The sequence below is a fragment of the Microbacterium yannicii genome, from assembly GCF_024055635.1.
GTDB classification, from domain to species: Bacteria; Actinomycetota; Actinomycetes; order Actinomycetales; family Microbacteriaceae; genus Microbacterium; species Microbacterium yannicii.
This window is the reverse complement of the sequence record NZ_JAMXMB010000033.1, coordinates 1-56,955: the sequence shown is the minus strand read 5'-3', so window position 1 is coordinate 56,955 and position 56,955 is coordinate 1. Positions and strand designations below refer to the sequence as shown.

At 70.7% G+C, this 56,955-nt stretch carries 52 protein-coding genes (1 of these 52 only partly in view); 29 read left to right on the top strand and 23 right to left on the bottom strand.

Translation table 11 applies throughout. The features are described from left to right. Both NCG93_RS13645 and NCG93_RS13640 read right to left on the bottom strand, forming a co-directional pair. Positions 1-233, bottom strand: the beginning of a protein-coding gene (locus NCG93_RS13645) for an SRPBCC family protein (RefSeq protein ID WP_194412116.1). The gene continues 748 nt to the left of window position 1, outside the view; 233 of the gene's 981 nt are visible here — the first part of the coding sequence; the start codon lies at positions 231-233; the stop codon falls past the left edge of the window. A gap of 2 nt (positions 234-235) precedes the next feature. After that, complete coding sequence (locus NCG93_RS13640; protein WP_194412117.1) at positions 236-661, bottom strand: ArsR/SmtB family transcription factor; 426 nt, start codon at positions 659-661, stop codon at positions 236-238. Positions 662-875: 214 nt separating this feature from the next. On the opposite strand from NCG93_RS13640, the gene purL reads away from it, so the two are divergent. The 5 genes from purL (at position 876) to NCG93_RS20370 (ending at position 5,669) form a co-directional block, all read left to right on the top strand. Beyond that, positions 876-3,209, top strand: a complete 2,334-nt coding sequence (purL, locus tag NCG93_RS13635; RefSeq protein WP_194412118.1) for a phosphoribosylformylglycinamidine synthase subunit PurL — start codon at positions 876-878, stop codon at positions 3,207-3,209. A 169-nt stretch (positions 3,210-3,378) separates the two neighbouring features. Beyond that, entirely contained in the window at positions 3,379-3,516 is a 138-nt protein-coding gene (locus NCG93_RS13630; protein WP_194412119.1) for a hypothetical protein, read from the top strand. A gap of 57 nt (positions 3,517-3,573) precedes the next feature. Continuing rightward, complete coding sequence (locus tag NCG93_RS13625) at positions 3,574-3,750, top strand: hypothetical protein (protein WP_194412120.1); 177 nt, start codon at positions 3,574-3,576, stop codon at positions 3,748-3,750. An 83-nt stretch (positions 3,751-3,833) separates the two neighbouring features. Then, positions 3,834-4,640, top strand: coding sequence for a hypothetical protein (locus NCG93_RS13620; RefSeq protein WP_194412121.1), 807 nt, complete (start codon positions 3,834-3,836; stop codon positions 4,638-4,640). Between the two features lie 39 nt (positions 4,641-4,679). Then, on the top strand, positions 4,680-5,669 hold the full coding sequence (locus tag NCG93_RS20370; RefSeq protein WP_194412122.1) for a hypothetical protein: 990 nt from the start codon (positions 4,680-4,682) through the stop codon (positions 5,667-5,669). Positions 5,670-5,699: 30 nt separating this feature from the next. On the opposite strand, the gene NCG93_RS13610 is transcribed toward NCG93_RS20370, so the two are convergent. The 5 genes from NCG93_RS13610 to NCG93_RS13590 are packed head-to-tail and all read right to left on the bottom strand — an operon-like array spanning position 5,700 to position 11,028. Then, on the bottom strand, positions 5,700-6,767 hold the full coding sequence (locus NCG93_RS13610; protein WP_194412123.1) for a 1-acyl-sn-glycerol-3-phosphate acyltransferase: 1,068 nt from the start codon (positions 6,765-6,767) through the stop codon (positions 5,700-5,702). Beyond that, complete coding sequence (locus tag NCG93_RS13605) at positions 6,767-7,687, bottom strand: patatin-like phospholipase family protein (protein ID WP_194412124.1); 921 nt, start codon at positions 7,685-7,687, stop codon at positions 6,767-6,769. Before NCG93_RS13605 ends, NCG93_RS13610 begins: the two co-directional genes overlap by 1 nt. A gap of 46 nt (positions 7,688-7,733) precedes the next feature. Next, the gene (locus NCG93_RS13600) at positions 7,734-8,621 is read right to left on the bottom strand and encodes a glycine betaine ABC transporter substrate-binding protein (RefSeq protein ID WP_194412125.1); all 888 of its coding nucleotides are present in this window, start codon (positions 8,619-8,621) and stop codon (positions 7,734-7,736) included. A 20-nt stretch (positions 8,622-8,641) separates the two neighbouring features. Then, positions 8,642-9,634 carry an ABC transporter permease gene (locus NCG93_RS13595; RefSeq protein WP_241741548.1) on the bottom strand — a complete coding sequence of 331 codons (993 nt, stop codon included), beginning with the start codon at positions 9,632-9,634 and terminating at the stop codon, positions 8,642-8,644. Then, positions 9,631-11,028 (bottom strand): quaternary amine ABC transporter ATP-binding protein, encoded by a 1,398-nt coding sequence (locus tag NCG93_RS13590; RefSeq protein ID WP_252787553.1) that lies wholly within the window; start codon positions 11,026-11,028, stop codon positions 9,631-9,633. Before NCG93_RS13590 ends, NCG93_RS13595 begins: the two co-directional genes overlap by 4 nt. A 382-nt stretch (positions 11,029-11,410) precedes the next feature. On the opposite strand from NCG93_RS13590, the gene NCG93_RS13585 reads away from it, so the two are divergent. Genes NCG93_RS13585 through NCG93_RS13575 form a run of 3 tightly spaced genes read left to right on the top strand, consistent with a single transcriptional unit; the run spans position 11,411 to position 13,418 of the window. Then, positions 11,411-11,803, top strand: a complete 393-nt coding sequence (locus NCG93_RS13585; protein ID WP_194412127.1) for a GntR family transcriptional regulator — start codon at positions 11,411-11,413, stop codon at positions 11,801-11,803. After that, the gene (locus NCG93_RS13580; protein ID WP_194412128.1) at positions 11,800-12,726 is read left to right on the top strand and encodes an ABC transporter ATP-binding protein; all 927 of its coding nucleotides are present in this window, start codon (positions 11,800-11,802) and stop codon (positions 12,724-12,726) included. Before NCG93_RS13585 ends, NCG93_RS13580 begins: the two co-directional genes overlap by 4 nt. Then, complete coding sequence (locus tag NCG93_RS13575; RefSeq protein ID WP_194412129.1) at positions 12,723-13,418, top strand: hypothetical protein; 696 nt, start codon at positions 12,723-12,725, stop codon at positions 13,416-13,418. The genes NCG93_RS13580 and NCG93_RS13575 overlap by 4 nt, the downstream gene beginning before the upstream one ends. A gap of 74 nt (positions 13,419-13,492) precedes the next feature. On the opposite strand, the gene NCG93_RS13570 is transcribed toward NCG93_RS13575, so the two are convergent. After that, positions 13,493-13,786 (bottom strand): chorismate mutase, encoded by a 294-nt coding sequence (locus tag NCG93_RS13570; protein ID WP_194412130.1) that lies wholly within the window; start codon positions 13,784-13,786, stop codon positions 13,493-13,495. A 131-nt stretch (positions 13,787-13,917) separates the two neighbouring features. On the opposite strand from NCG93_RS13570, the gene NCG93_RS13565 reads away from it, so the two are divergent. The 3 genes from NCG93_RS13565 (at position 13,918) to NCG93_RS13555 (ending at position 18,008) form a co-directional block, all read left to right on the top strand. Beyond that, positions 13,918-15,120 (top strand): AI-2E family transporter, encoded by a 1,203-nt coding sequence (locus NCG93_RS13565; RefSeq protein WP_194412131.1) that lies wholly within the window; start codon positions 13,918-13,920, stop codon positions 15,118-15,120. Positions 15,121-15,194: 74 nt separating this feature from the next. Continuing rightward, positions 15,195-16,799 carry a LuxR C-terminal-related transcriptional regulator gene (locus tag NCG93_RS13560; protein WP_194412132.1) on the top strand — a complete coding sequence of 535 codons (1,605 nt, stop codon included), beginning with the start codon at positions 15,195-15,197 and terminating at the stop codon, positions 16,797-16,799. Between the two features lie 99 nt (positions 16,800-16,898). Continuing rightward, positions 16,899-18,008 (top strand): flavin-containing monooxygenase, encoded by a 1,110-nt coding sequence (locus NCG93_RS13555; protein ID WP_194412133.1) that lies wholly within the window; start codon positions 16,899-16,901, stop codon positions 18,006-18,008. 39 nt (positions 18,009-18,047) lie between these two features. On the opposite strand, the gene NCG93_RS13550 is transcribed toward NCG93_RS13555, so the two are convergent. Beyond that, complete coding sequence (locus NCG93_RS13550) at positions 18,048-19,259, bottom strand: lactonase family protein (protein WP_194412134.1); 1,212 nt, start codon at positions 19,257-19,259, stop codon at positions 18,048-18,050. A gap of 16 nt (positions 19,260-19,275) precedes the next feature. Then, a complete protein-coding gene (locus tag NCG93_RS13545) occupies positions 19,276-20,562 on the bottom strand; it encodes an adenylosuccinate synthase (protein ID WP_194412135.1) in 1,287 nt (428 codons plus the stop codon). Between the two features lie 201 nt (positions 20,563-20,763). On the opposite strand from NCG93_RS13545, the gene NCG93_RS13540 reads away from it, so the two are divergent. After that, positions 20,764-21,714, top strand: a complete 951-nt coding sequence (locus tag NCG93_RS13540; protein WP_194412136.1) for a manganese catalase family protein — start codon at positions 20,764-20,766, stop codon at positions 21,712-21,714. A gap of 96 nt (positions 21,715-21,810) precedes the next feature. Here NCG93_RS13540 and NCG93_RS13535 read toward each other — a convergent pair whose 3' ends face one another. From NCG93_RS13535 to NCG93_RS13525, 3 genes are all read right to left on the bottom strand, one after another. Beyond that, positions 21,811-22,188 (bottom strand): DUF2255 family protein, encoded by a 378-nt coding sequence (locus NCG93_RS13535; protein WP_194412137.1) that lies wholly within the window; start codon positions 22,186-22,188, stop codon positions 21,811-21,813. Next, positions 22,185-22,607: a (R)-mandelonitrile lyase gene (locus NCG93_RS13530; RefSeq protein ID WP_241741549.1), complete on the bottom strand. Its 423-nt coding sequence runs from the start codon at positions 22,605-22,607 to the stop codon at positions 22,185-22,187. The genes NCG93_RS13535 and NCG93_RS13530 overlap by 4 nt, the downstream gene beginning before the upstream one ends. Positions 22,608-22,839: 232 nt before the next feature. After that, complete coding sequence (locus tag NCG93_RS13525; protein ID WP_194412138.1) at positions 22,840-23,067, bottom strand: RNA-binding S4 domain-containing protein; 228 nt, start codon at positions 23,065-23,067, stop codon at positions 22,840-22,842. A gap of 113 nt (positions 23,068-23,180) precedes the next feature. Between NCG93_RS13525 and NCG93_RS13520 the strand changes: the two genes are divergently transcribed. The 8 genes from NCG93_RS13520 (at position 23,181) to NCG93_RS13485 (ending at position 34,688) form a co-directional block, all read left to right on the top strand. Next, positions 23,181-23,945 carry a Pr6Pr family membrane protein gene (locus NCG93_RS13520; protein ID WP_194412139.1) on the top strand — a complete coding sequence of 255 codons (765 nt, stop codon included), beginning with the start codon at positions 23,181-23,183 and terminating at the stop codon, positions 23,943-23,945. A 237-nt stretch (positions 23,946-24,182) separates the two neighbouring features. Beyond that, complete coding sequence (gene argG, locus NCG93_RS13515; protein WP_194412140.1) at positions 24,183-25,625, top strand: argininosuccinate synthase; 1,443 nt, start codon at positions 24,183-24,185, stop codon at positions 25,623-25,625. A gap of 239 nt (positions 25,626-25,864) precedes the next feature. Continuing rightward, positions 25,865-26,521: a TetR/AcrR family transcriptional regulator gene (locus NCG93_RS13510; protein WP_194412141.1), complete on the top strand. Its 657-nt coding sequence runs from the start codon at positions 25,865-25,867 to the stop codon at positions 26,519-26,521. Beyond that, positions 26,518-27,444 carry a dermokine domain-containing protein gene (locus tag NCG93_RS20170; RefSeq protein WP_241741550.1) on the top strand — a complete coding sequence of 309 codons (927 nt, stop codon included), beginning with the start codon at positions 26,518-26,520 and terminating at the stop codon, positions 27,442-27,444. Before NCG93_RS13510 ends, NCG93_RS20170 begins: the two co-directional genes overlap by 4 nt. Further along, positions 27,441-29,294: a YhgE/Pip domain-containing protein gene (locus tag NCG93_RS13500; protein ID WP_194412142.1), complete on the top strand. Its 1,854-nt coding sequence runs from the start codon at positions 27,441-27,443 to the stop codon at positions 29,292-29,294. The genes NCG93_RS20170 and NCG93_RS13500 overlap by 4 nt, the downstream gene beginning before the upstream one ends. A gap of 214 nt (positions 29,295-29,508) precedes the next feature. Beyond that, complete coding sequence (locus NCG93_RS13495) at positions 29,509-32,187, top strand: penicillin acylase family protein (protein WP_194412143.1); 2,679 nt, start codon at positions 29,509-29,511, stop codon at positions 32,185-32,187. A 238-nt stretch (positions 32,188-32,425) separates the two neighbouring features. Next, on the top strand, positions 32,426-33,292 hold the full coding sequence (locus tag NCG93_RS13490; RefSeq protein ID WP_194412144.1) for an AraC family transcriptional regulator: 867 nt from the start codon (positions 32,426-32,428) through the stop codon (positions 33,290-33,292). 40 nt (positions 33,293-33,332) lie between these two features. Beyond that, the gene (locus NCG93_RS13485) at positions 33,333-34,688 is read left to right on the top strand and encodes an FAD-dependent oxidoreductase (RefSeq protein WP_308212172.1); all 1,356 of its coding nucleotides are present in this window, start codon (positions 33,333-33,335) and stop codon (positions 34,686-34,688) included. A 34-nt stretch (positions 34,689-34,722) separates the two neighbouring features. Here the strand turns inward: NCG93_RS13485 and mnhG are convergent, their stop codons facing one another. The 7 genes from mnhG to NCG93_RS13450 all read right to left on the bottom strand — a co-directional run bounded on the left by mnhG (position 34,723) and on the right by NCG93_RS13450 (position 42,569). Beyond that, positions 34,723-35,079, bottom strand: a complete 357-nt coding sequence (gene mnhG / locus NCG93_RS13480) for a monovalent cation/H(+) antiporter subunit G (protein WP_194412145.1) — start codon at positions 35,077-35,079, stop codon at positions 34,723-34,725. Further along, a complete protein-coding gene (locus tag NCG93_RS13475) occupies positions 35,076-35,342 on the bottom strand; it encodes an MrpF/PhaF family protein (protein WP_194412146.1) in 267 nt (88 codons plus the stop codon). Before NCG93_RS13475 ends, mnhG begins: the two co-directional genes overlap by 4 nt. After that, the gene (locus tag NCG93_RS13470; protein ID WP_252787552.1) at positions 35,339-36,067 is read right to left on the bottom strand and encodes a Na+/H+ antiporter subunit E; all 729 of its coding nucleotides are present in this window, start codon (positions 36,065-36,067) and stop codon (positions 35,339-35,341) included. The genes NCG93_RS13475 and NCG93_RS13470 overlap by 4 nt, the downstream gene beginning before the upstream one ends. Next, positions 36,064-37,647 (bottom strand): Na+/H+ antiporter subunit D, encoded by a 1,584-nt coding sequence (locus NCG93_RS13465; RefSeq protein WP_194412147.1) that lies wholly within the window; start codon positions 37,645-37,647, stop codon positions 36,064-36,066. The genes NCG93_RS13470 and NCG93_RS13465 overlap by 4 nt, the downstream gene beginning before the upstream one ends. Continuing rightward, positions 37,644-38,225, bottom strand: a complete 582-nt coding sequence (locus NCG93_RS13460; RefSeq protein ID WP_194412148.1) for a Na(+)/H(+) antiporter subunit C — start codon at positions 38,223-38,225, stop codon at positions 37,644-37,646. The genes NCG93_RS13465 and NCG93_RS13460 overlap by 4 nt, the downstream gene beginning before the upstream one ends. Then, positions 38,222-41,176: a Na+/H+ antiporter subunit A gene (locus NCG93_RS13455; protein WP_194412149.1), complete on the bottom strand. Its 2,955-nt coding sequence runs from the start codon at positions 41,174-41,176 to the stop codon at positions 38,222-38,224. Before NCG93_RS13455 ends, NCG93_RS13460 begins: the two co-directional genes overlap by 4 nt. A gap of 325 nt (positions 41,177-41,501) precedes the next feature. Next, a complete protein-coding gene (locus NCG93_RS13450; RefSeq protein ID WP_194412150.1) occupies positions 41,502-42,569 on the bottom strand; it encodes a LacI family DNA-binding transcriptional regulator in 1,068 nt (355 codons plus the stop codon). A 71-nt stretch (positions 42,570-42,640) separates the two neighbouring features. Between NCG93_RS13450 and NCG93_RS13445 the strand changes: the two genes are divergently transcribed. Then, a complete protein-coding gene (locus tag NCG93_RS13445; RefSeq protein ID WP_194412151.1) occupies positions 42,641-43,867 on the top strand; it encodes an MFS transporter in 1,227 nt (408 codons plus the stop codon). Positions 43,868-43,913: 46 nt separating this feature from the next. Here the strand turns inward: NCG93_RS13445 and NCG93_RS13440 are convergent, their stop codons facing one another. Then, positions 43,914-45,410, bottom strand: a complete 1,497-nt coding sequence (locus tag NCG93_RS13440) for a MinD/ParA family ATP-binding protein (RefSeq protein ID WP_194412152.1) — start codon at positions 45,408-45,410, stop codon at positions 43,914-43,916. 267 nt (positions 45,411-45,677) lie between these two features. Here NCG93_RS13440 and nucS point away from each other — a divergent pair, with 267 nt between their 5' ends. Then, positions 45,678-46,373: an endonuclease NucS gene (gene nucS, locus NCG93_RS13435; protein WP_194412153.1), complete on the top strand. Its 696-nt coding sequence runs from the start codon at positions 45,678-45,680 to the stop codon at positions 46,371-46,373. Positions 46,374-46,415: 42 nt separating this feature from the next. Here the strand turns inward: nucS and NCG93_RS20365 are convergent, their stop codons facing one another. Then, positions 46,416-47,045 (bottom strand): TetR/AcrR family transcriptional regulator, encoded by a 630-nt coding sequence (locus NCG93_RS20365; protein ID WP_194412154.1) that lies wholly within the window; start codon positions 47,043-47,045, stop codon positions 46,416-46,418. Between the two features lie 146 nt (positions 47,046-47,191). On the opposite strand from NCG93_RS20365, the gene NCG93_RS13425 reads away from it, so the two are divergent. From NCG93_RS13425 to NCG93_RS13405, 5 genes are all read left to right on the top strand, one after another. Then, positions 47,192-50,119 carry a glycosyl hydrolase gene (locus NCG93_RS13425; RefSeq protein WP_194412155.1) on the top strand — a complete coding sequence of 976 codons (2,928 nt, stop codon included), beginning with the start codon at positions 47,192-47,194 and terminating at the stop codon, positions 50,117-50,119. Positions 50,120-50,169: 50 nt separating this feature from the next. Beyond that, on the top strand, positions 50,170-50,667 hold the full coding sequence (locus NCG93_RS13420; RefSeq protein WP_194412156.1) for a MarR family winged helix-turn-helix transcriptional regulator: 498 nt from the start codon (positions 50,170-50,172) through the stop codon (positions 50,665-50,667). 48 nt (positions 50,668-50,715) lie between these two features. Further along, positions 50,716-51,504 (top strand): HAD hydrolase-like protein, encoded by a 789-nt coding sequence (locus tag NCG93_RS13415; protein WP_194412157.1) that lies wholly within the window; start codon positions 50,716-50,718, stop codon positions 51,502-51,504. Then, a complete protein-coding gene (locus tag NCG93_RS13410) occupies positions 51,497-52,765 on the top strand; it encodes a hypothetical protein (RefSeq protein WP_194412158.1) in 1,269 nt (422 codons plus the stop codon). Before NCG93_RS13415 ends, NCG93_RS13410 begins: the two co-directional genes overlap by 8 nt. A gap of 164 nt (positions 52,766-52,929) precedes the next feature. After that, on the top strand, positions 52,930-55,005 hold the full coding sequence (locus NCG93_RS13405) for a bifunctional lysylphosphatidylglycerol flippase/synthetase MprF (protein ID WP_194412159.1): 2,076 nt from the start codon (positions 52,930-52,932) through the stop codon (positions 55,003-55,005). Between the two features lie 110 nt (positions 55,006-55,115). On the opposite strand, the gene NCG93_RS13400 is transcribed toward NCG93_RS13405, so the two are convergent. After that, positions 55,116-55,322: a cold-shock protein gene (locus tag NCG93_RS13400; RefSeq protein WP_137845695.1), complete on the bottom strand. Its 207-nt coding sequence runs from the start codon at positions 55,320-55,322 to the stop codon at positions 55,116-55,118. A 358-nt stretch (positions 55,323-55,680) separates the two neighbouring features. Between NCG93_RS13400 and NCG93_RS13395 the strand changes: the two genes are divergently transcribed. Both NCG93_RS13395 and NCG93_RS13390 read left to right on the top strand, forming a co-directional pair. Continuing rightward, positions 55,681-56,313: a GntR family transcriptional regulator gene (locus NCG93_RS13395; RefSeq protein ID WP_194412160.1), complete on the top strand. Its 633-nt coding sequence runs from the start codon at positions 55,681-55,683 to the stop codon at positions 56,311-56,313. A gap of 66 nt (positions 56,314-56,379) precedes the next feature. Further along, complete coding sequence (locus tag NCG93_RS13390) at positions 56,380-56,880, top strand: GNAT family N-acetyltransferase (protein WP_194412161.1); 501 nt, start codon at positions 56,380-56,382, stop codon at positions 56,878-56,880. The last annotated feature ends 75 nt before the right edge of the window (positions 56,881-56,955 follow it).

The following is a 56,955-nucleotide window of genomic DNA, read 5'->3' as shown; positions in this document are numbered from 1 at the left end:
CACGTCGCGTGGTACTTCTCGCCCTTGGGGCCGGTCATGAGATAGCGCGCGTGGCCGCCGACGGTGAGGTCGAACGACGTGAAGGTGGCCGGGTATCCGGGCGGGCCCCAGAAGCGCTCGAGCTGGCGGGGATCGGTGAAGACCTCCCAGAGACGCTCGACCGGGGCCGTGAAATCGGCTGTCAGCGTCATGGTGAGCGCTTCGGCATCTGTGGTGACATCGGTGACGGGCATTGTCATTCTCCTCGTGTCGTGAATTGTTGTGTCGTGGGTTGCTGCGTCGTGGATTGATCGGTTTCGGAGTGGGGTATCGCGGGCCCTGAGCCGCGGGGACCCGCCAACAGCGCGTCGAGTCGGTCGATGCGCCCGCGCCACATGTCTTCGTAGTGCCCCAGCAGCGCCCGCGCCCGGGCGATCATCGTGGGATCCGCTCGGACGAGACGCTCACGGCCCTCGGCGCGCTTGATGATGAGGCCGGCGGCCTCGAGTACGGCCACGTGCTTCTGCACCGCCGCGAACGACATGTCGTAGTCGCGCGCCAGCGTGGAGACCGAGAGCTCGCCCTCGATCGTGCGACGCACGATGTCACGCCGGGTCGCCGCGGCGAGCGCGTGGAACACGCGGTCGGTCTCATCATCGGTGAGTTCGATTCGTACAACCATTTGGTTGTACGTTACGCCGGGATGCGGCATCCGTCAACCGTTTCTCGGGCGAATCTCGCCGAGACAGGGGACTCCGCCCGAGACGCAAGGCGACGCCCCCGGTCTCGCCCGGATTCCCCTGGTTCGGGGCGGTCGTCGCACGAGACGACCGGATGCCGCGGCCGAACTAGACTGGACCGGTCCGGCATCCCCGAAATTTCAGGAGCTGAGCCGCGTGACCACCCCCTCTTCGACCGCCGTCGCCGACACCGTCGACAACGCCATCGCCACGCCGGAGAAGGAGCAGCCCTACGCGGCGCTCGGTCTCAAGCCCGACGAGTACGACAAGATCCGCGAGATCCTCGGCCGCCGCCCCACGTCGGGCGAGCTGGCGATGTACTCCGTCATGTGGTCGGAGCACTGCTCCTACAAGTCCTCGAAGATCTACCTCCGCAAGTTCGGCGAGAAGGTCTCGCACGAGATGAAGGAACGGCTCATGGTCGGCATGGGCCAGAACGCCGGCGTCGTCGACATCGGCGAAGGCTGGGCGGTGACCTTCAAGGTCGAGTCGCACAACCACCCGAGCTACATCGAGCCGTTCCAGGGCGCCGCGACCGGCGTCGGCGGTATCGTGCGCGACATCATCTCGATGGGCGCTCGACCGGTCGCCGTCATGGACCAGCTGCGCTTCGGCGCCATCGACAACCCCGACACCGCGCGCGTCGTGCACGGGGTCGTCTCCGGCATCTCGTTCTACGGCAACTGCCTCGGCCTGCCGAACATCGGCGGCGAGACCGTGTTCGACGCCGTCTACCAGGGCAACCCGCTCGTGAACGCGCTGGCCGTCGGCGTGCTGCGCCACGAGGACCTCAAGCTCGCCAACGCCACCGGCGCCGGCAACAAGGTCGTGCTCTTCGGCGCCCGCACCGGCGGCGACGGCATCGGCGGGGCATCCATCCTCGCCTCCGACACGTTCGCCGACGGCGGTCCGACCAAGCGCCCGGCGGTGCAGGTCGGCGACCCGTTCGCCGAGAAGGTGCTCATCGAGTGCTGCCTCGAGCTGTACCGCGACGAGCTCGTCGAGGCCATCCAGGACCTCGGCGCGGCGGGCATCTCCTGCGCCACGTCGGAGCTCGCCGCGAACGGCGGCTCGGGCATGCGCGTCGACCTCGAGAACGTCCTGCTGCGCGATCCGTCGCTCACGCCCGAGGAGATCCTCATGAGCGAGAGCCAGGAGCGCATGATGGCGATCGTGGCTCCCGAGAAGCTCGATGCCTTCCTCGCCGTGGTCGGCAAGTGGGATGTCGAGACGAGCGTCCTGGGCGAGGTCACCGGCGACGGGCGCCTGCAGATCTTCTGGCACGGCGAGGAGATCGTGAACGTCGACCCCTCGACGGTCGCGGTCGACGGGCCTGTCTACGAGCGCCCCGTGGCCTACCCCACGTGGATCGACGCGCTGCGCGAGGACTCGGCATCCGCTCTCCCGCGTCCGACCGACGCCGAGACGCTCCGCGACCAGTTCACCCGCCTCGTCGCGAGCCCGAACCTCGCCGACACGTCGTGGGTGACCAACCAGTACGACTACTACGTGATGGGCAACACGGCGCTGTCGTTCCCCGACGACGCCGGCATGATCCGCGTCGACGAGAACTCCGGTCTCGGCTTCGCGATCGCCACCGACTGCAACGGCCGCTTCTGCCAGCTCGACCCGTACCAGGGTGCGAAGCTGGCGCTGGCCGAGGCGTACCGCAACGTCGCCGTCAGCGGCGCGGTGCCCACGGCGGTCACCGACTGCCTCAACTTCGGCTCGCCCGAGAACCCCGAGGTCATGTGGCAGTTCTCGCAGGCGGTCGACGGCCTGTCGGACGGATGCCTCGAACTCGGCGTCCCCGTCACCGGCGGCAACGTCTCGTTCTACAACCAGACCGGCGACCAGCCGATCTTCCCCACCCCGGTCGTGGGCGTGCTCGGGATCATCGACGACGTCGGACGCCGCATCCCGTCCGGATGGCAGGACGCGGGCGAGAACATCTACCTCCTCGGCGTCACGTCGACCGAACTCTCGGGCTCGCAGTGGGCCGGCACGATCCACGGCCACCTGGGGGGCCGCCCGCCGGCGGTCGACCTCGGCCAGGAGAAGAAGCTCGCCGAGCTGCTGCACGCGGCCGGCCAGCAGTCGCTCGTGTCGTCGGCGCACGATCTGTCGTCCGGCGGCCTCGCGCAGACCCTCGCCGAAGCCGTCATGCGCTTCGGCGTCGGCGCACGGGTGTGGCTGAACGAGATCCAGGAGCGGGACGGAGTGGATGCCGCGACCGCCCTCTTCTCGGAGTCGACGGGCCGCGTCATCGTGTCGGTGCCGCGCGAGGACGACGTGAAGTTCCGCGGGCTGTGCGAGGGACGGGGCTACCCGGTGCTGCGCATCGGCGTGACCGACAGCGCTGCGGACGGCGACGAGCCGGCCCTCGAGGTGCAGGGACTGTTCACGCTGCCCCTCGCCGAGCTGCGCCGCCTTTCTACGTCGACCCTTCCTGACGCCTTCGGCCCGATCGTCACCGAGCACACCGCCTGACCCCGGGCGTTTCGTCGGGCGCCGGAGCGCCCGTCGCTCGACGACCGGTCTCTGCAGCGCGCCACCATGGCCGCACCCGCGTTCGTCGTGCGCGCGCCAACACGCAGCCGGTCGTTGAGCGACCGAGGAACGAGCGAGACGAAACGCTGCGGACCCTAGGATGGGACCCATGGCGCCGGAAGACGACGAGTACAGCGGTTACAACGACACCCGGCAGCGCCGCGTCAAGATCATCGCGTGGGTGACGATCGTCGCCCTCATCCTCGTCGGCGGCGGCGCCACGGTCTTCGCTCTCCTCTTCGGCTGACGCCCGCAGGACGCTCGGGCACTCGCCTCGAGCGAGCGGATGCCGTACGTTCGGGCCATGAGCCGAAAACCTTCGCTGTGGACCCGGGTGCGCAACTTCGTCTCGCCGCCGCGGGAGTCGTACGACACCCGTCAGGCGCGACCCGGCGAACCGGGCGAAGGACCGGGCAACCCCGTCTTCGAGGCCACCGACCGCCGGCGTCACGGCGGGTCGATGGACATCGGCGCGCATTGACCTGAGCTGCGGCGGATCAGCCGTCGGCAGATCGTCGGCGAACTCCCGGGCTCGAGCCGGCACCGCGCGGCTACCATGGCAGAGTGGAGCCGATCCTCCTTGTCATCGCGGGCTGGTGGTGGATCGCTCCGGCCGCCGCCGGCGCCGGAGCGGCGACCTACGCCGGGCTGACGACGCGCAGCCGCCGGGCCAGAAGGCTCGAGCTGGATGCCGCGCGCCAGGAGGAATCGCTCGCCTACCGCGAGCTCGTCGCGGCGAAAGCGCGGGTGCGCACGGCGAACGCCGACCTCCTGACGGCGAAATCCCGTTCTGGCGCCCCGGCCTTCCAGGCCGGGGACGCGCGGCGCGAACTCCTCGCCGCCAAGCAGGCCGAGAAGACCGCGTCGCTGGCGCTGCGGGCCAGCCGCTCGCGCGTGAGGGCGGGCTATGCCCAGTACCGCGCCGCGACCGCGAACGACCCGCTGCCGATCGACCGCCTCTACGCCGCGCATGATGCGATCAACCTGCGCTGGCTCGCCTACGAGACCGACGTCGACAGGGCGCTGGCGTATCCGCAGATGACCGATGTGCGCCATCCCGCCACCGTCGCGTTCCTCCGCGCGCAGCGCGAGGCGCTCGCCAAGCGGCCGACACTGCGGGAGCGGGCGACACCGCAGCAGTTCCTCGAGTACCGCGCGGCGGTGCACCATCTCGAGTCCACGTTCGACGAGGCGGAGCGGCGAGCCGGAGTCGTCGGAGCAGCTCGCCCCGCTTCGCCGGCGGCGAGCGCCGCCGCCGGGCTGACCGCCGCGGCCGCCGTGATCGCCGAGCTCGCCGACCGACTGCCGACGCTGATCGCCAAGCTCCCGCCGCCGCGGACGAGCGAGCCGCCCGCTGGCAGGGTGCCCTGAGGCCGACACAGCGGTCGGCGAGGCCGTTAGCATGACAGGGTGGAACCGATCTTCGAGTTCCTGGGCAACTACTGGTGGCTGGCGTTCCCCGCGTTCGGCATTCTTGCGGCCACCGGAAATGCATGGGAGCAGAGCGCGAGACGCCGGCACAAGCGGCGCCTCGAGGTGATGCACGCCAAGGCGGAGCTCAAGGCCGCCCAAGCCGCGGCGCGCGGTAACGCCGTGCCCGCGGCATCCCTTCCTCCCGTCGATGCCGACTCCATCACGCAGAGCGTGAACGACGCGGTCACCGCCGGCAGGGCGGCCGCACGACCGGCGCGCGAGACGCAGACCACCCAGCTCGAGCGCCTCTTCGCCACGCACGACGCGGTCACGGCGCGCTGGCTGGAGTACGAGCTCGACGTCGCCAAGATCATCGCGTTCCCGGCGATGAGCGACGGTCGCCAGCCGCTCACCGCCGCGTTCCTGCGCGCCAAGCGCATCGCCGACGGGCTGCGGCCCGCATCCGCCAAGGCGCATCTGTCGAGGGAGCAGCTCACCGAGTACCGCAATGCAGTCGCCGACTTCGAAGTGGCCTTCGACGTCGCCGAACGGGATGCCCGCCGACTGCGCGACTCGAGCTTCACCGAGGTCGAGCGAAAGCGGCTCGACACCGCGAAGAAGCTCCTGACCGTCGCCATCGACGAGGCCGCGACGCCGGCGGAGCGCCAGCTCGCCTACCGGCGCGTGCGGGAGGAGCTCGACGGACTGATCTCGATCTCCGACGAGGCGATCGAGGTGCTCGAGAACAAGGTGATGCTCGAGCTCGGCCCGACCGCCTCCGCAGGGGAGGCCACACCTCCGGCCGCCGCGCCCTCGGTGTCCTCCGCCGCCGCACCGCCCGCAGCATCCCCCGAGCCCGTGGCCGAACCGCTGCCCGCGCCGAAGCGCCCGAGCACCACGCCGCCGGCGGCCGCCCCGTGGCCCATCCCGTCGCGCGGCACCGGCGATGCCCCCGGCCGGGTGACGCACCCCAAGCCCCACCACTGACCCGCTGAGCACCGCTCGGACGGCGCGAAGTCAGGCGTTGACCTCGGGTTGCGCCTCGATCCAGGCATCGATGCGCGCGAACCAGTCGAACAGCCACCCAGCGCGCTCGTCCAGGTTCTCAGGCACGTCCGCGCGCGGTACGCGCCAGGCGCGCATAGTGATTCCCTTGTCCATCGGGAGCTCGCGCCAGATGTCGCGCAGGGTCACGAGACGGTCGAGCCCGGTGTGCGCGATGAACACCACGTCCGCGTCCGGCGCGGCGTCCAGCGCGGCATGCATGCCGCCCGGCTGCGGTGCCATGACGTGCTGCAGCGCCTCGGCCCGCTCGGCCATCGCCTCGCGTCCGGCGTCGCGCAGCCGTTGGATCCGCGAGAGGCGTCGAGCCGCGCTGACGTTGCCGCCTTCGGGAAAGATGACGAACGCGTCGTCGGGTCCGAGCCCCGTGGCGAGGTCCGCGAGCGCCTCCTCCACCCGCAGTCCCCCACCGCTCTGCGCACGGCCGAAGCCCGACGGAACGATGAAGCGCGACGGCACGCGGTGCAGCAGGATGTCGATCGCCGGATCCCACTGCAGCGTGTACTTCAGCACGATGCGCGGCTGGCGGGCGGCCTCGTTCAGCAGCGTGTGGATCAGGATGAACGAGTCGCCCGGCCCGCCGTGGCGACTGGCGACGACGAGCGGCTCGCCCGGGGTGAACAGCCGGTCGAACGCCGCCCGGTCGGCGGCGGAGTCGCCCGCATCGGACCCCGTCGTGGTGATGGTGAGCCGCAGTACGCCGCCGAAGATCCAGAACAGCAGCCGCAGCGCCCAGCCGCCGAGACGGTAGTGGGCGGCCACGAAGCCCGGGCGCCGGAGAGCGTACCCCAAGCCGGACCCGATCCACAGCGCGAACATCGCCACGACGAGCATCGCATCCCAGAGCAGGTAGACCGTCACGAGCCAGAGCACGCGGGGCAGCCGGAACCGCCCGGGCACCAGCGACGTGAGGGCCAGCGCGAGGATGAGCCACACCGGCGTGAGCGCCAGCATGACGACGGCGGCGACGATCACGAGAGGGGCGAGCACGATGCGGCGGATCCACGTGGGCGGCACGCCCATCACTCCTCAACCTCCTCGGCGGTGTCCGGACCGCGGATTGCGTCGCCCTGGTCGGCGTCGTTGCGGCCCGTGTTCCCAGCCGGGAGCCGCTCGCCGAAGCCCCGCTCGGCGAGGAACGACCGGCTCGCATCGTAGGCAGCGTCGATGCGCCGGTGGACGGTGTCCATGCGGCGGTACGACATCAGCGTGTCGTCATCGTCGTCGAGCCCGCCGCCGCTGGGCAGCACGTGGAGTGCCACGCCCTCGGGCAGCGTCGCCACGTCGCGCGCGTACCGGTGCCGGCGGGCGATCTCGAAGGCGACGCGCGCGGTGTCCACGGCCGACTGGGGCGCGACGAGCGGCGTCTCGATGCGCCCGACCTGCAGGACGAACACCGTGTGGGCTCCGGCTTCCAGCGCCTGAGCGATCGGGATGGAGTTCACGATGCCGCCGTCGATGAAGTGCTCGTCGCCGATGCGCGTCGGGGGCAGGAGTCCTGGCACAGACGCCGACGCGAGGATGGCGTCGATCAGCGGACCCGACTCGAACACGTGCTCGGCAGCGCGCTCGATGCTCGCGGCCACCACCCGCAGGCGCACCGAGAGGTCTTCGAACCGGGTGTCGGCGCCGAGCGACCGCTCGAGCAGATGACGCAGCGGGGCGGGAGAGTTCAGATGCGTCTTCGTCCTGACCAGCCGGGTGAACTGCGCGAAGAGGGAGTCGCCGTAGACCGCGTTCGCCTCGGGCGAGGTCCACGCGTCGAGCAGGAGATCGATCACGGCAGGCGTCGGGTCGCTCGCCACGAGAGCGCCGTTGATGGCGCCGATCGAGGTGCCCACGACGAGATCGGGACGGATGCCGGACTCCAGGAGCGCCCGCAGCATGCCGATCTCGACGGCGCCGCGGACACCCCCGCCGCCGAGCACGAACGCCACCGTCATGCCCACACCCTATTTCGCCCGCGGCGCCGCGGGAGGGGTCTCCGGGTCAACGGGTGAGGTCGTCGACCCACTCCCGGTTGTCGGCCATCCACTCCGCCACGACAGGGCCGTAGTCGTCGCCGTCGTAGGCGCCGAACAGGGCGTCCTCGAGGGAGTACAGCAGCTCGTTGTCCATCCGGAAGTCCTCGAGCCAGCGCGACACCTCGGGCTGCTCCTCCGCGAACGCGGTCGAGGTGACCGTGTGGATGCCCTCGGCGTCGCCGAGAAGGCCGTCGGGGTCTTCGAGGTCCTTGATCGGGAACGCGTTGTACGCCCAGTGCGGACGCCAGAGGGTGACGGCGACGTCGCGTCCGGCATCGGTCGCGGCCTGCAGCTCGGTGAGCATCGCAGGGGTCGAGGCGGTCACGAAGTCCATCCCCTCGAGGCCGTAGCCGGGGATGACGGCGTCCTGCGTGACCGTCACCAGGCCGGACCCGGCCTCGATGCCGACCAGCCTGTTGCCGAACAGGTCGGCGTTGGCGGCGAGCTCGGTCAGCGAGTCGATCGGGGCGTCCTCGTTCACCGCGATGGTGAGCTTCGCCTCGTCGTTCCACGCCCCCAGATCGACGAGGTCATCGCCGTAGGTCTCCATGTAGTCGGCGTGCGTGAGCGGCAGCCACGTGTCGAGCGTCAGGTCGTAGTCGCCCTGCGCGATGCCCGTGTAGGCGGCCGCCGGGTCGGCGTAGGTGAGGTCGACGGTGTAGCCCTCCTCCTCGAGCACGGCCTTCCACAGCTCGGACGCGGCGATGCCCTCGTCCCAGCCGTTGAAGACGGCGATGGTCAGATGCCCCTTGCCGGCGTCGCCCGCGCCGGTCTGGGCGAGGGCGCCGGTGACGAGCAGCCCGGCGGTTCCCGCCAGGGCGATGCCGGCGGCGATCATGCGTCGCGTGATCATGTCAGTCCTCTCGTGTCGGGTCAGACGTGGGCGGGCTCGGGTCGCGCGGCCGGCGCGTCGTCGGGGACGGATGCCGCGGCCTCGAGTGTCGGCGCGTCCGCGCCGACTGCTGCCCGGCGTGCGGCATCCGTGTCCTTGTCCTGCGTGCCCCCCGCGACCGCGCCGACCCGGCGAACCACTCGCGGACGAGCCGTGGAGAAGCCCGACGTGACACGGTCGAGGATCATCGCGAGGATCACGACCGACAGGCCTGCCTCGACGCCCAGGCCGATGTCGATGCGGCTGAGGCTCTGCACCACCTGGCCTCCCAGACCGCCCGCACCCACCATGCCGGCGATGACGACCATCGACAGGCTCAGCATGATCACCTGGTTCACGCCCGCCATGATGCTCGGCAGCGCCAGCGGCAGCTGGATCTGGCGCAGGATGCGCGCGGGGGATGCGCCGAACGCGTGGCCGGCCTCGACGATCTCGGGGTCGACGCCGCGGATGCCGAGCTCGGTCAGGCGCACGCCGGGCGCGAGCGCGAACACGATCGTCGCGACCATGCCGGGCACGGGACCCACGCCGAAGATCAGCATCGCCGGGATGAGGTAGACGAACGCGGGCATCGTCTGCAGGAAGTCGAGGACGGGGCGCAGCGCCGCCGACACCCGGTCGTTCCGTGCCGCCCAGATGCCGAGGGGCACGGCGATGGCGATCGCCACGGCCGCGGCGAGGATCACCAGGGCGAGCGAGTCCATCGCATTCGCCCACTGCCCGACCGCGACGATCACGAGCAGCCCGACGGCGCTGCCCACGGCGAGCAGCAGGCCTCTCGACCAATAGGCGAATGCGGCGATCACGAGGATCACCACCCAGAACGGCGGGGTCGACAGGGACGCGTCGAGCCAGCCGTAGAGGCCGTTGAAGACGAGGGCGACGACGTCGAAGAACCCGCCGAGCACGTCGATCATCCAGCGGACGGCGGTCTCGACCACGTCACCCAGCGGAAGGCGGAAGGCGTCGTTCATCGGGCGGCTCCCTCGGTCGTGGCGCGGGTGTCGGTCGTGGCGCGAGCCCCGGTCGCGGGTCGGCCGCCGGGCGGGGCGGCCACCGTCGGCGCCGTCGAGCGGGAGGCCAGCGTCGCAGCCAGGGGCTGCTGCTCGACCGCGGCGAGCGTCTGCGTGATCTCGCTCGCCGGCACCGTGGCCGGCAGGTCGATGATCGGGTTCTCGCGGGTGACCGGCGGCACGTTGCCGAGCGCGGCGAGCAGGGTCACGCGGGGGATCGCGCCCACGAGGCGGCCCGCGTCGTCGACGACGGCGACCGGCACCGGCCGCTCCACCGCCCGCTCGACGACATCGGTCAGCGGGTCGTCCAGGTGCACCGCCGCATGCGCCGTGTGCACGATCGAACGAAGGTCGGTGCGGCCGTCCTTGACGGCCCGGATCACCGCACGGTCGGTCACCGTGCCGAGGAAGCGGCGGTTCTCGATGACCGACACCGACCCGACCTGCAGGTCGCGCATGACACGCAGCGCTCCACGCAGCCCGGCGCTGACCGGCGTGGTGGCCGCCGGCGGGGCCATGACCGAGCCGGCGGTGAGCACGCGTGCCCGGTCGACGTCCTGCACGAACTGGGCGACATAGTCGTTCGCCGGATCGGTGAGGATCTCCTCGGGCGTCCCGTTCTGCACGATGCGGCCGTCGCGCATCACCGCGATGCGGTCGCCGAGGAACATCGCCTCGTTGAGATCGTGCGTGATGAAGACGATGGTGCGGCCGAGCTCGCGCTGCAGCTCGATGAGCTGCTCCTGCATCTCGCGCCGGATGAGCGGGTCGAGCGCTGAGAAGGCCTCGTCCATGAGCAGGATGTCGGTGCCGGAGGTGAGCGCCCTTGCCAGGCCCACGCGCTGACGCATGCCCCCCGAGAGCTCGTCGGGCATCGCATCGGCGCGGTCGCCGAGGCCCACCTTGTCGAGGATCTCGCGGGCGCGCTCGCGCCGCTCGTCGCGCCCGATGCCCTGGATCTCGAGCGCGTAGGCCGCGTTGTCGAGCACCGTGAGGTGGGGCAGCAGCGCGAAGTGCTGGAACACCATCGAGACCGAGCGCTGGCGGATGCCCCGCAGCGCCTTCGCCGATCCCTTCGTGACGCTCTGCCCCTGGACGAGCACCTCACCCGCCGTCGGCGGGAGCAGTCCGTTGAGCATGCGCAGCACCGTGGACTTGCCGGAACCGGACAGCCCCATGATGACGAAGATCTCGCCCGGCTGGACCGTGAAGCTCGCATCGATCACGGCGGCCGAGCCGACGTCCGCGACGTCGGCGCGGGTCGCGCCGGCACGGAGCCGGCGGACGGCCTCCTTGGGGTTTCGTCCGAAGACCTTGAAGAGGCCCTGCGCCTCGATGGCAGGAGGAAGCGTCACTGTGTGCACCTCGGCAGCTTCCGTGCAGAAGCTGCAGCGGTTGCGCCCGGGTGGCGGCCGGACACGCAGCGGATGTCGGATCCGCGCTTCGGCCGCCGACCATACGCTCACCGGTCTGGCGTCCCGTGAGGACGTCACCCGTGACCGCGGACTGGTCGGGAACAGCCCCGCAAGGGGCCTGATCAACCGTTTCACGGCCGCCCACGGGCGGGCAAATTGGACACCCGTCGCTGCTTTGGGTAGGTCGCGCACGCGTGATAACACGGCCCGTCGCGGCACGGGCCGCCGGTCTCTCGACAGTGGGATGCTGCGCACCGCTTGACAATGCCGGCACTTCAGTGGTTAGTTACTCAAGTAATTAACCAACCTACTCAGGAGCGAAGTGATCGAAGAAGGCCGGGCCCTGTTCCTGCAGATCGCGGAGAGCGTCGAGGACTCGATCATCGACGGAGCCCTCGCCGAGGAGGCCCAGGCGCCGTCGACGAACGAACTGGCGGCCTTCTACCGGATCAACCCCGCCACCGCCGCGAAGGGAATCGCCATGCTGACCGACAAGGGCGTGCTGTACAAGCGCCGCGGCATCGGGATGTTCGTGGCGCCCGGTGCGCGCGACCTGCTCCTCGCCGAGCGGCGGAGCGTCTTCGCCGACCGCTTCGTCGATCCACTGCTGGCCGAGGCCCGCAAGCTCGGGCTCGGGCCCGACGACCTCGCACTGCTCATCCGCGACCGCGTTTCGGGGCGCGGCGCGACCATCACAGAAGGGAATCCACGATGACGACCGGGACGCACGTCATCGAGGTGAAGAATCTCACGAAGCGCTACCGCGACACCGTCGCGGTAGACGACGTGAGCTTCACCATCGAGAAGAACACGATCTACGGCCTGCTCGGCCGCAACGGTGCCGGCAAGACGACCGTCATGTCGATCCTCACCGCCCAGAACTTCGCCACCAGCGGCGAAGTGCGCATCTTCGGTGAGCAGCCTTACGAGAACGCCCGTGTGCTCAGCCGGATGTGCTTCGTCCGGGAGAGCCAGAAGTATCCCGACGACGCTCTCGCAAAGCACGCCTTCGCCACCGCACGCCTCTTCTTCCCGAACTGGGACGAAGACCTCGCGCAGCGGCTGATCGAGGACTTCCAGGTGCCGCCGAAGACACGGATCAAGAAGATGTCGCGCGGGCAGCTCTCGGCCGTCGGCGTGATCATCGGCCTCGCCGCTCGCGCCGAGATCACGTTCTTCGACGAACCGTACCTGGGCCTCGACGCCGTCGCCCGGCAGATCTTCTACGACCGGCTGCTGGAGGACTACACCGAGCACCCGCGCACGGTGATCCTCTCGAGCCACCTGATCGACGAGGTGTCGAACCTCATCGAGCGCGTGCTCGTGATCGACCGCGGCCGCATCATCATGGACGAGGCGACCGACTCCGTCCGCGACCGCGCCGCGAACATCGTGGGCGATGCCTCGGCCGTCGACGAGTTCGTCGCCGGCCGTCAGGTCATCCACCGCGAGCGCCTCGGCAACGTGGCATCCGTCACCGTGCTCGGCGCGCTTTCACTCGCCGACCGCGAGCGCCTCGAAGCGGCCGGCCTGGACGTCGCACCCGTGTCGCTCCAGCAGCTCATCGTGCGCACGACCACGGCGCACGCGGACCAACGCGACGCGGCATCCGCCCTCGACGAAGGAGCCCTGCGATGAACCGCACCGTCAATGTCGTGCGCATGCAGTTGATCAACAAGCAGACGTTCGTCTGGGTGCCGCTGATCGTGCTCGGCGCCTCGTTCGCGATCACGATCGCCATCTACGCGATCCTCGCCAGCTCGGGTCTTCCCGGCCCGTTCTACGGCGGCGGCTCGCAGGCGCCGCTGTGGGTGCTGCTCTTCGTGGGGATCTCGTCGCTGACGCTGACGTTCCCGTTCTCGCAGGCGATGAGTGTGACCCGCAGGGAGTTCTTCCTCGGCACGATGCTCGCCGCGGTGATGTGCGCCGTGCTGCTGGCCGCCGTCTTCGCCGTCGGCGGCATGATCGAGGAGGCGACGAACGGCTGGGGACTCAACGGGTACTTCTTCGCCCTGGACTGGGTGGTCGCGGACGGCCCGCTCGTGGCGGCGCTGTTCTACTTCGTCCTGGCGCTGCTGATCTTCATGCTCGGATTCTGGTCGGCGACCGTCTACAAGCGGTCCGGGGCCATGGTGGTGGCGCTCATCTGGTCGGGTGTCGGCTTGCTCCTGGTCGTCGCCGTCTGGGCGATCACCCGCTTCGAGATGTGGACCGACGTGATCACGACGATCGTCGAGCAGGGGCCGGCCGGTTTCGCCGTGTGGGGGCTGCTCGTCACCGTGCTGCTCAGCGGGATCTCGTATCTGACATTGCGGCGCACGATTCCCTGACCGACGCAGACGAAGAAAGACGGATGCCTCGGCCCGGCGTGCGACGCCGGGCCGGGGCATCCGTCATTCACGTCTCAGCGGCTGTCGGCGGCCTCGGTGTGGTGGCGGATCACCTCGGCCACGACGAAGTTGAACCACTTCTCGGCGAAGGCGGGGTCGAGGTCGGCCTCTTCGGCGAGGCGCCGCAGGCGAGTGACCTGCTGTTCCTCGCGGGCCGGGTCGGACGCGGGCATGCCGTGGTCGGCCTTCAGATGACCGACCTGCTTCGTGGCCTTGAAACGCTCGGCCAGCAGATACATCAGCGCGGCGTCGATGTTGTCGATGCTGCTGCGCAGCCGCGTGAGCGTCGTCGTGGGATCCTCGGTCATGGCGGTCCTCCTCGCCCCTCGACGATACCCGAGCGGCGCAGCAAGGCCGGACGTCGACGGGCGTCGTGCGATACGCATGAAATCGCAACTCCTCCGTGTCTGGGCGGCCGCCCGGCTCTAGAGTGTGACCCATGACCGACGCCTCGTCCTCGCTCGGCGCGAGCGCCGCAGAAGCCGCCGACCCGCTCGCCGTCGAACCCGCAGCGGGCACGGATGCCGCCGCGATCGTCGTGAGTGACCCTCCAGCTGCGCTCACCCTCGCCGACAACCAGCAAGGCCGGCCCTTCTGGGCGAGAATCGACAACCCTTTCGCCGCAGGGCTGCTGCTGACACTGGGCGGATTGGTCGCGCTCCTCCTCGGAATCGCCCTCACCAATATCTCGACCATCCTCGTCTACATCGGACTGGCGATGTTCGCCGCCCTCGGTCTGGATCCGGTGGTCAAGTGGCTGGGCAGGCACGGGGTCAAGCGCGGGTGGGCGATCGCCATCATCTTCCTGACCGGCGCCATCCTCGGCGTCGGTCTCATGTTTCTCGTCGTGCCGACCCTGGTCGCCCAGATCGGCCAGTTCGTCACGGGCATCCCCGACACCATCGACAACTTCCAGAAGTCCGACTTCTTCAAGTGGCTCGAGGGGATCTTCGGAACCGGGCTGAACTCACTGGTGACCGACGCCGAGAAGTGGATCATCGACCCGGCGAACATCGCGGCGATCTCCGGCGGTCTGCTGAAGGTCGGCGCCGGCATCGCCACCGCGATCTCGGGTGGACTGATCGTCGTCGTCCTGACCCTGTACTTCGTCGCCTCACTGCCCGGGATCAAGAACTCGCTCATGCAGTTCGCGCCGGCACGCCGGCGCCCGGGCGTGCGGGCCATGACCGACCAGATCACGGACTCCGTCGGCGGATACCTCATGGGAATGGTCATCTTGGCGTTCTTCAACTCCGTCGTCGCGACCCTCCTGCACTTGGTGCTGGGCCTCCCGTATCCGCTGCTGATGGGCGTGCTCGCCTTCTCGATCACGATCATCCCCCTGATCGGACCGGTGCTGTACTGGATCGTCGCGACCGTCATCGCCCTCTTCACGAGCCCGATCGCGGCATTGATCTTCGCCATCTGCTACTTGATCTACATCCAGATCGAGGCCTACGTGCTCACGCCGAAGGTCATGAACAAGGCCATCGAGATCCCCGGCTCGCTCGTGGTCATCGGTGCGCTCATCGGTGGCACCCTGCTCGGCTTCATCGGCGCGCTCGTCGCGATCCCGGTGACGGCGTCGATCCTGCTGATCATCAAACAGGTGTTCTTCAAGAAGCAGGACGCCAAGGTCTGACACTCTGTGGCCCGGCGACCGCCGGGCCACAGAGGCGCCTTGTCGAAGCGGCGGGTCGCGCCCATACTGTGCGCATGGCGCTCCGCGACGCCGGCGTCGTCGATTGGACGGGCCGGTTCGAACAGCTCGCCGCCCACGAGGCCGCTCTCGGCGGCGACGAGCTCGACGAGCTCGGCCAGGCGGCCTGGTTCGTCGGGCGCGACGACGTCTCGGTGCGGGCGTGGGAGCGGGCGCACCTGCGCTACCTCGACGACGGCGATCTGGCCTCGGCCGTGCGCTGCGTCTTCTGGCTGGGCTTCACGCTGAGCGAGCACGGCGATGCGGTGCGGGGCGGCGCGTGGATGGGCCGGCTGATGGAGCTGTGCGAGCGCGCCGACGCCACGCCGGCCACCGACGCGGCCCGTGCCCTCTGCGTCGCGGCCGGAGCGTTCGCGCGGGGCGACGCTGAGGCATCCGTCCCGCTCTTCCGCACCGCGATCGAGCGAGCGGATGCCGCGGCCGACGCCGACGCGCTGGCCCTCGCCACGATGGGCCGGGGTCGCGCTCTCCTCGCCGTCGGTCGCGTCGAGGAGGCGTTCGCGGAGCTCGACCGCGTCATGCTGCTCATCGCCGACGGGCGGGTGAGCGATCGCGCCGCGGGACCGGCGTACTGTGCGGTGATCGCCAGCCTTCTCGGCCGCGGTGACGTCGAGCGGGCCCGGGTGTGGACCCGCGAACTCGGTGACTGGTGCGACGCGCAGCGGGGCCTCGAGCCGTTCCGCGGCGAGTGCACGCTGCACCGGGCGAGCGTGCTGCAGCTGGGGGGCGAGTGGGAGGCCGCGACCGCCGCCGCCGAGCTGGTCTGCGCGACCGAGAAGCGCACCGAGACGCTGGCGAACGCCTGGTACCGCGCCGCGGATCTGCATCGTGTGGCCGGACGCCCCGCCGCCGCCCATGATGCGCTGCGTCGCGCCGCCGCGCTCGGGCGCGAAGTACAGCCCACGCTCGCACTGCTGCACCGCGACGCGGGCGATCTCTCCTCAGCCTGGGCCGGGCTCCAGGCTGCGCGAGCGACGGCTGTGCAACCGGCGGTGCGGGCCGAGGTGCTGGCGGCCGCGACGCGCGTCGCGCTGGACCGCGGCCGCGTCGCCGAGGCGGATGCCGCGGCGCACGAGCTCGCGGCGTGCGCCGCGTCGTTCGACACGTTGTATCTGCGAGCGCTCTCTGCCCGAGCCCACGGCGAGGTGGCACTCGCCGACGGACGCCCCGCGGACGCTCTCACGGCGCTGCGGACGGCCTGGGCGGCGTGGCGGCGCCTGGATGCGCCGTACGACGCGGCGCTCACGAGGATCTCGATCGCGACGGCCATCCGCGACATCGGCGACGCCGACGGGGCTGAACTGGAGTTCGACGCGGCACGCGGGGTGCTGGAGGGGCTCGGTGCGATCCCCGATCTGGCCCGGCTCGAGCGGGCTGTTGCGGCCACGGCTGCCGTCGCCGACCCGGGGCTCAGCCGGCGGGAGCGCGAGGTGCTCGTGCTCGTCTCCCGCGGGTGGTCGAACCGGCGCATCGCCGAGCACCTCTTCCTCAGCGAGCGCACCGTCGCGCGGCACGTGGGCAGCATCCTGGCCAAGCTGGGCGTGCCCAGCCGCTCCGCGGCGACGGCGTACGCGTTCGAGCACGGCGTCGCCGCCGGCTGAGAGATCCGGCGTCGCGGGGCGATCCCCGGCGGTGCAATTGGTCATTTCTGCCGATGCCGGCCGAGGGGCGCGCTCCTACCGTGAAGGCAGGAGGTCACCATGGACACGACAGCACTCGACACGGTCGTCATCGGGGCAGGGGCAGCGGGTCTTCACGCCGCCCGCCTGCTCGCGGCGCGCGGCGTGGAGTTCGAGATCATCGACGCGCATCCCCGCGTCGGCGACACCTGGCGCGAGCGTTACCGCTCGCTGCGACTGTTCACACCTCGGCGGTGGGCCGAGCTGCCGGGCGTGCGGCTCGGCATCGGCTTCTTCGACTACCCCACCGGGCCGGGCTTCGCCGATTACCTCGAGCGCTGCGCGACGGCGATCGGCGCACCCCTGCGCCTGGCGACCCGCGTCGACCGGCTGTCGCTCGAGCCCGATGGGCGCTTCCGGCTGCAACTGTCGACCGGCGACGAGATCGTCGCCGCGCACGTCGTCGTGGCCGCGGGAGCACACCACCGGCCGATCACGCCGACCTTCGCGAGCGAGCTCGATCCCGCGATCCGGCAGCTTCACTCACTGGACTATCGCGGTCCCGAGGACCTCGTGCCCGGGCCGGTGCTCGTCGTCGGGGCCGCGAACTCCGGCACCGACATCGCCCTCGAGTCCGCGGCATCCGGTCACGCGACCACGCTCGCCGGCCGTCACCCGGGTCAGGTGCCGGGCCGCATCGACACCCCCGTCGGCAATCTCGTCAGCAGCATCTTCATCCGCCGCCTGCGCGGCCTGACCCTCGACACCGAGCGGGGGCGTCGGTTCGCGGCCGAGCATCGCGGCCACGGAGTGAACCTGGTGCGCAACCACGTCGCCGACCTCGCAAAGGCCGGCGTGCGTCAGGTCGGGCGGGTCGAGGGCGTCGATGCGGAAGGCCGTCCGGTGCTCGAGGACGGCGAACGACTGGATGCCGCCACCGTGGTCTGGAGCACCGGATCACTTCCCGACCTGCGGTGGATCGACATCCCCGCAGCGTTCGGCGCCGACGGCGCGGTCGACCACCGCCGCGGCATGGCGAGCCAGGTTGCGGGCCTCGCGTTCGTGGGGCTGCCGTTCCAGTATTCGGTCGCCTCGCCGACGCTCATGGGCATGGGCCGGGATGCCGGCTACGTCGTGGCGCAGATGTTCGAGACGGCGCCGCGGGCCGCGGCATCCGTGTCGATGGTGTGAGAACGGATGCCGGGTCAGTGGTCCACCCGCCGGCCGACGTCAGCGGATCGGCAGGAGCAACGTGGGCGAGGGTGCGTCGGCGCGATGCCGAACGCGTCCGGGTACGCCGGTGCGCAGGTCGAGGGTCAGCGAGGCGACCTCGTCCGACAGCTGACCGGCGACGAACAGGATGTCGCGGACCACGACGTGGTGCCGCGGCCAGTCGACGCCGGCGTCGACGAGGGCGACCGGAGCCACCACATCGCCCGCACCGCGGACGCGAAGCGTCGCGAGGGTGTTGCTGCCGCGCACGCCCGCGTAGACGAACTCGCCGTCGCGGGAGAGCGCCAGCTCGGCAGCGCTGTCACCCGGAAGCGTGCCGGCGCCGAGCGGCGTGCCGCCGACCAGTCGCCAGATGCCGTCGGCCGACGGTGCCAGCACGAACAGCTCGCACGAGAGCTCGGTGATGACGTAGAGATGACCGCTCGGATGCCACACCATATGCCGAGGCCCGCTGCCCTTCGGCAGCGTGACCTGCTGCACCGGGCGCAGACCGCGGTCGCCATCGCGCCAGAACCGGACGACGTCGAAGCCGAGATCGGTGGTCGCGATGGGGCCGCCGGGCAGGAAGACCGCTTGATGCGCCCGCGACGGACGGGCTTCGCCTTCGTCGGTGTCGTCCTTCGCCTCTTCGGCACGGTCGTGGTCGGGCACGAGGTGCGCGTACTCGTCACCCGCGGCCTCCCGCAGGGCGCGGGCTGCGGCGACGAGGTCGATGTCGCCGGCCAAAGCCGGAGCGTCGGCGGCGTCGGGGCCGTAGGGGTCGACCGCCGCAGGGGCCGTGACCGGCGCGGAAGGCCGGCCCGCGGCATCCAGTTCCATCCGGACCACGCGACCGTCGCCCCAGCAGCTCGCGATGAGAGAGCGGGCGTCGGGCGCGACCGCCACGTGACACACCGCCTCGCCGGCGGCGACCGGCGCGCCGAACGGGACGAACGTCGTCTCGCCGGTGCGGCGGAACGCCTGCACCTGCTGCCGCTTCTCGAGCGCCGCATAGACGACATCGCCCCTCGACAGGCTCAGGGAACGGTCGCCGCTCCCCGAGCCGGGGTGCGGCGCCAGCCACGACGGCGAGTCGGCGGTGGCGACATCACCCGCGAACGCGAGCGCGCCACCCGCTGAGGTCTCGTCAGGGGCGCCGGCGAGCAGCATCCCGATCCCGCTTGCACGGCCGTCCATGTCGGCGGTGTACCCGCCCAGCAGGAACCTCATGTCGGACGGCGCCGGCTCAGTCGACGAGGTCGTGGCGCACGATGACCGCGTCGCGCGAGGCGCCGACGCCGATCACCGAGATGCGGGTGCCGCTCATCGCCTCGAGCGCCAGCACGTACTCCCGCGCCTCGAGGGGGAGATCCTCGAAGGTGCGGGCACGGGAGATGTCGTCCTTCCATCCGGGGAAGTACTCGAGGATCGGCTTCGCGTGGTGGAAGTCCGACTGGTTCACCGGGATCTCGTCGAAGCGCTCACCGTCGATGTCGTAGGCGACGCATACCGGGATCTGGTCGAGGCCGGTGAGGATGTCGAGCTTGGTGAGCACGAGATCGGTGATGCCGTTGACCCGGGTCGCATACCGCGTGATCGGGGCGTCGTACCAGCCCACACGGCGCGGACGACCGGTCGTGGTGCCGAACTCGAAACCGCGCGAGCGCAGGAAGTCGCCGTTCTCGTCGAAGAGCTCGGTCGGGAAGGGCCCGGCGCCGACGCGCGTCGTGTACGCCTTCACGATGCCCACGATGCGATCCAGGCGGTTGGGGCCGACCCCTGAGCCGGTCGCCGCGCCGCCGGCCGTCGCCGACGACGACGTCACGAACGGGTACGTGCCGTGGTCGACGTCGAGCATCGTGGCCTGGCCGCCCTCGAACACGACGACGTCGCCGGCGTCGAGCGCGTCGTTCAGCAGCAGGCCGGTGTCGGCCACCATCGGCCGCAGCCGCTCGGCGTACGACAGCAGGTCCTCGACGATCTCGTCGACGGTGATCGCGCGGCGGTTGAAGATCTTCACCAGCAGGTGGTTCTTCTGGTCGAGCGCCCCCTCGACCTTCTGGCGCAGGATGTTCTCGTCGAAGATGTCCTGGACGCGGATGCCGACGCGGTTGATCTTGTCCGCGTACGCGGGGCCGATGCCTCGGCCGGTCGTGCCGATCTGACGCTTGCCGAGGAAGCGCTCGGTGACCTTGTCGAGCGTGCGGTGATACTGCGTGATGATGTGGGCGTTGGCGCTGACCCGCAGGTGCGACGTGTCGACGCCGCGCGCGTGCAGCGCCTCGAGCTCGGCGAACAGCACCTCGAGGTCGACCACCACGCCGTTGCCGATGATCGCGTTGACGCCGGGCGACAGGATGCCGGATGGCAGCAGGTGCAGCGCATACTTCTCGTCGCCGATCACGACGGTGTGGCCGGCGTTGTTGCCGCCGTTGAACTTGACCACCCAGTCGGTGCGCTCACCGAGGAGGTCGGTGGCCTTGCCCTTGCCCTCGTCTCCCCACTGGACTCCGACGATCACGATGCCTGGCATGGGCTACTCCCCCGTTATCGGACGGTTACACCCCATCCTATCGGGGCTCCGCGGACATCCCTTCGGCGGGTGGTGAGGTCGCCACCGGATCCGCGCCGCGGCGGATAGTACGCGTCGCGTCTGGTCGTGTCCATCCCGGTGCCGACCCCGGCCGTGCGGCCAGAGGGTGTTGCGTACATTCGCCGACATCGAGGAGACCCCATGTATTTCCACCTGCAGAACCTGATCAACCCCATCGAACAGGACGAGCCCGATCCCGCCGCCGCCAACGCCCTGCAGGAAGGGCTGGGCGGCCAGTTCGGCGAGATGCGCACGATGATGCAGTACCTGTTCCAGAGCATCAACTTCCGCGGCGCCAACGCGAAGCCCTACAAGGACCTCCTGCAGGGCATCGGGACGGAGGAGATCAGTCACGTGGAGCTGATCGGCACCACGATCGCGCGTCTGCTCGACGGATCCCCCGCGTACCAGGGCAAGCCCGCCGACCCGGTCGACCTCCCTGGAGCGGGGGGAGCGACTCCGCTGAACATCGCACTGGACCACAGCAACATCCATCACTATCTGGTCGGCGCCCAAGGTGCGCTGCCGGTCGACGCGGCCGGAAACCCGTGGAGCGGCAGCTACGTCTACAACTCCGGAAACCTGGTCCTCGATCTGCTCTACAACCTCATGCTCGAATCCACCGGTCGCCTCCAGAAGTGCCGCCTGTACGAGATGACCGACAACAAGACGGCCCGATCGACGATCTCGTACCTGATCGTGCGGGACCAGGCGCATGAGAACGCCTACGCCCGGGCGCTCGAGACGCTCGGCGTCAAGTGGAGGACCGCGCTTCCGATCCCCAAGACCAACGCGGAGCGGTTCCCCGAGGTGAAGCGGCTGCTCGACCTGGGCCTGCAGAGCAAGCAGTACTCCTTCGACCTCGGCGACCAGTCCGAGGCGGGGAAGATCTTCCAGGGACTGTCACCCTCGGACGACGGCACGCAGCTCGACGCCACCGAGCAAGCCCCCGAGGGCGTGCCGATCGAGATCGCCCCGGAGCGACCCGAGGAGTTCTCTCCCGGCGCCGACCCGGAGCTGATCGCGCTCATCGAAGCCACCGCGGCGATGGAGATGGCCGACATCGACACCACGTTCGGCAGGCTCGGCTGACGTCGGTCGGCTCGGTCGCCCACAAGGGGTGCGCGCCGGAGACCGCGATCGTGACGGAGACTCCGGCGCGCCCGCCCTCGGCGCCGGCTGTTCGGCTCAGCGTCGGGGCAGCACTTCCAGGGTGGTCTCGAGGACGTCGTCGCCGGTGATCGCTCCGACCGGGCCGGGTCCGTACCGGTCGTACTTCGCGTGGAGGGCGCTGTCGATGCTCGCCCGCACCTCGGGGTCGGCCGGGCGGAAGGTGACATCGACCTCGACACCGCCGGCGCTGATCCGGCCGAGGCCGGACCGCCGCGCCCGGCGGAACCAACCGTTCTCCGGACCATGGGCGGAGCGGATGTACAGGGTGTCGCCGACGGTCGCGTGCCAGATCGTGGTCAAGGGGCGAAGCGTGCCGTCCGGGCGCTGCGAGGTCACGCGCAGTTCGGTGGCGTCACCGATCCGGCGCAGTTCCTCAGCCGTCCAGGCCGTCATGAAGCGCTCTCCTCGTTGCGGTGCGGGTACTCGCCGGGCGCGAGCTTGTCGCCCCAGACGGTCTCGGGTTCGCCGGTGGCAGGCGCCTCCCACATCGCCAGGTGGCACATGAAGTCATCGGCGGTGGCACCGTGCCAGTGCCACTCCCCGGCCGGCGTGTAGACGGTGTCGCCGGGATGCAGCTCGATGACGTCCTCGCCGCGGCTCTGCACGTACCCGCGCCCCTCGGTGACGTGAAGGGTCTGACCGACGGCATGCGTGTGCCACGCCGTGTGTGCACCGGGCGTGAACCGGACGAGGTTCAGCCGCGCACGCGACGGCTCCTCACCGGCGTAGTACGCGTTGAAGTACACGTCGCCGGTGAACCATTCATCCGGCCCCTTCACCGTCGGGGTCTTCGGCTGCATCCGAGTGCTCATGTGCCCTGCCTTCCTGTCGACCAGCCAGTTCGTCGGGCGCACCGAGGTCCGCCACGACGGCTTCGTTCCGCGCCCGCTCCCCCATTCCACTCCCCGGGTCGCGCGTGGGGAAGGTGCTGGCGTGACGTGTACTGGCAGAACCCCCTACGACGTCGTGACCCTGTCCACGACGAACGGGCGCGGGATGGGCAGTAAACGAAGCGTGGTCGTGGACCCCGTCTATTCGACGTCCTCACGGGCAGACGCGCACCCGGCGACCCTCGAATCCGACGACGTCGCCCAGCTGCAACTGCCGTCCGCGGCGACGATCGACCTCGCCGTTCACAGTCACAAAGCCGTCGATGATGGCCTCTTTCACGTCTCCGCCGGAGTCGAGGAGCCCGGCGAACTTGAGGAACTGCCCGAGGCGGATGCCATCAGAGCCGATCGGGACGTCATCGATCGGAGCCGCATTCGTCATTCCCGAATGCTAGACGACCGCGTTCCCGTCGCGAAGCGAGCCCGAGATGGTTCGCGCCACGCCGGGACTCACGATGCCAGGACGCCGTGCACGGCCATCGCTATGGTGTGGCCATGACGCGTACTCGGGCATGGGCGACGGTGTGGACGGTGCTGCGGCTCGCGATGGCCGCCGTCACGGTGGCGGCGATCACAGCGCAGTTGTCGAAGTCGATCCGCACCGCGACCGAGCTCGACCGCGACGTCACCACGACGGTCGCGAACTTCTTCAGCTTCTTCACGATCCTCTCGAACGCCGTCGCGGCGATCGTGCTCGTGTGGGCGGCGGTCTGGTACTTCGCGCGCGGACGCAGAGCCGTCGTCGAGCCGCCGGCGCTGGCCGTCGCCCTCGCCTGCGCGAGCAGCTACATGATCATCACAGGCATCGTCTACAACGCACTGCTGCGCAGGATCGAGCTGCCCCAGGGCAGCGCGCCCATCCCGTGGTCGAACGAGGTGCTGCATCTGATCGGCCCGCTGTTCCTGTTGGCCGACGTGTTCTTCGGGCCACTGCGCCGCTCGCTGCCCTGGCGCAGCCTGTGGGCGGTGGTGGCCTTCCCGATCGCCTGGGTGATCTACACGATGATCCGCGGACCCCTCGTCACCAACCCCGTCTCCGGCGACCCGTTCTGGTACCCGTATCCGTTCCTCAACCCGAACGCGCCCGGCGGCTGGCCCTCCGTGGTCCTCTACGTCATCGGCATCGCGCTCGCGATCGTCGCGGTGGGCGCCTTCGTCGTCTGGTGGGGGCGCCGTTCCGGTGCGGCGAACGCCGATGCCGGGACGGATGCCGCCGCTCGCGTGGCCGCAGCACCCACGCCGTCGAACGCACGCGAATAGCTCCACGCGGACGTTTGTGAGTTCTGTCCCCCGACCGGCGTAGACGTTGTGGCGTCCGCACAATTCACCCACATCAGCGGCGCTCCCTACCTGTTCCTCGACCCCACGGCAAGGGTGGCTACTTCACCTGGTGGCAGGGCGGGGATGATGACGGATGCCGAGGGCCGCGGCATCCGTCACCGCCGTGGTGGGCGCCGGCCCGCGGCGCGCGCCCCGCCCAAACTAGACTTGGGGACCATGTCGAAGGTCCTTCAGTCCCTGCCCGTCGGCGAGCGCGTCGGCATCGCCTTCTCAGGGGGCCTTGACACCTCCGTCGCGGTCGCGTGGATGCGCGACAAGGGCGCTATCCCCTGCACCTATACGGGCGACCTCGGTCAGCCCGACGAAGACGACATCGACGCGATCCCGAACCGCGCCCTCGAGTACGGCGCCGAGGTCTCGCGTCTCGTCGACTGCAAGCCCGCCCTCGTCGAGGAGGGCCTGGGCGCGTTGGCGTGCGGTGCGTTCCACATCCGCTCGGGCGGTCGCACCTACTTCAACACGACGCCGATCGGCCGGGCCGTCACCGGCACGCTGCTCGTGCGCGCCATGAAGGAGGACGGCGTCGACATCTGGGGCGACGGCTCCACCTACAAGGGCAACGACATCGAGCGGTTCTACCGCTACGGACTGCTCGCCAACCCCGCCCTGCGCATCTACAAGCCGTGGCTCGACGCCGACTTCGTCACCGAGCTCGGCGGGCGCCAGGAGATGAGCGAGTGGCTCGTCGAGCACGGCTTCCCGTACCGCGACTCAGCCGAGAAGGCGTACTCGACGGACGCGAACATCTGGGGCGCCACCCACGAGGCGAAGACGCTCGAACACCTGAACGTCTCGCTCGAGACCGTCGAGCCGATCATGGGCGTGCGGTTCTGGGACCCCGCGGTGGAGATCGAGACCGAGGACGTGACGGTCACCTTCGAGGCCGGTCGCCCGGTCGCCCTCAACGGCGTCGAGTTCGCCGACCCGGTCGCGCTGGTGTTCGAGGCGAACCGCATCGGCGGCCGGCACGGCCTCGGCATGAGCGACCAGATCGAGAACCGCATCATCGAGGCCAAGTCGCGTGGCATCTACGAGGCGCCGGGCATGGCCCTGTTGTTCATCGCGTACGAGCGCCTGGTCAACGGCATCCTGAACGAGGACACCCTCGCGACGTACCACGAGCAGGGCCGCCGCCTCGGGCGCCTGATGTACGAGGGCCGCTGGCTCGAGCCGCAGTCGCTCATGCTGCGCGAGTCGATCCAGAAGTGGGTGGGCTCGACGATCACCGGCACGGTGACGCTGCGCCTCCGTCGCGGCGAGGACTACACGATCGTCGACACGGCCGCCCCGCGGCTGTCGTACCACCCCGACAAGCTGTCGATGGAGCGCGTCGGCGACGCCGCATTCGGCCCCACCGATCGCATCGGCCAGCTCACCATGCGCAACCTCGACATCGCCGACTCCCGCGTGCGCCTCGAGCACTACGCGGCGGCGGGCATCATCGGCGGCACGACCGGCGAGCTCGTCGGCCACCTCACGCAGGGTGAGGCCGGCGAGATCACCGAGCACGCGGAAGGGTTCAGCGCCGCGGAGGAAGAGCTCGCAGAGGCGACGGATGCCGCGAACGAGGCATCCGCGTTCGACTCCGGCACCGACTGAGACGTTCCCGTCCCGCCGGACGTCGCACGGCCAGAGCCGGCGCTCTCACCGAGCGCCCACGATCAGCGCGCCCAGCAACGCCGTCGGTCGGGTTGCGGCACGCGCGCTGACCGGCCCCGCATGGGCACGCCCGGGGACGGCCGGGTCGCACGCGCGAGGGGCGCCGCCGAAGCTGAGCCTCTGCTTTGCGTTTCGACATTATCTTGCACAGTGTTGTGCAAGATAGCTATCCTGGATGCATGAGCACCTCGATGGATGCCGTGCGCCGGCCGCGGCGCGACGCCCTGGAGAACCGCGCCGGGATCCTGGCGGCGGCGATCGTGGCCCTCGCCCACGACCCGCGTGCGTCGGTCGACGCGATCGCGCGCCAGGCGGGACTGTCGCGGCGAGCGCTGTACGGCCATTTCGACGACCGCGACGCCCTCGTGCGCGAACTTGTCGCGCAGGGCGCCACCCGGTTCAACGCGATCGCCGACACCATCGACGACGCCGACGCACGCGTGGCACTGGCCCGTTTGGCCGCGGCGCTCTGGACCGAGGCGTCGCACGTGCAGGTGCTCGCGGCGATCGCCCTCGACGAGGCCCACCTCGAAGAGACCGCGACCGCGCTGGCCCCGCTGCGGCGAGCGGTGGTGCGCATCGTGCGCGACGGTCAGGAGGCGGAGGTGCTGCGCACCGACGTCACCGCCCCGACGCTCGCGCGGCTCGTCGAAGAGACCGCTCGCACGGTGATCACGCGAATGGATGCCTCGTCCCCTACGGCCCGCGACCTCGCGGTGCGCGCCGTGCTCAGCATCGCGGGCCTCTCGTGGCGCGAGGCGGCCACCCTGCTCGAGGCCAACCCCGACGTGCTCACGCCCGCTCAGGCTTCGACGACCGAGGCGGCGAGCGAGTGAAGATCAAGCTCGACGCGGTCGGCAAGGGCCGCCGGGAACACGCACTGCCCCTGACGTCGGCGGTCTTCGAGACCGGCCGCGCAACCCTCGTCGTGGCCGAGACCGAGCAGCGACCCACCGTGCTCGGACTCATCGCCTCGGGACGCATGCGCCCAGACACCGGACGCGTCGCCGTCGACGGTCGGGCGAACCCGGCCGCGCTGCGTCGCCGCGTCGCGCTCGTCGACGCCCCCGAGATCTCCGAGCCCGAGCCGAACGTCACGCTCGCCGGCGTCGCCGCGGAGGAGCTGATGTTCGCCGGTCACCGGTCGGATCCTCTCGCCGTGCGGCGGTGGCTGGAGGCGCAGGGCCTCGGGGACGCGGCATCCCTCCCCGTCTCGAACGTCGACCCCGCCGACCGCGTGCGGGCACTCTGCGAACTCGCCGTGCTGCGCAAGGGCGTCGAGGGTATCGTGCTCGTCTCACCCGACCGCCACGGCGGCGAGCCCGCCGCCTGGTGGGCCATCGCCGAGGACTTCGCGGCACGCGGCCTCGCCGTGCTGGTGATCGCCGGCCAGGCCTCCGCGCCGGTCGCCGGACCGACCACATCCCCGGTCGCCCGGCCGGCCACATCCCCGGTCGCCCGGCCGGCCACATCCCCGGTCGCCCGGCCGGCCACATTCCCGGTCGCCCGGCCGGCCACATCCCCGGTCGCCCGGCCGGCCACATTCCCGGTCGCTGAGCTTGTCGAAGCGCAGCCGGCCATGGCGCGCCCTTCGACAAGCTCAGGGACCGGTGAGCGGAGTCGCCTGAGCACCGGGAGGCCGAGTCGGGCAGGGACCGGTCGGCCGAGTCACTCAGGGACGGGTCGGCCCCATCGCTCAGCGACAGCGCGCCCCCGCCTCCGCCGCCTCACGGCCCGCACGAAGGGCGACCGTTCATGAAGGTGCCCCAGATGATCCTCGCCGAGCTGCGCCGGCTCGCGTCGACGCGCATGTCGCTCATCGCGCTGATCGCGCTGATGGTGGTGCCGATCCTGTACGGCGGTCTGTACCTCTGGGCGAACCGCGACCCCTACGGTCAGCTCGATCAGGTGCCGGTCGCCCTCGTCGTCGCCGACAGCGGCGCCCAGCTGAACGGCACCGACCGCAATCTCGGCGACGAGGTCGCGCAGGAGCTCATCGAGGACGGCACGTTCGACTGGCACCTGGCGACCGCCGACGAGGCCGATGCGGGCCTCGACGACGGCACGTACGACTTCGCGATCGAGCTGCCCGCCGACTTCACGGCATCCATCGCGTCCATCACGACGGGCGAGCCGCGCACCGCCGACATCGTGCTGCACACGAGTGACGCGAACAACTACCTCGCTTCGACAATCGGCACGCAGGCGGTCGAGCGCATCCAGACCACGATCACCGACAAGGTCGTGGCCGAGGCGGGGCTCACCATGCTCGACGCGCTCGACACCATTCGCCTCCAGCTGACGGATGCCGCCACCGGCGCCTCGCAGCTGGTCGACGGCCTCGCCTCGGCCGGCGACGGCGCGTCACAGCTCACCGACGGCGCGACACAGCTCGCCGACGGCACCGCGCAGCTCCGCGACGGCTCTGCGCAATTGTCTGCCGGTGCCGCGCAGGTCGCGGACGGCGCGGCCCAGGTCGCCGACGGCACGGCGCAGCTCGACGCGATCGCCGATCGGATCGGGACCGCCTCGTCCGACGCGGCCTCGACGCTGCCGCAGGTGCGCGACGACATCACCACCGCTCTCACCGACGCCGGTGTCGACCAGGCGCGTATCGACGAGGTGCTGGCCGCGCTCGACCCGGTCGGCGATCGGCTCACCGCGGTCGACGAGCGCGTGCAGGGCGCCGTCACGCAGATCAACCGACTCAACGACGGCGCGCAGCAGGTGTCGGCGGGCGCGGCGACGGTGTCCACCGGCGCCGCCGACCTCGCGACGGGCACAGCGACCGCCGCCGACGGGGCATCGCAGGTGCAGGGGGGCGCCGCGGCGCTCGGCGACGGACTGACCCAGCTCGAGGACGGCGCGACGCAGCTGCGCGACGGACTCTCCGAGGGCGCCGCCCAGCTGCCGTCGTTCGACGCGGCGACCCGCGAGGCGCAGGCCGCCACGCTCGCCGCGCCCGTCGAGATCGAGCGGTCCTCGCTGACGCAGGCGCAGAACTACGGCGCCGGCCTCGCTCCGTTCTTCGCCGCCCTCGCCGGCTGGATCGGGATCTACGCCCTGTTCCTCATCGTCAAGCCGGTCTCGAAGCGGGCTGTCACGGCGCTGCACTCCCCCATCCGCATCACGCTCGCAGGCTGGGCCACCCCGGCCCTCCTGGGCGGACTGCAGATGGTCGGGCTCTTCGGCGTGCTCGCGCTCGCGCTGGGGTTCTCCTTCGCGCACCCGCTCGCGACGCTCGGCATCCTGCTGCTCGCGAGCGCGACCTACGCCGCGATCGTGCTGGCCCTCAACGTCTGGCTGGGCTCTGTCGGGCAGTTCCTCGGCCTGGTGCTGATGGTGCTGCAACTCGTGACCGCGGGCGGGACGTTCCCCTGGCAGACGCTGCCGGCGCCGCTGGCGGCACTGCACCACGTGCTGCCCATGGGCTACGTCGTCGACGCCATGCGACAGGTGATGTACGGCGGCAACGCCGACCGCGTCTGGCTCGACCTGACAATGCTGCTCACGTGGCTCGTCGGCGCGGGACTGGTCGCGGCGATCGGCGTCACGCGCATGACTCATTTCCGAACGCTGCGCGACCTGCAGCCCAGCGTGATCGGCTGAGGCAGGGACCGGCATCCGTCCGGGGTTCGGCGTCCCGCGCGGCCGCGAAGCCCGACAACAGCCCGGTCGCAATGTGAAAAGCGAGCGCGATTCGGCACAACGCCCGCGGCGGGGTTAGCATGCGGGAGCGGCGCCTGTGCACCCCGAAGACACAGGGACCGAATACCGCCGTGCCTGACACTGCGTGCCCCCACCCTCGCTCGGAAAGCTCTCAATGCCGAAGCCCCCGCCCTCCCCCTACGCCCTCGACGACACCGCTCCCCGTCGGTCCGTCGGCCGGACGGCCGGCATCACGCTGTTCAGCATCCTCGCCGGCGTGGTCGTGCTCGCCCTCGTCGCCGTCGGCTTCGTCGCCTTCACGGCGCAGCGCTCGTTCCCGCAGCTGAGCGGCGAAGCGAAGGTGCCCGGCCTCGACGCGGAGGTGACCGTGCAGCGCGACGTGCTCGGCATCCCGACGATCACCGCCGACTCCTCGCACGACCTGTTCTTCGCCCAGGGGTACGTGCAGGCGCAGGACCGGTTCTGGGAGATGGACTTCCGCCGGCACGTCACGAGCGGGCGCCTCTCCGAGCTGTTCGGCGAGTCGCAGCTCGGCACCGACGAGTTCCTCCGCACCCTCGGCTGGCACGCCACCGCCGAGCAGGAGGTGGAGGCGCTGAGCGCGACCGACCGCGCGTACTACGACGCCTACGCCGACGGCGTGAACGCGTACCTCGCCGACAATCAGGGCGCCGACGCGTCGTTCGAGTACGCGGTGCTGGGCCTCCAGAACCCCGACTACGAGATCGAGCCGTGGACCCCCGCCGATTCGGTCGCGTGGCTCAAGGCGATGGCGTGGGACCTCCGAAGCAACATCGAGAGCGAGACGGAGCGCGCGGTGCTCGCCTCGGACTTCACGCAGGCGCAGATCGACGACCTCTATCCGGGCTACCCCTTCGACCGGAACCCCGTGATCGTGCCGAAGATCTCGGCGGTCCCCGCGGTGGGCACGGTGCCCGACCTCGCCACCGAGGGTGCGGCAGAGGGCGACGGCGGCGAGAACGAGGGCGACTCCGCCGGCGACGCAGCCGGCGACGCCGCGGGCGACCCCTCAGCCGCCGCAGCAGCCACGATCGAGTGGACCCAGGCCGACACCATGCTCGACGCGGTGAGCGACCTCGTGGGCGACGCGGGCGAAGGCATCGGCTCGAACTCGTGGGTGGTGTCGGGCAGCGTCACGGAGTCCGGGATGCCGCTCCTCGCGAACGACCCTCACCTCGGCGCCTCGCTGCCGAGCGTCTGGCACCAGATCCAGCTGAAGTGCTCCACCGTCACCGAGGAGTGCCCGTTCGACGTCGCCGGGTTCGGCTTCTCGGGTCTGCCGGGTGTCGTCATCGGCCACAACGACCGCATCGCGTGGGGCTTCACCAACCTCACCACCGACGTCACCGACCTCTACCTCGAGAAGATCGAGGGCGACTCGTACTGGTACGACGGCGCCCTCGTGCCGCTCGAGACCCACACCGAGACGTTCAAGGTCGCCGGCGGCGAGGACGTCCAGCTCGAGGTGCGCTCCACCGCGAACGGCCCCATCGTTTCCGGGCTCACCGACGACTTCACCGCGATCGCCGAGAACCCGTACACCGGCACCGCCGGCACGGTCGCGGCACCGACAGCCGCCCCGGAGGGGGACTTCGCGGTGAGCCTGCGCTGGACCGCCCTGCAGCCCGGGACGACAGCATCCGCCATCTTCGCCCTCAACACCGCGAAGGACTTCGACGACTTCCGCGGTGCCGCCGCCCTCTTCGACGTGCCGGCACAGAACCTGATCTACGCGGACGTGGACGGCAACATCGGCTACCAGACTCCCGGCAAGCTGCCGATCCGCGGTGCCGGCGACGGCTCGATGCCGCAGCCCGGCTGGGACTCGGCGTACGCGTGGCAGGGGTACATCCCCTTCGAAGAGCTCCCCGTCTCGTACAACCCCACCGAGGGCTACATCGTCACCGCGAACAACGCGATCGTCACCGCCGACTACAAGTACGGCCTCACGAGGGACTGGGACTACGGCTGGCGGGCCGCGCGCATCGACGAGCTGATCCAGCGCGCGATCGCGAAGGGCCCCGTGACGACCGACGACCTCAACGCGATCCAGGCCGACAACTACTCCTTCATCGGCATGCGGCTCACCGCCGCGTACGCCGACATCACCACGGGCGATGACGAGACGGATGCCGCGCTGGACCTCCTGCAGGAATGGGATGCCCAGAACAGCCCCGACTCGGCCGCGGCCGCCTACGCGAACGTGCTGTGGGACACCCTGGTCGAGAACGTGTTCGTCGACGGTCGCGAGAGCGCCGCGCCGCTCAGCGGCCAGGGCAGGCTGTTCCTCGTCGTCGACGCACTGCTCGACGACGACCAGTCGCCGTGGTGGACGAACCAGGAGCTCGGCGTCGCCGGCATGACCGACATGCTGAAACGCTCGGCGATCGACGCGTACGAGCGTCTGGTCGACGAGCAGGGCGACAACCCGTCCCGCTGGAACTGGGGTTCGCTGCACGCACTGCCCCTGACCAACGGCAGCTTCGGCGAGTCGGGCATCGCGCCGATCGAATGGCTCTTCAACCGCGGGCCCTACCCGGTCGGAGGCGGCTCGTCGGTGGTCAACGCGACGGGCTGGGACCTGGGGCAGAGCTTCGCGACCGTCACCGTGCCGTCGATGCGCATGATCGTCGACCTCGCGGACTTCGACGACTCGCGCTGGAACCAGCTCACCGGCGAGAGCGGGCACGCCTTCCACACGAACTACACCGACCAGGTCGAGTCGTGGCAGAACGCCGAGCTGACGCCCTGGGCGTTCTCCCCGAAGGCCGTGGATGCGGCCACCACCGACACCCTGGTGCTGACCCCCTGACGCGACAGCTCGGTGCTGCGCCCCATGAGGGACGTTTCGTCTCGCTCGTTCCTCGCTCGCTCAACGACCGGGGGTAGGGTTCCGGTCGTTGAGCGAGCGAGCGACGACCGAGGGTAGGGTTCCGGTCGGCGAGCGAGACGAGACGCTCCGAGGCGTCCACGGCGGCCGATCGAATCGGACCGCGATAGTCGGGTGCGCAGGAACGTCAGCGGCGAGGCTGGATGTCGAAGGAGGAACCGTGATCGCGATTCTCAACCGGGTCGTCGGGTACGTCGAGGACCATCTCACCGAGAACGTCGACATCGCCGACCTGGCGCGGAGTCTCGGCACGACCGAGTACCACCTGCGCCGGATGTTCTCGTCGCTGGCTGGCATGCCGCTGTCGGAATACATCCGGCGACGGAGGATGTCGGTCGCTGCGGCCGACGTCATCGGCGGCGGCGACGTGCTCGGAATCGCGGTCCGCTACGGCTACGGCTCGACCGAGGCATTCGGCCGGGCGTTCCGGGCCGTGCACGGCGTCGGCCCCGGCGACGTGCGCCGCGACGGCGGTCCCCTTCGCACGCAACCGCAACTCAGGTTCCGCCTGACCGTAGAAGGGAACACACCCATGGACACCCGCATCACAGACCTCACCGACCTCCGCCTCGTCGGCCACGCCGCCCGCGTGCCCCTCATCCACGAAGGGGTCAACCCGCATATCCAGGCGCACATCGCCTCGCTCCCCGCCGAAGAGCACCTGCGTCTCAAGGCGCTGAGCAGCGCCGAGCCCGCAGGACTGCTGCAGGTGAGCGCCGACGTCGAGCCCGACTACACCGAGGGCAGCGAGCTGACCTACCTGCACGGCGTCGCCGTCGGCGAGGGCACGACCGTCCCCGACGACCTCGACGTGATCGAAGTGCCGGCCGGCAGCTGGGCGGTCTTCCGCACCGCGGGCCCCTATCCCGCCGCCCTGCAGTCCACCTGGGCCGCCACCGCCACCGACTGGTTCCCGTCCAACCCCTGGCGCCTGCGACCGGGACCCTCGATCGTCGCGATCCTCGACCGCGCCGACGACTTCAGCACCGCGACGTCGGAGCTGTGGCTGCCGGTCGAACGCGCCTAGCCCTTCGCCGAGGCGCCGGTCGTACCCTGGGTTCGAATCGGTGCTCACCGGAGCCCGAGGACTCGAGGAGGCGTCGAACGTGGAGAGCGGACGGGTGCGGGAGACGGATGCCGACAGGAACGCCGATCCTGGAGCGGGCGCGTCGATGCGAACGACGTGCGCCATCGTGGGCGGCGGTCCTGCCGGCCTCGTGCTCGGCCTGCTGCTCGCGCGGGCGGGCGTGCAGGTCACGGTGCTCGAGAAGCACGCCGATTTCCTCCGCGACTTCCGCGGCGACACCGTCCATCCGACCACGCTCGGCCTGCTCGACGACCTCGGGCTGTTCGACCGGTTCGACGCCCTGCCGCACTCGCGGATCAGCCAGGTGGTGCTGCCCGGGCCGGCCGGCCAGGACGTGCAGATGGCGGACTTCTCGCGCCTGCGGGTGCGGCATCCGTATGTCGCGATGGTGCCGCAGTGGGACCTGCTCGACCTCATCGCCGACGCCGCTGCCGCCGAACCGTCGTTCACCCTGCGCACCCGGCACGACGTGACCGGTGTCATCCGCGACGGCGACCGCGTGGTCGGTGTGGAGTACTCGTCGCCGACGGGCAACGGCCGGCTTCTCGCCGATCTCACTGTCGCGTGCGACGGCCGTTGGTCGGTGGTCCGCCGCACCGTCGGTCTTCCGGCGCGGCAGTTCCCGGTCGGCTTCGATGTCTGGTGGTACCGGGTGAACACGGCGCAGCCGCTCGGCGAGTCCCTTCTGCCCCGCATCGGCAAGGGGCGGGTCGCCATCGCGATCCCCCGCCGGGGCTACGTCCAGGTCGCGGCCCTCGGGCGCAAGGGCACCGACGCCGCCGTCCGCCGCCGGGGGATCGAGGCCTTCCGCGCCGACACCGCGCAGCTGCTGCCCGAACTCGCCGGCGACGTCGACGGCATCGCCTCGATGGACGACGTCAAGCATCTCGACGTGCGACTCGACCGCCTGCGCCGCTGGTACGCACCCGGCGTGCTGTGCATCGGCGACGCGGCCCACGCGATGTCGCCGGTCGGCGGCGTCGGCATCAACCTCGCCGTGCAGGACGCCGTCGCCGCCGCCCGCATCGTCGCCAACCCGCTGCGGCGGGGCACGTTCCGGGGCGCCGCGCGCGACGGCGAGCGGGTGCTCGCCCGCGTGCAGCGCCGACGGACCATGCCCACGATCCTGATCCAGGCGCTGCAGCGCTTCATCCACGCGCGCCTCATCATGCCGGCGCTCAGCAGCAGGGGTGTCACGCCGCCCCGCCGGCTCATCCGCCTCATCCGGCGCCTGCCCGGACTGACCGTCATCCCGGCGTTCATCATCGGCGTCGGCCCCCGGCCCGAGAAGGCGCCGACCTGGGCGCGGCGAGCCGCGAGCACCTCGACCACGTGACCGCGGCTGACTCGGCCGCCGTCAGCCGCCGTGATCAGCCCCCGGCGGCGGGAGGCGTGCGCTTGGACTCGGCGAGCTCGTCGACATGCAGCCCGCCCTCGTCGATCGTGCCGTTGCGGTACGCCTGACGCCCCACCATGTGCGCCGACAGGGGCGCCGTCGCCAGCTGGATGAGCACGATCGGCACGAGGAATGCCACCACCGGCCATGAGCGCAGCGACAGCGCGATCGCGAGGCAGATCAGCATGAGGCCGAGCACCTGGGGCTTGGTCGCCGCATGAAGCCGGCTCGGCACGTCGCGGAAGCGCAGCACGCCGATCGCGGCGGTGAGGCACAGCAGCGCGCCCATGAGGATCAGGACGAGGGCCGCGACATCCAGGATCTCGTTCATCGTCCCTGGTCCCTTCTCGCGACGAAGCGGGCGATCGAGATAGACCCGAACACGCCCACGGCCGCGATGATCAGGAGCACGGGCAGAGTCCGGGTGTGGTGGTTGATCGCCATCTCGGCGCCCAGCACGCACATCACCTCGGTGAGGAGCACGTCGGATGCCACGGCCCTGTCGAGGATCGACGGCCCGATGACGATCCGCCACAGCGTCAGCAGTGCGGCGACGCCGAAGATCACGTAGATCACGAGCATCAGCACGTTCATCGGGCACTCCCTCCGCTCTTCCCGGTTCCCGAGCCCCGCCCCGCGGCCCCCGGGCCCCGCCCCGCGGTCCCTGAGCCCCGCCCCGCGGTCCCTGAGCCCCAACCCGCGGTCCCTGAGCCCCAACCCGCGGTCCCTGAGCTTGTCGAAGGGCGCCGGGCCGCGGCATCCGCTCTGATTGACTGCAGCTGCGCGCGCGACCCCACCGCGCGGACGATGCGCTCCTCCCAGTGGTGCACGCTGGCACGCTGCCTCTCGACGTCCGCGTCGTCGCGCACCCCGATGACGTGCAGGTACAGGATGCGGCGATCCCGATCGGTCTCGACGATCAGTGAGCCGGGAATGAGGGATGCCGTCACGCCCGTGTGCGTCATGATCAGGTCGTCGTCGGTGCGCAACTGGACGGCGATGATCGCAGCGCCGGGCTGCCGGCGGAAGTCGAGCACCTGCCACGCCACGGTGAGCGAGCCGTGGATCACCGCGACGATGAACTCGAGCACGAACACGAAACCCCACCAGAGGTTCACTCGGCCCGAGAGCTCGACGGGCGGAAGCCGGAAGATGCGCGTCACGACGATCGCCGCGATCAGGCCGGTGAGGAACGCGAGCCAGGTGAACTGGCCCCACAGGAGCATCCACAGGGCGATGAGCCACACGAAGAACGGCAGCTGGCGCCAGAGCGTGAGAGTGGCGCGGCGCAGGCGGTTGCGGGGCAGGTCGGGGGTCACGGCGTCTTCACCGGTCCCTGCACGTCGTCCTGCAGCTCTGTGAGCGACACCGGCTGCAGCAGCGACTCGCCGATGCGCGTGCACACGTCGTAGAGCGGCCCCGCGAAGACCGTGAGCGCGACGGTGATCGCGACCATGCCCGTCGTGGCGGCCGTCATGATCTTCGGGATGACGCGGCGCTCGGTCTCGACTCCGGCCGCCGGAGCCGAGCCGAGGTACGAGATGCGCGCCTCGGTCTCGGCCGAGTCGTCCTCTTCACGCCAGAACGACAGATTCCACGCGCGCATGAGGGCGTAGAGCGTGAGCAGGCTCGTGATGATGCCGCCCACCATCAGCACGATCATGATCGGCGTGCCCACCTGCGCGGCGGCGTCGAACAGCGCGAACTTGCCGATGAAGCCCGAGAACGGCGGTAGGCCTCCGAGGTTGACGGCGGGGATGAAGTAGAGCACCGCGATCACGGGCGCCGCCTTCATCAGCCCCTTCACGCGCAGGATCGAGGTGGATCCGGCACGGCGTTCCACGAGCCCGACGGCGAGGAACAGCGTCGTCTGCACCACGATGTGGTGGATCATGTAGTAGATCGTGGCGCCGATGGCCGCCGGGGTCGCGATCGCGAGCCCGAAGATCATGTAGCCGATATGGCTCACGAGGGTGAACGACAGGATCCGCTTGAGCTCGGCCTGTGCGACGGCGCCGAGGACGCCGACGATCATCGTCGCCAGTGCCACCCACATCAGCAGCTGGTTCACGTCGTTGTAGAGGAACAGCTCGGTCTCGGTGCGGATGATCGCGTAGACGCCGACCTTCGTCAGCAGGCCGGCGAAGACCGCCGTCACCGGCGCGGGCGCCGTCGGGTACGAGTCGGGCAGCCAGAACGACAGCGGGAAGACCGCCGCCTTGATGCTGAACGCCAGCAGCAGCATGAGGTGCAGGATGAGCTGCGTCTCCTGCGGCAGCTCGCCCATCCGCTCGGAGATCTGCACCATGTTGACCGTGCCGAGCGCGCCGTAGATCATCGCGATCGCGGCAAGGAACAGGATCGACGACACCAGCGACACCACGATGTAGACGACGCCGGTGCGGATGCGCGACTCGGTCGAACCGAGGGTGATCAGCACGTACGACGCGACGAGCAGGATCTCGAAGCCGACGTAGAGGTTGAACAGGTCGCCCGCGATGAACGCGTTGAAGATGCCCGCGCCGAGGATCAGATAGGACGGGTGGAAGATCGAGACCGGGGTGTCGTCGTCGCCGTCGGCGGCGCCCTGGCCGACCGAGAAGAGGAGGACGGCGAGCAGCACGATGCTCGAGACGACGACGAGGAGCGCCGAGAGCCGGTCGACGTACAGCACGATGCCGAACGGGACCGGCCAGCCGCCGACCGAGACCGCGATCGGCTCATCGCCCGCGTCGACGACGTACAGCAGGATCGCCGCGATGACGAGCACGGCAGTGAGCGTCACGATGGAGACCGCCACCTGCGTCTTGCGATGACGCCCGGCGATGAGCGCGATGGCGGCGCCGAGCAGCGGCAGTGTCACGAGCAGTGGGACGAGGGTCGGCGCGAGGGAGATCATGCGTCGTCACCCCCGTCGCGGTCCGTCCGCGCCCGCGGCCCCTGCTCCGGGCGATCGACCGGTGCGTCGTCGCGCAGACCCGCGAAGTCGCGGGTGCCGAGGATCGTGATCGGTGCGGTGGCGGTGCCCACGAAGTCCGTGGTGGCGTCGTCGTCCGCGTGCTCGATCTCGGTCTCCTCGTCCATCGTGTCCTCGTCCTCGGGTCCGCGCTCGCGCACCTCGAGGTCTGCCGCGTCGTCGACCACGGTGTCGGCCTGACCGAGCTGCCACGAGCGGTAGATGAGCGCGAGGAGGAACGCCGAGACGGCGAACGTGATGACGATCGCGGTGAGGGTGAGGGCCTGCGGCAGCGGGTCCGACATCCCTTCCGTGCCACGCCCGGTCGCTGAGCCTGTCGAAGCGCCGAAGAACGGCGCCACCCCGGGCGCACCCATCACGATGAGCAGCAGGAGGTTGGTCGCGTTGCCGAGCAGCAGGAACCCGATGAGCACGCGAGTGAGGCTGCGTTCGAGCATCGCGTAGACACCGCACGCGAAGAGCACCGCCATGACGATGATGAGGATCAGCGAGACGTTCACGGGATGCTCACCCGCTGACCCGAAGCCGGCTCCTGCGCGTCGCGCAGCGCCTGCGCCTGGCGGTCGACCTCGGCGCCGAGGCTGCGCAGCACGTCGAGCACGAGGCCGATGACGACCAGGTACACGCCGACATCGAAGATCGTGGAGGTGACGAACTCGACGTGGCCGAGCACCGGCAGCGTCGTCTCGAAGAAGAAGCTCGACAGCGGCGGGAACCCGAAGAACACCGGCACCACGGCGCACGCGACCGCGATCGTCATGCCCGCCCCGAGCAGGCGGCCCGCGTCGGTCGGGGCCGCCGCGCCCAGTTCGTACCGGCCGCCGGCGACGTAGCGCATCACGAGCGCCATGCCCGCCACCAGGCCGCCCGCGAACCCGCCACCGGGCAGGTTGTGCCCGGCGAAGAGCAGGTACAGCGACACGATGATGATCGTGTGGAAGAGGATGCGCACGATCACCTCGAGCATGATCGAGCGGTTCTCGGGACGCACGCGCTGGCCGCCGACGAGCCACGCCGTACGCCCGCTGCCGCGCTCGTCACCCCGCTGCTTGAGCCCGTCCGACGTCTCCACGAGCGGGCGGCGCGCGCGCGTCGCCCCCGACGGCAGCGGCGCGATGAAGCGCGACAGCGTGTCGGCACGGTGGGTGACGAAGACGAGGGATGCCACACCCGTCGCCGCGAGGATCAGCACCGACAGCTCGCCCATCGTGTCCCACCCGCGCAGGTCGACGAGGGCGACGTTGACGACGTTCTTGCCGTGCCCGAGCTCATAGGCGAGCTCGGGGAAGCGCTCCGAGATCGGCTTCTCGACCCGCGCGCCGGTCGCGACGATGGCGACGAGCGCCATGGTGATGCCGACGGCCGCCCCGAGCACGGCGCGGGCGACCGGCCACACCGACGCGTTGTGCTCGCCGAGCCGCGAGGGGATGCGCCGCAGCACGAGCGCGAACGCCACCAGCGTGACCGTCTCGACGAGGATCTGCGTGAGCGCGAGGTCGGGCGCCCCGCTCGTGGCGAAGAGCAGCACCATGCCGAGCCCGGTCACCGAGACGAGCACCACCCCGGTGTAGCGCTTGCGGGCGCGGATCGCGATGAGCCCGGCGGCGATCATCAGCGGGGCGACGAACAGCTGCGTCGGGGTCTGGAAGGCGTCGAGCTGGGCGCGCCATTCGTCGCTCGCGATCAGGGCGGTGCCCTCGGCGGCGACGAACACCACGAAGATCGTGCCGACGTACACCGGCAGCGAGCCCCGCTGGGTGAGGCTGGTCGTCACGACGGAGAGGCGCGCGATGCCGCGGAGCGTGCCGTTGTAGGCCTCGGCGGCGGTGAACGGCAGCAGCCGCGTGACCGGGCGCCAGCGGCGGGTCGCCCAGAAGACGAGGACTCCCACCGCGATGGTGGCGAGCGAGATCCACAGCGCCGCCTCGAAGCCGTGCCAGACGGCGAGATGCGCGGAATGCTCGGGCGGCGTCACGCCCGGCGTCGCCATCGGCGCCTCATCGGCGTAGGGGGTGAAGGCCTTGTCGAGCCACGGTGCCGCGACGCCGACGACGACGGTCAGGCCGGCGAGCACGATCGGGGCGACGAGGAAGCCGATCGGCGGGTCGGGCCATTCCGTGTCGGGCATGCGGTCGCCGCCCGGCTGACGCTTGGTCGCGAACGCGCCCCAGAGGAATCGGATGCCGTACCCCGCGGTCAGCACCGAGCCCACGGCGATGCCCGCGAGGGCGACGATGCCCCACACCGCACCGCCGAGCGCCTCGTGCAGAAGGGCGGCGAGCGCGCCCTCCTTGGCGACGAATCCGATCGTCGGGATGATGCCGACCATCGAGGCGACAGCGATGATCGAGAAGGTGGCCAAGACGGGCGCCTGCCGCCCCACGCCCGACAGCTCGGTCAGGTCGCGCGTGGAGAGCTGACGGTCGATGACGCCGACGACGAGGAACAGGGCCGACTTGAAGAGCGCATGGCTCAGCAGCAGGCCGAGGCCTGCGAGGGCGACGTCCCTCGTTCCATAGCCGAGCACCACGGTCAGCATGCCGAGCTGGCTCACCGTGCCGAACGCGAGCACGCGCTTGAGGTCGGTCTCGCGCAGCGCCTGGAATCCGCCGAGCAGCATCGTGAAGACGCCGAGCCCGACGACAATCGGCCGCCAGGTGGGCGCGATCGCGAACACCGGAGCGAGGCGGGCGATGAGGTAGATGCCGGCCTTCACCATCGCCGCGGCGTGGAGGTAGGCGCTCACCGGTGTGGGCGCCGCCATGGCGCCGGGGAGCCAGAAGTGGAACGGGAAGATCGCCGACTTGCTGAGCGCGCCGACGAGGATCAGCACCAGGGCGGCGTCGACGATCGGCCCGCTCGGCGCCTCGGCGAGGATCGTCGAGATGCTGGACGTGCCGGCGTCGACCACGAGCAGCACGACGCCGATCAGCATGACGAGCCCGCCGAGCGTGGTGACGAGGAGCGCCTGGAGCGCGGCGCGGCGGCTCGCCGCGCGCTTGTTGTAGTACCCGATGAGGAGATACGACAGCACGCTCGTGACCTCCCAGAACATCACGAGCACGACGAGGTCGTCGGTGAGCACGAGACCGTACATCGCGCCGGCGAACGCCAGGAGCACGGCCGCGAACTGGCCGAGGTTCTCCTTCTTGCCGCGGAAGTACCAGCGGCAGTAGATCATCACAAGGGCGCCGACCCCCGTGACGATCAGCGTCATGAGCCACGACAGCGTGTCCATGCGCATCGAGAGCTCGATGCCGAGCGGCGGGATCCAGTCGTATGTCTCGAACGGAATGTCGCCCGCCATGACGCGCGGAGTGAGCACTGCGGCATAGACGAAGGCGGCGACGGGCAGGATCGCCGCCACATAGAACGCGCGTGCGCCGATACGCGCCACGAGCCAGGGCAGCAGGATCGGAACGACCGCGAACGCGCCAAGGACGAGGAGCATTCGGGCCTCCTCGTGGTCGTCGGCCCGCGCCAGTCATCGAAGGACGGCGCAGAGCCCAGGCGATCGGGGTGTCGTATTCATCCTACCGGGCGCCTTCGGGCCCGTGACCGCCGCGGCATGGATCCGGCGCGCGGGGCATCCAACGTGCCGTCGCGTCCTCGTTTGAGGAAACGTGCCGGCACGAGGACCCCCACTCCGCGCGCCGCTCCTCATCTCAGCTCGCTTCCTCATGTGAGGACGCGAGGGAGACGGATGCCGCGGCACGCCGCCGCCGGTCGAGCCGCGTGGCAGAGCGAGGCGGTGGCCCACTGGTGCGGGCGCCGGGTCAGCGGTCGGCCGGGACCGGACCCGTGGTGTTGCCTTCGCGGAAGATGCAGGTGAAGCGGATCGAGGCGGCCGGCTCACCCTCCAGCATCGCGGCGACAGCGGCGCCCGCGGCACGGCCCTTGTCGGCCGCGGGCTGCACCAGCGTCGTCAGCTCGTACGGCGCGAGGCCGTCCACGACGATGCCGTCGAAACCGGTCACGCTCACGTCCTCGGGCACCCGCAGGCCCGCCTCCTCGGCCGCGCGGATGACGCCGGCGGCGAGCAGATCGCTCTGCGCGATGACGGCGGTGGGCCGGCGATCCGGATCGGCGAAGATCTCTCGTCCGGCGGCGTGGCCCTCGTCGATGAAGCTGCCGGCGGCGGCATAGGTGCGGGCATCCGGGAAGACGTCCAGTGCGCCCGCGAGCCGCCCGCGCGTGACGTCGACGGAGATCGCGGTGTCGTCGTGGATCCAGCCCCGCTCCCAGCCGGCGCGGACCGGCAGCGCCACGACGGCGACCTCGCGATGCCCGAGGGTGCGCAGATGGCTGGCAGCCTGGCGCTGCGCCTCGCGGTTGTCGAGGCCGATGCGGGGGACGTCGTCGCCCGCGTCACCTTCGATGACGACGACCGGGATGCCGCGTGCCTTGACGGTCTCGAGAGACTCCCGCAGCAGCCCGCTGCAGCCGATGAGCACCGCGGCATCGAGCGGCGCAGTCGTGAGTGAGGGCCCGACCCCGGTGGGCTCGTGGTCGCGGAGCAGGAGGAGGCCGGCCCCGATGGGCGTGACCGCGTCGGCGAGACCGTCCATCATCAGCGTCTTCACCGGATCGAGGAAGGCCGTGCGCAGATGCTCCTCGAACACGACCCCGACGATGCCCGAGCGGCCGCGCCGCAGCGATGCGGCACGCGGATCGGGACCGGTGTAGCCCAGGGCGCCGGCGGCGTCGAGCACGCGGCGCCGGGTGGCCTCCGACACGGGCGTCTTGCCGCTGAAGACCACGGATGCCGTCGACGGCGAGACGCCTGCCTCACGGGCGACGTCCGAGATCGTGGCACGGCGGGTACCGGCATCCTGACGGCTCATGTCGTGTCGATCGTAGCCCGTCGAAGCCGCCCCGGCGATGACCGGTCGAATCGATTCGGTAAAGTGTCGGGATGGATACCGTGCTCACCCGGACACAGCTGGTCGCCTGGCGCACCGCGATCTTCACGATCTTCTTCGTGACAGGCCTCGGCTTCGCGTCCTGGGCGTCGCGGCTGCCCGCGGTGAAGAACGACCTGGGCATCACCGATCTGCAGATCGGCGTGCTGCTGTTCGTCTCCGGCGCCGCCTCCATCGTCGGACTCTCGCTGGCGAACGTCATCGTGGTGCGCTGGGGCGCCCGGCGCGGCATGGTCGCGACGGTCATCGCCTTCTCACTGGGTCTGGTCGTCGTCGGACTCGGCGTGCAGTTCCTCGAGTCGTACGCGATCACCGCCGTGGGCCTCGGTCTCATGGGCATCGGCATGAGCTCCACCGACGTCATGATGAACGTCGAGGCGGCGGCCGTCGAGCAGGCGTTCGAGCGCACCCTCATGCCGCTCTTCCACGCCTTCTTCAGCATCGGCACCGTCGTCGGCGCGGGGATCGGCGTGGCGATGGCCGCGTGGAACGTCGGCGTGGCCTGGCACCTGTGGGCCATGGCCGTCCTGGTGCTCGGCGCCGGGCTGATCTCGCTGCGCGCGGTGCCGACGCGCGAGGTCGTCCTCGACGACCCGGCGACCACCACGAGCCGTCGGGAACGCTTCGCGGAGCTGCTCTCGGTGTGGCGCGACCCCCGCACCTACGCGATCGGCGCGATCATGCTCGGCATGGCGTTCGCCGAGGGCAGCGCGAACGACTGGCTCGCGATCGCGGTGGTCGACGGACACGGCGAGACCGAGGCCGTCGGGGCTGTCGCGCTCACCGTCTTCTCGGTGGCGATGACCGTCTTCCGCATCCTCGGCGGACCGCTCGTGGACCGCATCGGCCGAGTGTGGACGCTGCGGATCCTCGCCGTGACCGCGGGCGTGGGCCTCGTGATGTTCATCCTCGCCCCGTCGCTCCCGATCGCCTTCATCGGTGTGGCGCTGTGGGGCGCGGGAGCATCGCTGGGCTTCCCGCTGGGCATGTCGGCCGCTGCCGACGATCCGGCCAAGGCCGCGGCATCCGTCTCCGCCGCCGCCACGATCGGCTACCTGGCGTTCCTCTGCGGACCGCCGATCCTCGGCTGGATCAGCCACGAGATCGGGATCCTGCCGACCCTCTGGATCATCGTCGGACTCATCGTGATGTCGGGGCTCGCGTCGGGCGCGGCGAAGCCGATCGCCGGCTCGCAGGTCGGCGTCGGCCACCACCACTAGGGCGGAACACGCCGGGGCATCCGCAGATGTCCCGGCGAGTGTCAGCTCAGAGGCGATCCGCGACGGTGGCCGCCACCGTCAGCCACGCGTCGCGGGTCTCGGGCGCCAGCGCGTCGAAGTCGATGGGTCCGCCGTCGACCAGGGACGGATCGAACGGCGCGTTGACGACCGCCGAGGTCACCTGCTCGAAGTGACGCGAGAGGCGGGCCTCGAGCCGGCGGTCGGGGCGCGACGAGGGTGCGGTGAGCACGGTGACCGCGTCATCGATCTTGTCGCCGAAGCCCTTCTCACGAAGCCCGTCGAGCAGCCACGCGGCGCTGGCCGCGGTGTCCTCCCGCACGGTGGAGACGATCACCAGCTGGTCGGCAGCCGCGACGGACGCCACCCAGTTGGAGGCGCGCATGTTGTTGCCGGTGTCGACGATCATCAGTCGGTAGTAGCGGCGCAGGAGCGAGTGGAGCCGGTCGAACGCGGCGGAGTCGATCGTCGAGGATGCGGCGGCATCCTCGTCGGACGCCAGCACGTCGAAGCGGGCGTCGACCTGCGTGCGCACGTACGTGTCGAGCGCCGCGAGGCTGGAGCCGCTCGGGTTCCAGAACTCGTCGATGTCTTCGAGGAGGTCGACGGCGGTCCGGTGGTGCGGGGTGTTCTGTGCGCGCCAGCCCAGCGTGCCGCGGGTCTCGTTGTTGTCCCACGCGAGCGTCGCACCGCCGCGCACCGTCCCGAACGTGGCCGCCAGCAGCAGCGTGCTCGTCGTCTTGTGCGCGCCGCCCTTGGGGTTGAGCACCACGATCGTGCGCGGCGCATCGAGGCGGCGCTGCACGCGCTTCTGGCGATCGAGCCGGTCGCGCTCGGCGCGGCCGGGCGCCGGCGAGACGAGACCGCCGGTTGCCCGCCGGACGGCTCCTTGCCACCCCGAGGTCGCGCGGGTGCGGCTGACGCCGCTGCGCGACTCGAGCAGGTCATGGACGGTCGGCTTGGCCGGCTCGCGCCGGTCGGCGCCGGTCGCGGACGTCTCGCGCGGATCCGGGAGCGGCAGCGTCGCCGGGTCGCGCCGCTGCGGGGGGACGGATGCCGCCGGCTGGCGGCGCTCCGCCGCGGCGGGTACAGCCGACGTGGCGGCCCCGGCCGCTGCGGCAGGCGCAGCAGGCACCGCGGGCATCGGGGGAACCGACGCCGTCGCAGGTACGGGCGGGATTGCGGACACCGGAGCAGGCGCCGCGGGAGGGGGCGCCGCGGGAGCAGCCGCCGGGGCGGATGCCGACACGGGAGCGGGCACCGGATCGGCGGTGGGGGCATCCAGCGACTCCGCCCAGGTGCCGTCGGGGTGCACGACCAGCGGCCAGCTCGACGTCCCCTCGACGAGGGTGGCGTGAGCGGGCTCGCCCGTCGAGGCCGCCAGCTGCCTGATCTCCTCGACGACGCGGTCGCGCAGCGCAAGGCTGTCGGGGGCGACGACTTCCTCGACATCGGTGCCGACGTGGAGCTCGGCGGTCGTGCTCGTCAGAAAGTGGACGGTCGCATCGGGGCGGCGTGCATTCATCGGTTCTCCTCCGCAGCGGCGGCTTCAGACGCCGGCCGCGGCAGAGGGCGGCGGCCGGTCAGGGCAGGCGAATGGGCCGGCGAGAGCCCATCCGAGGGCGAGCGCGGGCCTCGGCCACGCCTTCGCCGTGCATGTTCACGCTAGTCGACGGTTCCTGGAAGGCACCCCGAGGCGACGCGTCGGCGGGCGAGGCCCGTCGGGTCCTGACGGACAACCGCGGGATCAGCTCATCGAGACCGCGGCGCGGCCGCGGGCTAGGCTCTTCGGGTGCGCCTCGTCATCGCCCGCTGCTCCGTGGATTACACGGGACGCCTCAACGCCCACCTCCCGCTCGCGACCCGCCTGCTGGTGCACAAGGGCGACGGCTCGTTGCTGGTGCACTCCGACGGCGGCTCGTACAAGCCGCTCAACTGGATGAGCCCGCCGTGCCGCCTGGATGTCGAGATTCCGGATGCCGAATCCGCCGCGGCAGGAGTGCTCGAGCACTGGCGGGTCACGCACGCGAAGAGCGGCGATGCCCTGCTGGTGCGGATCTACGAGGTGCTGCATGACACCTCGCACGAGCTCGGCCTCGACCCGGGCCTTCGGAAGGACGGGGTAGAGGCCGACCTGCAGCGCCTGCTCGCCGAACAGGTGGACGTCATCGGCGACGGCGTCACCCTGGTGCGCCGCGAGTACCCGACGGCCATCGGACCCGTCGACCTGCTGCTGCGCGATCCCGCAGGCGGCACGATCGCCGTCGAGGTCAAGCGCCGCGGCGACATCGACGGCGTCGAGCAGCTCACCCGCTACCTCGAACTGCTCGGCCGCGACCCGCACCTCGCGCCGGTCACGGGCGTGTTCGCCGCCCAGGAGATCAAGCCCCAGGCAAAGGTGCTCGCCGCGGACCGCGGCATCCGCTGCGTCACCCTCGACTACGAGGGCATGAAGGGCATCGAGTCCGGCGCCCCGCGCCTGTTCTAGGCCCACGCAGATTCCGAGCGTGAGCGGCTCCGTCGGGCGTGATCACACGCCGTAGGCGCGGAGGAACGCCGCGGCACCGGCATCCGCCCGCTCACGCACGCGGGCTTCGGACGGCGTCGCCCGCTCGTCGAACATGCCGCGATCCATGTCGGCGCCCATGACGAGGAACGCGAGGTGCTCGGCCGCCACGTCGGCGGACTCGATGCGCAACTGGCCGGCGTCGGCGAGATCCTGGAGAGCCGACGCCAGCGCGCGCATGACCGTCTCGGGTGCCCGCCGCCGGTACTCGCCGGCGAGGTCGGGGAACCGGCGGAGTTCACTGACGAGCAGCCGGCGCAGCGGGAGCACCCGGCCGCGCAGCACCGCGCCGGCGAGGCGGCGTGCCGTACGCGGGATGTCGTCGTTCGCATCACGCATGCGTCCGGTCTCTGCGACGAGCTCGGCAGAGAAGCGCTCCGCGACCTCGATCGAGCGCTGGATCGTCTCGCGGAACAACGTCTCCTTGTCGCCGAAGACGTTGTACACGGTGCGCTTGACGACGCCGGCCTCTCGGGCGATGTCGTCGACGCTCGCGCCGTCGTAGCCCTCCCGCAGGAACACCGTCGTCGCCGCGTCGAGCACGGCCGCCCGCGAGCGCTCGATCCGCCGGTCCTGCCCCGCGTCCGCTGCCACCGTGCGACCTCCCTGGGCACGAGTATACGCAGGGGTGCACTATTACACCCGCGAGTGCAGGTGTGCCGCATGGCTCTTGCGTCATGTCGCAGCGACGATACATACTGTCGTGACGACAGTTCCCCACACAGGATGGATGCCGCGCGATGACGCTCGACGACTTCCGGCGCGAGATCGCCGACCCCGCCATCGAATTCCGCCCGGAGCTGCGTTGGTGGCTGGCGGAGGGGCTGCACACCGATGCGACACTGCGGCGCGAGATCGCGGACGCGCACCGTCTCGGCTTCGGTGGCATGGAGTTCCTCGCGATGGACGAGGGCGAGATCGATCACGCCCGCTACGGCTGGGGCTCCGAGGAGTGGGTGCACGACTCGCAGATCGTGGTCGAGGAGACCACCCGCCGCGGCATGTCGGTGAGCTTCACGTCGGGCACCAACTGGTCGAACGCGAACCTCCCGACGATCGACCCCGATCAGCGTGCCGCCGCGCAGGAGCTCGATGTCGTGCACGAGACGCTCGCGGCCGGTCAGTCGCGCACCGGCGCCCTCCCGCGCATCGACCTCGACGCCCCGATCGCCGAGACGACCCTGCCCGGTCATCGCGGCAGGATCAGGCAGCAGAACCTCGTCGCCGTGGTGGCGGCGCGCGTGACCGGCGAGGGACGACTGGATGCGGCATCCGTCGTCGATCTCACCGCGCAGGCGCAGGACGAGTCGCTCGACTGGACCGCTCCCGATGAGGGCGAGTGGCGGCTCTTCGCGTACTGGATGCACGGCACCGGGCAGACCGCGTCGCCCTCGGCAAGCATCAACTACACCGTGAACTACCTCGACCGCGACGGCGTCGACGCGGTCATCGCCTACTGGGACGACGTGGTCCTCACGCCCGCGCTGCGTGCCGAGATCGCCCGCAACCCGCGCGCCCAGATGTACATGGACTCGCTCGAGCTGTCGACGTACGGTGTGGGCGGCATGTTCTGGGGCTTCACGCTCGCCGACGAGTTCCGCGAGCGCCGCGGGTACGACATCGTGCCGTGGCTGCCCTTCCTGACGCGCGACGCCCCGTTCATGGCGGTGTCGACCGTCTATCACCATCAGCCGGCCGACGAAGCAGACCGGCTCACCGTCGAGAAGGTGCGCTTCGACTACGTGCGCACCCTCACCGACCTCTACATCGAGAACATGCTGCGGCCGTTCGCGGCCTTTCTGCACGAGGTCGGCATGACCCTGCGTGCCGAGATCAGCTACGGCCTGCCGTTCGAGCTGACGCGGCCCGGCCCCGAGGTCGACGGCATCGAGACGGAGTCGCTGGAGTTCGGCGCGCAGATCGATGCGTACCGGTTGATGGCGGGGCCGGCGCACCTGTTCGGCAAGCAGTACTCGTCCGAGACGGGCGCCACGACCCGCAATCACATGCTCGACCACCGGTTCTACGACCAGATCATCGCGACGCAGCTCGCCGCCGGCATCACCAAGACCGTGCTGCACGGCTGGGCGAGCCCCGCGGGCGCCGAGGGCGTCACGGAGTGGCCGGGCCACGAGGGGATGTGGCCGATGTTCTCGGAACGGTTCGACACCCGCCAGCCCGGCTCGGAGTTCTACCCGCTGTGGACCGCCGCGATCGGTCGCCTGCAGTACGCGCTGCGCCGCGGCCGCCCGCGCATCGACGTCGGCGTCCTGCGAACCGACCACTTCACCGACAACCTCATCGGCATGGCGCTCATCGGCCCGAACGGCGAGCGGATCCCCGACGAGGTCGCGTACGGCACGATGTGGATGCGCGACCGCCAGAACCACTGGTGGCAGGACCTCGGCATGCAGGACGCCGGCATCACGTACGAGTTCTTCGACGGCTCGCTCCTGCTCCGCGACGACGTGTCGTTCGACGGCGAGGAGGTGCAGCCCGACGGCCCGGGCTACCGCGCCCTGATCGTCTACCAGAGCACGCTCGACGCCGACGTCGCGGCGCACCTGCGCGATTGCGCGCGGCGCGGGCTGCGCCTCGTGATCGTCGACGGTGCGCGCGAGCTCGAGTCGCTCATGGCCGGTCGCCACCGCACGCACGAGGGCGCGGCAACCGCCACTCCCGGTCTCGACGGCCGCGACGACGAGCTGGCCGCGATCATGGCGGAGCTGCGACGGATGCCGGGGGTCCGCGTCGCCGGACCCTCCGGTGTCGTGGCCGCTCTGGACGACCTCGGCGCAGGGGGCCGCGCGCGGTTCGTCGACGACGACAGTCACGTGCTCACCCACCTGCGCCAGGACGGCGACCTCACGGTGCTGTACGCGTACCACTTCCTCTACGAGACCGCGGAGCCGACGACGGTGCGCATCGCGCTCGACGGCGAGGGCGCGGTCCACCGCCTCGACCCGTGGACCGGCGCGGTGCGCCCCCATCGCGGCGCGCGCATCGACGGCGAGCGCACGATCGTCGAGCTGACCCTGGCTCCGGGAGAGGTGGCCGTCGTGGTGCTGGATCGATCGGCGGATCACCTCGACTCGGCCGCTCCGGCCACCGTCGAGGTCGCCCGCCTGGACGTGTGGCGGCTGGTGGTCGAGAGCTGGGATGCCGGCGAGCCGGAGGTGCTCACCGAGGACCCCGGTCTCGGCTACGTCTCGCGCGAGGTGCGGCCGGCGACCGCGATCACGCGCATGAATGCCGGCGAGGTGGACCTCGCGCCCTGGGCGCAGCTCGACACCGTCGGTCCTGAGGTCTCGGGGATCGGCGAGTACACCGCCACGGTGACCGTGCCGGACCTCGCTGCGGGCGCCCGGTATGTGCTCGACCTCGGTTCGACCAACGGCGGCCTCGGATCGGTGCGCGTGAGAGAGGCCGGCGCGCGCGGCTTCGACACAGCGCATCCCGTGGTGGACGTCACCGAGGATCTGCGTCCCGGCGACAACCTCGTGGCGGTGCGGGTGTCGAGCTCGCTCAACAACCGGCTGCGCGCCCGCGGATACTATGAGCGCGTCCCCGACATCGGGGCGCAGCTCACCGGGGAAGGGCGCACGCAGCACGCGATCGTGCGCGACTACGGCCTCGTCGGACCGGTGCGGCTGCTGCGCGAGGACTGATCCCGGCGCCGCGAAGACATCGGGACCGGCCGCGAGAGCAAGGAGGAGCGATGGCTCGAGGTGACGTCGATTCCGGCGCGTCCGCCGACCTGAGTCCCGTCATCGGCGACGACCCGCTCGACCTGCGCCTGTCGCTGGCGTCCATCGTGCACTGGGCCGACAGCACGGGCGTCCGGCGAGACGTGATGACGAAGGTCGCGTTCCCGATCGATGACATGGGCATGTTCCTGGTCGTCAACCAGCTCTCCTACAACGGCGCGATGCGCCCCGTCGAGCTCTCGCTCGCGCTCGGCATGACGCCGACGAACATGAGCAAGATCGTCGGGCGGCTCGTACAGGCCGGTCTCACCGTGCGCGTCGCCGCTCCGGACGACGACCGCGGTGTGCTCGTGGCGCTGACCGACGAGGGTCGCCGCATCGGCGAGCGCATCATGGCGACGGCGGACACCAACATGGCGGCCCTCCTGGCCGACTGGTCGCCCGCCGAGCTCGACGATCTCCGGCGCATGATGGCGCGGCTGGCGCGCGTGCACCGGCGCGATCGCTGACACAGAGCCGGGCGCGGAGCGGCGGCCGCCTCCGAATAGGCTGGAGGCATGCCGAGCCGATCGCCGTGGACCTGTGTGCTGTGGGACGTTGACGGGACGATCGTCGACGCATCCGACGGCATCCTCCGCCGGCTCACGATCGCCCTCGAGCACTTCGGCAGGCGCCCGCCGACCCGCGCGGAGCTCGTCCACTGGATCGGCCCGCCGATGTACGAGTCGTTCCAGGTCAACGTCGGCATGACGCCGGAGCAGGCATCCGAGGCCGTCGCGTTCTACCGCGGCCTCAACAAGATCGACGGGTACTCGACCGGAGCCAAGCTGTTCCCCGGAATGGGCGAGCTGATCATGGATGTCGCAGCCGCCGGCATCCCGCAGGCGACGGCCAGCTCGAAGCCCGAGGTGCAGGTGGTCGCGCTGATGGACCACTTCGACCTGTCGACCTCGCTCACGGCCATCGTCGGGGCGACCCAGGACGAGAAGACCCTCAGCGCCAAGTCCGACATCGTGGCGGAAGCGCTGCGCCGGCTTGCCGCCGCGGGCGTCGACACGAGCCGTCCGGTGCTCGTCGGCGACCGCCACCACGACGTCGACGGCGGTGCCGCCCAGGGCGTGCCCGTCATCTTCGTGCGCTGGGGCTTCAGCTGGCCCCACGAGGCGGAAGGTGCACAGGCGGTCGTCGACGACGCCGACCAGCTCCGACGACTGCTCCTGTTCGGGGAGCCGGCGGGCGCGGACGCCGGCGGCGCGCACGAAGCGCCGCGCGCCGAGAGCGCAGAGCGGGACGGGCGAGCGGCCGCGGCCGCGGCCGACGAGCCTGTGGGCGTCGCCGATGCCTGAGCTCGCCGCCGCGATCCTCGGGTGGCTGGTGCCGGCCGTGATCGTGTTCGGCGTGGCGGCGATCGCCGTCGCCGTCATCGTCTGGGCGGTGCGACGCGCGCGACGCTCTCCTCGCGCCCGCGCTGCGGCGGAGCAGGCCCGGTCGAAGGCGGGAGCGACCCTCGTGCAGCTGGACGACGAGGTCGGCGAGCTAGACCTCGAAGTCGGCCTGTCCGGCGCGCTCTACGGCGGCGATGCGCCGCCGTCGCTGCGGCGCGCGCGCCTCACCGCGCAGCACGTGCGCGATGACGCCTTCGAGCAGTACCGGGCGATCAGCGACGCCGCGGTCGCACCCGACCAGGTGCGCCGCGTCTCGGCGGGTATCGACCGGCATGCCCGCGAGGCGCTGGCGGCCGTGGCGGCCGCGCGCCGCGAGCACGGCGCCTGGGTGACCGCGAACGTGTCGGCCGCCGGTCAGATCGATGCCGCGCGCCGACGACTGGCCTCGCTGCACGCCACGATGGGCGATCCGGCCGCGCTCGTCGCAGAGCTGTCGTCGCGATTCGCCGAGGACGAGTGGCGCGACGCCTCGCAGTCCGCGCACGCCGCACTCTCGCAGGTCGCCGTCGCCCAGCGCCACCTGGACGCCGCCGCGGCCCGCACCGACGATCCCTCGCTCAGCGCGCTCCCCGACCTCGCCGCGGCCGAGCGGGCGCTGCGCCAGGCCGAGGCCGACGCGCGCAACCTCGAAGAGGCGCACCGCCTCGTGCTGCAGGCCGCACAGGCGGTCCCCGACGAGATCGCGGCTGCCCGCAACGCCCTCCGCCAGGCCGCCGTGACGCGGGAGCACCTCGACGCGCCCGATGCCGAGCGCCTCGGGGCGGAGCTGCACGCCGTTGCGCAGGAACTGGACCGTATCGAGACGGATGCCGCGCGCCGCCCGACCCGGACGGTCGACGCCATCGCGCGCCTGCGCGGACGCCTCGACCTCGCCCTCGGCGACGCCCGGACCGCGCAGCAGCGCCTCCGCGGCGCTCGCACCGCCCTGCCCGGCACCGTCGCGGCGGCGCGTGGCGCGCTCGCGCAGGCCGAGGCATCCGTCTCGCGTTCCCGTGCCGGGGCCGATGCGAGGTCGCGCCTGCTGTCCGCCCAGCGCGAGCTCGCCGCCGCGCGACAGGCCGAGGACCCCGTGACGGCCCTCGACGCCGCCCGCCGCGCGCTGCGCGACGCCGAGGACGCGAAGGCCCTCGCGGACTACGCCCGCCTCGCGCCCGGCCACTGAGCCCCGTCCGCGCCGGCGAGCGTTTCGTCTCGCCCGTTCCTCGCTCGCTCAACGACCGGACACAGGTCGCGGTCGTTGAGCGAGGGAGCGCCGGCGATCGAGACGAAACGCCTCCAGCCGCCTGCCGCACCGGGCCTCAGAAGACCCGCCGCTATCGTGAACGCATGAGCGACGGGGCGACTCAGAGATCCCACCGCGTGCTCGCGGTCCTCCGGCGCATGCCCGGAACGCTGACGATGATCGCGCTGATCGTCATCGCCGGCGTGGTGTGGCAGGGGCTGTGGCGGCCGTTCGAGGACTCCGGGCTCTACGACGTCGTCGCCTACGGACTGCCGGCCTTCGAGGCGGGTCGCTGGTGGACCCCGGTGACGGGCACCTTCTTCGTCAACCAGCCGTGGGTGTACCTCTTCACGATCACGGGCTTCGTCGGCATGGCCTACCTCGAGGTACGACGGGGCACGCGGATCGCGCTCGCCTACTACTGGGTCGGCCAGCTGTTCGCGATCTTCGCGACGGCACTGTTCCTGTGGGCCTTCTCGCAGTTCCCGTGGCCGTGGGCCGCGGCGCAGGCGGCGGCGCTCGACGTCGGAGCCTCGGGCGGCACCATGGCGTGCATCGCCGCGGCGGTGGGGCTGTTTCGCAGCCCCTGGCGCGTGCGCGCGTGGCTGGTGCTGCTCGGCTTCGTCTTCGTCGCGATGCTCTTCTGGGGCACCCTCGCCGACCTGGAGCACCTGCTCGCCGTGCTGCTCGTGCTGTTCGTCGACCGGTCTCTGCGCATCCAGCGCACCACGATCCGCGAGCAGCGGCTCATCGCCTTCATCGCGGTGCTCGTCCTCGGCGCGATCCAGGTCGTCACGATCCTCGTCCCGACCGACGGCCCGTTCGGTCCGACCGAGCCGGCGTCCGGCGGCTTCGTCGACTTCGCCATCGACACCGTGGTGATCCTGATCGTGGCCAACGGCCTGCGCCGTGGCAGGCGCTGGACCTGGGTCGTGGCGGTGATCCTCGCCGTCGTCAACGTGCTGTTCGCGCTGCTCATCGTCGCGGCCATCGTGCTGGCGAGCGAGGCCCGTGTCGAGGCGACCATCGACGGCGAGACCGAGCTCGCCCTGGCGAGCGGCGCGATGTGGCTCCTGATGTTCGTCTACCTGATCCTGGTGCGCCGCGCGTTCCGTGCCCGCCGCAGGTCGGTGATCGGCCGCCAGCCGGCGCCGACGGTCGATGATGTGAAACGGATGCTGCGCACCGACGGCGGCGGCACGCTCTCGTGGATGAGCACCTGGGAGGGCAACAGCTACGCCCGCACCGCCGGGGGCATCGTCGTCTATCAGCGGCGGGCGGGCGTGGCCCTGGCCCTCGCCGACCCGCTCGGTCCTGCCGCGTCGCGCGCGGCATCCGTTCAGGAGTTCATCCACGATGCCGAGCGTGCCGGCCTCGTCCCCTGCTTCTTCAGCGCCGACGCGGCCACCCGGGCTGCGGTGCCGTCGTCATGGCGCGCTCTCGTCGTCGCCGACGACACGATCGTCGACCTTCCAGGGCTCGAGTTCACCGGCAAGCGGTGGAACTCGGTGCGCTCGTCGCTCAATCGCGCCGGGCGCGAAGACATGACGTTCCGCATGACCCACCTCAAGGACGAGTCGTGGGGCGTGCAGCAGCAGCTGCGTGCGATCTCGGAGATGTGGGTCGGCGACAAGGGGCTGCCCGAGATGGGCTTCACTCTCGGCACCCTCGTCGAGGCCGAGGATCCGGAGGTGCGCCTCGCCCTGGCCATCGCGCCCAACGGCGACGTCGACGGGTTCCTGTCGTGGTTGCCGGTGTACGGCGCAGAAGGCCGCGTGCGCGGCTGGACGCTCGACCTCATGCGCCGCCGCGAGGGAGGCTTCGGCCCGGTGATGGAGTACCTGATCGGGTCGTCGGCGAGGCAGTTCTCCGAGGAGGGCACCGAGGTCATGTCGCTGTCGGGCGCGCCGCTCGCCCACGACTATCCCGCCGATGCGGGGATGATCGCGGCGCTCAGCGAACGGCTGGCCGACGCGCTCGAGCCGGTCTACGGGTTCCAGTCGCTGCACCGGTTCAAGGAGAAGTTCCATCCCCGCTACGAGACGATGTACCTGCTCTTCCGCGACGAGAGCGACCTCACGCGGATCGGCGGAGCGCTGACGCGGGCGTTCCTGCCCGACGCGACACTGCGCCAGTTCGCCGGGGCCGGGATGGAACTGGTCCGCGGCGACCGCGACTGAGCCGGGACCGTTGCGATCGCATCGCGCGGCCGGGCATGACGAAGCCGCGGCATCCGCTCCGGAGAGCAGGACACCGCGGCTTCGATCGCATGACGCGATCGATCCGCCGATCAGATCGGGCGGATGTTCTCGGCCTGGAGACCCTTGGGTCCCTGCGCGATCTCGAACTCGACGCGCTGATTCTCTTCGAGCGAGCGGTAGCCGCTCGACTCGATCGCGCTGTAGTGCGCGAAGACGTCCGCGCCGCCTTCATCGGGAGCGATGAAGCCGAAGCCCTTCTCCGAGTTGAACCACTTGACGGTGCCCTGCGTGCTCATTACTTGCCGTTCTTCGTTGATCCCCCCGCGATTGCGGCGGTTGACTCCAACGTAGTGAAGAGGCACGCGCGCGGCGAGACCCAATTCGGATGGTGACACAAATGTTGCATGCAGCCGATGAGCGAGCCCGGCCCATCGTCCGCCCGGGCTGAGCAGAGCTCGAAGCCCGGGCGTCGACGGATCCCCCCGGATAGGCCACGCCGAAGCGTGGACGCATTCATCGTACCGATATATCAGCGCAAGAGCGAGAGCCGGATGCCGCGACCCGGCGCGTGCGGCGAGCCTGCAGACGCCCGTGATTCTCGCGGTCAGCGGGGGTGTATGCGCCTGAATCCTCCGGCGTACACTGGTGCCACTCATGACTGCCCCCTTCGTCCCGCTCGAGCCGAGCCGCGCCGTCCTCGGAGACGAGGTGTACGTGCGCCTGGGCGAGGCGATCCTCGATGGCAGGCTCGCGCCGGGGGAGCGACTGCGCGACCACGAGCTGGCCGAACGGCTCGGGGTCTCGCGCACGCCCGTGCGCGAAGCACTGCAGCGACTCGAACGGGTGGGGCTGGTGGAGGTCTCACCTCACCGCTACACGCGCGTCTCGCAGCCGCGCCGGCAGAGCGACACCATCGAACTCGTCGGCTACAACATGGGCATCGCGGTGCGGATGGTCGCGGCACGGGCCGACGCCGAGGCGATCGAGCTCGCTCTGGCGCAGCTGGAAGACGTCATCGCCGCGTCGCGCGCCGACGACGCCACGGCACTGGCAACGGCCAGTCATGCGTTCTTCGGCGTCGTGACCCGTGCCAGCGGCAACGCGGCGCTCCTGCAGTTCATCCGCGAGTACGAGATCGCGATCCGGCGCGACATGGTGGGCTGGCAGCCGATCATCGAATGCCCGCTCGGCCGCACAGCCGCCTATGAGGAGTTCCGCGAGGCGTTCCGTGCGCGCGACGGCGAGCGCGCCGAGGCGCTGCTCCGCCGCATCCACGGCCTCACCTGACTTCGCGGAGTCGACCCGGCACGCCGGCACCTTCTGAGTGACGGATGCCGTCGCTAGCGTGGACTCGTGAACCACATCGAGCTGCGCGCTCTGGACGACGACGACCTCGACGCGATCTTCGAGATGATGCGCGATCGCGGGGCCATCGAGATGGCCGCGTTCACCGCGCAGGATCCGGACGACCGCACCGCGTTCGATTCCTGGATGGCCCGTCACCGCGCCGACCCCGACGTGCAGTCGTTCGTCGTCACCGAGAACGGCGGGTTCGCGGGCACGATCGCCGCGTTCACCGTCGACGGCGACCGCGAGGTCACCTACTGGATCGCCCGCCACGCCTGGGGCCGGGGCGTGGCGACCGCGGCGCTGCGGCTGCTGATCTCGCGGGAGCCGATCAGGCCGCTCTTCGCTCGCGCCGCCGCGCACAACACCGGCTCGATCGCCGTGCTCACCAAGGTGGGATTCACCGAGATGTCGCGCAACGTCGACTTCGCCCCCGGACTCGGCCGCGAGATCGAAGAGATCGTGTTCACCCTCTTGCCTTCGCTCGACGGACTCGGCGGAGGCTGAGACGAGGGGCGGGCGACCCCATGGATCCTCGCCCGGCGCCGAGGCGCGCGTCGGCCGCGGTGCGCCGGCGGGGTG

Excerpts from the sequence above, each read along its gene's own strand:
- NCG93_RS13450 (WP_194412150.1), bottom strand. The coding sequence starts at position 42,569 with ATGAGCCGTCAGGATGCCGGTACCCGCCGTGCCACGATCTCGGACGTC.
- NCG93_RS13440 (WP_194412152.1), bottom strand. The coding sequence starts at position 45,410 with ATGAATGCACGCCGCCCCGATGCGACCGTCCACTTTCTGACGAGCACG.
- mnhG (WP_194412145.1), bottom strand. The coding sequence starts at position 35,079 with ATGAACGAGATCCTGGATGTCGCGGCCCTCGTCCTGATCCTCATGGGC.
- NCG93_RS13475 (WP_194412146.1), bottom strand. The coding sequence starts at position 35,342 with ATGAACGTGCTGATGCTCGTGATCTACGTGATCTTCGGCGTCGCCGCA.
- NCG93_RS13415 (WP_194412157.1), top strand. The coding sequence starts at position 50,716 with ATGCCGAGCCGATCGCCGTGGACCTGTGTGCTGTGGGACGTTGACGGG.
- NCG93_RS13580 (WP_194412128.1), top strand. The coding sequence starts at position 11,800 with ATGACGACCGGGACGCACGTCATCGAGGTGAAGAATCTCACGAAGCGC.
- NCG93_RS13565 (WP_194412131.1), top strand. The coding sequence starts at position 13,918 with ATGACCGACGCCTCGTCCTCGCTCGGCGCGAGCGCCGCAGAAGCCGCC.
- NCG93_RS13530 (WP_241741549.1), bottom strand. The coding sequence starts at position 22,607 with ATGAGCACTCGGATGCAGCCGAAGACCCCGACGGTGAAGGGGCCGGAT.
- NCG93_RS13610 (WP_194412123.1), bottom strand. The coding sequence starts at position 6,767 with ATGGGCGTGCCGCCCACGTGGATCCGCCGCATCGTGCTCGCCCCTCTC.
- NCG93_RS13465 (WP_194412147.1), bottom strand. The coding sequence starts at position 37,647 with ATGATCTCCCTCGCGCCGACCCTCGTCCCACTGCTCGTGACACTGCCG.
- NCG93_RS13630 (WP_194412119.1), top strand. The coding sequence starts at position 3,379 with ATGGCGCCGGAAGACGACGAGTACAGCGGTTACAACGACACCCGGCAG.
- NCG93_RS13575 (WP_194412129.1), top strand. The coding sequence starts at position 12,723 with ATGAACCGCACCGTCAATGTCGTGCGCATGCAGTTGATCAACAAGCAG.
- NCG93_RS13600 (WP_194412125.1), bottom strand. The coding sequence starts at position 8,621 with ATGATCACGCGACGCATGATCGCCGCCGGCATCGCCCTGGCGGGAACC.
- NCG93_RS13540 (WP_194412136.1), top strand. The coding sequence starts at position 20,764 with ATGTATTTCCACCTGCAGAACCTGATCAACCCCATCGAACAGGACGAG.
- NCG93_RS13500 (WP_194412142.1), top strand. The coding sequence starts at position 27,441 with ATGAAGGTGCCCCAGATGATCCTCGCCGAGCTGCGCCGGCTCGCGTCG.
- NCG93_RS13395 (WP_194412160.1), top strand. The coding sequence starts at position 55,681 with ATGACTGCCCCCTTCGTCCCGCTCGAGCCGAGCCGCGCCGTCCTCGGA.
- NCG93_RS13445 (WP_194412151.1), top strand. The coding sequence starts at position 42,641 with ATGGATACCGTGCTCACCCGGACACAGCTGGTCGCCTGGCGCACCGCG.
- NCG93_RS13455 (WP_194412149.1), bottom strand. The coding sequence starts at position 41,176 with ATGCTCCTCGTCCTTGGCGCGTTCGCGGTCGTTCCGATCCTGCTGCCC.
- NCG93_RS13495 (WP_194412143.1), top strand. The coding sequence starts at position 29,509 with ATGCCGAAGCCCCCGCCCTCCCCCTACGCCCTCGACGACACCGCTCCC.
- NCG93_RS13405 (WP_194412159.1), top strand. The coding sequence starts at position 52,930 with ATGAGCGACGGGGCGACTCAGAGATCCCACCGCGTGCTCGCGGTCCTC.
- NCG93_RS13560 (WP_194412132.1), top strand. The coding sequence starts at position 15,195 with ATGGCGCTCCGCGACGCCGGCGTCGTCGATTGGACGGGCCGGTTCGAA.
- NCG93_RS13520 (WP_194412139.1), top strand. The coding sequence starts at position 23,181 with ATGACGCGTACTCGGGCATGGGCGACGGTGTGGACGGTGCTGCGGCTC.
- NCG93_RS13625 (WP_194412120.1), top strand. The coding sequence starts at position 3,574 with ATGAGCCGAAAACCTTCGCTGTGGACCCGGGTGCGCAACTTCGTCTCG.
- NCG93_RS13535 (WP_194412137.1), bottom strand. The coding sequence starts at position 22,188 with ATGACGGCCTGGACGGCTGAGGAACTGCGCCGGATCGGTGACGCCACC.
- NCG93_RS13525 (WP_194412138.1), bottom strand. The coding sequence starts at position 23,067 with ATGACGAATGCGGCTCCGATCGATGACGTCCCGATCGGCTCTGATGGC.
- NCG93_RS13420 (WP_194412156.1), top strand. The coding sequence starts at position 50,170 with ATGGCTCGAGGTGACGTCGATTCCGGCGCGTCCGCCGACCTGAGTCCC.
- NCG93_RS13555 (WP_194412133.1), top strand. The coding sequence starts at position 16,899 with ATGGACACGACAGCACTCGACACGGTCGTCATCGGGGCAGGGGCAGCG.
- NCG93_RS13570 (WP_194412130.1), bottom strand. The coding sequence starts at position 13,786 with ATGACCGAGGATCCCACGACGACGCTCACGCGGCTGCGCAGCAGCATC.
- NCG93_RS13510 (WP_194412141.1), top strand. The coding sequence starts at position 25,865 with ATGAGCACCTCGATGGATGCCGTGCGCCGGCCGCGGCGCGACGCCCTG.
- NCG93_RS13400 (WP_137845695.1), bottom strand. The coding sequence starts at position 55,322 with ATGAGCACGCAGGGCACCGTCAAGTGGTTCAACTCGGAGAAGGGCTTC.
- NCG93_RS13545 (WP_194412135.1), bottom strand. The coding sequence starts at position 20,562 with ATGCCAGGCATCGTGATCGTCGGAGTCCAGTGGGGAGACGAGGGCAAG.
- NCG93_RS13425 (WP_194412155.1), top strand. The coding sequence starts at position 47,192 with ATGACGCTCGACGACTTCCGGCGCGAGATCGCCGACCCCGCCATCGAA.
- NCG93_RS13605 (WP_194412124.1), bottom strand. The coding sequence starts at position 7,687 with ATGACGGTGGCGTTCGTGCTCGGCGGCGGGGGTGTCCGCGGCGCCGTC.
- NCG93_RS13550 (WP_194412134.1), bottom strand. The coding sequence starts at position 19,259 with ATGAGGTTCCTGCTGGGCGGGTACACCGCCGACATGGACGGCCGTGCA.
- argG (WP_194412140.1), top strand. The coding sequence starts at position 24,183 with ATGTCGAAGGTCCTTCAGTCCCTGCCCGTCGGCGAGCGCGTCGGCATC.
- NCG93_RS13410 (WP_194412158.1), top strand. The coding sequence starts at position 51,497 with ATGCCTGAGCTCGCCGCCGCGATCCTCGGGTGGCTGGTGCCGGCCGTG.
- NCG93_RS13595 (WP_241741548.1), bottom strand. The coding sequence starts at position 9,634 with ATGAACGACGCCTTCCGCCTTCCGCTGGGTGACGTGGTCGAGACCGCC.
- NCG93_RS13640 (WP_194412117.1), bottom strand. The coding sequence starts at position 661 with ATGGTTGTACGAATCGAACTCACCGATGATGAGACCGACCGCGTGTTC.